The organism is Sphingomonas trueperi, from assembly GCF_040545665.1.
GTDB classification, from domain to species: domain Bacteria; phylum Pseudomonadota; class Alphaproteobacteria; order Sphingomonadales; family Sphingomonadaceae; genus Sphingomonas; species Sphingomonas trueperi_B.
Window position 1 is genome coordinate 334129 of record NZ_JBEPMH010000002.1, and the last position, 55318, is coordinate 389446.

The window sequence follows — 55318 nt, forward strand, 5'->3', positions numbered from 1 at the left end:
ATCGGGGATCAGCTTGCCGTCCTTCTGGACGAGGCGGTGGTGCGTGACGACCGCCATTTCCTTGGCGAAGCCGTCGACATGCTCGGCTTCCTTCTCGAAATAGGAAAGCGGGATGAACAGCGGAAAATAGCAGTTCTCGTGCCCCGTCGCCTTGATGCGATCGTCGAGCAGGCGCTGGATACGCTCCCAGATGCCATAGCCCCATGGCCGGATGACCATGCAGCCGCGCACGCCCGAATCCTCGGCCATGTCGGCTTCGCTGATGACGGTCTGGTACCATTGCGCGAAATCGCCGTCGCGCGTGACGGAAAGGGCGTGCTTGATCATGCCCCAGCGCTTAGCGCCTGGGCGCGCCGACGCAAGGGCCGGCGGGCGCGGCGCTTACACGGAAACCGCGCCCACCGGGGACTCCGCGTCGACCGGATTGCCGAAGCTGTCGAACGGGATCAGCGGCTTGCGCCCCATCCGCAGCAGCTCGCGCGGGGGTGCGTAACGCTGCTGCGCCTCGAAGCGGAGCGCGACATTGCGCACCCGCCCGAACTTGCCGCGCGCGCTGCCCAGCAGCATGTGCGCATGCTCGACCCGCAATCCCCAGCGCGGCAGCTCGGGCGTCTCGGCATCGACGCGGGTGCACAGGTTGAACAGCTGGACATGGTTGCGGTGGCCGTGCGCCGGCGCCCGGTTGCGGAAGCTGAGGCAATAGGGCTGGCTGAGGAAGCTGTTCTGCGCGAGCAGGAAATTGCGATGTCCGTGCTGGAACTGGCCCATTTCCCAGCCGCTACCGGTCTTGCGCAGGATCGACAGCGCCATCACGAAGTCGGTGATCGCCTTCGAGCGCGCGATGGGGACGTTCGCCTGGTCGCCGCTGAACGGATCCAGCAGCGCGCCGGAGCCGGTCGCCGCATCGAAGCTTTTGACAACGCGGTACTCGCCGTTCTGGGCACCGCCCTGCAGCTGGAGCAGATCGTCGGGCAGGATCTCGTTCTGGCCGGCGGGGCTCGCCACGCGGAACGCGGCCCCGCTCGTGCTGATCACGGTGCCGGGCAGCAGCGGCACGAACCCTTGCGTCAGGAACAGCTGCGCGGTGGGCCCTTCTCCGCGGTAGCGGAAGATGGTGAGATTGTGCATGCCGCGCTGGCCGGGCTTGGCCACCCCGCCCTGCTGCATGAAGTCGACATGGAAGATCTGGTAGCAAAGGATCTCGTCGCCCGGCGAAACCGTCCGCGCCTGATCGCCCTCGACGACGATGCGTCGGGTCGCGGGATCGGACAAAATGATCTGCATCGGCGCGGCACTCGTTGCGGCGCCGGACAGGACGCGCACCTTGAGATCCCATTGCCGCTTCATCGCGACCATGCCGCCCATGTCGCGCACGATGATGGCGGTATTGCCCTGCCCGTCGCGCGCCACCGCCTCGACGGTGAGCGCCGGCGCCAGATGGAGCCGCGCCGGAGCGGGCTCGCCGATCACCGCGTCATAGCCGTCGATCACGACATCGTCATAGCCGGGCCCGCCCTGCAGACTGTCGGTCGTCAACTTCGCCGTGACGTTGCGGTACAGGCGGGCGCCGGCGGGCTCGGGCGCATCAACGAGCGTTTCGAGCAGATAGAAGCCGTGCGCGGTATAGGGCAGCACCGGGTAGATGTCGCGGCGCCGCGGATCGCCGTTGCCGATGTTCAGCCCGATGCTCCGGCCCTTGATGTCCCTGTCCCCGTACAGGCGGTCGCGATCGAGCAGCTGGCATCCGAAGAAGCCGATCTGTGTGTTGGGCGCCCCCATGATCCGTGGGAATTTGGAGAGGTCCACGGTCACCCCGTGGAAATGGACGCGCCGCGCGTTGATGATCCAGCGGGCGTCCGGCAGATAGCGATCGGTGCGGGTGATCACCACCTGGTCGGCCCGCAGCCCGTCCGCCGGCCGCACTTCGATCACGCGGCTGTTGTCGATCTGGCGCATGCCGGGGCGGCCGTTCAGATCCTCGACATAGCGCCCCGGCTTGGCGAGAATCAGCAGGCCGCCATTGCCGACGCCGCGCTCGCAAAGCCCGCGGCCGATCGTCTTCCACGGCGCCGCCTCGGTGCCCGCCGCGGCATCGTCGCCGGCCACGGGATCGACGAAGCGCGTCGGCCGCCGCGCGTCGAGACTGCGATCGACATTGATCACCAAGGGCAGCGCGATCCGCCGCTCCAGCCCATGCTCGCCGCGCAAATAGCAATAGAGGATGGCGTCCCCGGCGGTGACCGGCCCCTCCCCGGCGCCGATCTCGACCGAGAAGCCGATCGATCCCTGCGGCACCATCCGCCCGTCGTAGAGCCGCACCGGCGTCTGGTTGACGCTCCATTCGGTGACGGTTGCCGTGTTCCCTTCCAGGTAGAACACGGCTTCCTTGAAATAATTGATGTCGCTGCCGTCGGCGGTCTGCGGCGGCAGACCTAGCGCGGTGATGCGGATGCCTTCGCCGTGGATCCACTGGCCCGGTGCGGCCGAGAAGCCGCCGATGAAGCGTTCGTCGGGGACCAGCGTGCCCTGCGGGACATCGCTCTGCGCGGGCGGCGTGCCGCCGCTCCCCGCCGTGCCGTTCCACTTTCGCCCGGGCCGCAGACCGTTGCCACGACCACCGGCCCGCGCCGCGCTTTCGGAATGCGTCTCGCCCGAACAGGCAACGGACGTGAGTGAACCGGCGAGCAGGCCGCCGATCGCGGCCCTACGCGTGACATCGATCACAAGCTTCTCCCCCGGACGGTCGGCGGAAGCGGCGGTTATGCGCTCCGGCCGATCGCGTTGGTTCCCCCTGGCACAGGATTTCCCGCACCCCTTCCCCGCGCCGCGTACAGCATCGCCAGCGACAGCCCGAACAGGATCATGAACAGCGGATCATTGTCGCCCTGCGCCAACACCAGGCGGGTAGAGATCAGCACCGTCAGCGATACCACGATCGCGAATTCGGGCGGGAACGGCGATGCGAAATCGCGCCACCCGACGCGGAACAGGCCGATGATCGACAGCAGGATCACCCCTACATAGGCAAGGAAGCCGAACACGCCGACGTCGGCGGCAAGTGCGACGAAGCCGAGGTCGATGGTCAGAATGCCTTCGGGCGTACGCCAGTTGATCGCGCCGCCGCCTTCGCCTGGCCCATAGCCGAGCAGCGGGCGCCGCGCGATGACCGGCATCGCCATGTGGAACTGCGCGCTGCGCGCGTCGGTGCTGGCCTGCGCCGCACCGCCGCCCAGCACGCGGACGTGGAGCGCAGGCACGAACAACACCGCCAGCGCCAGCGCGACCAGCACCGCCGGGTACATCATCGTCGCCGAGATGCCGATCAGGTCGCCCCGGGCGTTGCGCCAGCGATGCAGGCCCCAGAGCAGCCCGAACACCGCGTGCGCGGCCAAGAAGCCGACAAGCGCGAGACGCGCCGTCGACAGCACGGCCGAGTAGAAGACGAACACGTCGAATGCCAGCCAGAGCAGCCGGATCGGCCAGGTCTTGGCATTGACCATGCGGTACAGCACGAAGGGCGTCGTCAGTGCGAGCAGCTCACCATAGGCGAGCGGAGTCGTGTAGGTGGTGACGACGCGGTACCAGTTGCGGATATGCGGCTGGATCAGCTGCGACAGCACGGCATCGTCGATGCGCAGGAAGCTCGGGATGTGCTCCAGCCACAGCACGTGCTGCGCGCGCGCCTCGAACACGCCGATCACCATCAGCACGAACACCGCGATGGCGAGGCGGTTGACCAGCCAGGGCACTGTCTTGCCGCCCGGGCCGAACAGCCAGATCGTGGTGAAGCACACCGCGGTGGAGGTGAAGCTGGTGTTCACCCAGCGCCCGATCGTCTCGCCCGGCGACACCGAGAAGATCGACGCGAGGAACTGGATGATGATGAAGCCGATCAGCAGGCGCGACAGCCAGGGCGAGGTGCGGAACACGTCCACCATGCCCTGGCGGAAGGGCCTGGAGGTCGACAGGCAGATCATCAGCAGCGCGGTGAGGATCAGGCCGACCAGGCGCCGCATCGAGATCCAGGGCAACCCGGCGACGGAAACCGCCAGATAGTTGGGCCACAGGATCATGAAGAGCACGAAGGCGGTGAAGGCATGGGTCAGCGCCCGCGTCGGCGCCACCTTCGCGTCGGGCAGTGCCCAGACCACCAGCAGCGCGAGCAACGCGAGCGGCGCCGCCGCACCCACCAGCATCCCCGGCGGGAGGATCGCGGCCATCACCCCGTAGAGAAAGGCAACAACGACGATCAGGCCGAGCAGCGCACCCTTGCGCAGCGCGATCGACCAGCCGGCACGCTGCGGATGGTAGACCGGCAGCACGTCGCGGCCCGGACGCAGCAGCGCGCGGAACGGCGCATCGAGGCGCAGCGCCCCGAGGCCGAGGATCGTCTTCGAACGTCGCACCGCCCCTGCCAACCAAGCCTCCTCAGAAAATCGGAACACCAAGGCGCCGGACCGCCATCATGGACGCCAGGCGCAAGAACAGCAACGGCCCCAGGATCGCGACCGCCGCGCCCAACGCACCATAAGGCGGAATGAACAGCAACGCGAGCACGGTGCCGATCACCGCCGAGATCGTCGTCAGCACGACGGTGAGGCGTTCACGGCTGGCCATCATCAGCACGCTGCCGCTGGCCGCGAAGACCAGGCTGAACACCTGGCCGAGCACCATGATCTGCATGGCGGTAGCGCCGGCGGTAAACTGCGCGCCGAAGATCCGCATGATCCATTGCGGGACGACCAGCACGCCGATCGCGAGCGGCGCCGAGGCGAGCAGCAGGCCCAGGATGGTCAGCCGCAGGATGCGGCCGATGCGGCGGAGGTCACCCTGCCGGTAGGCGACGGCGAAGACGGGCTGCAAAATGGTTTCCGATGTCGCCGAGAACAGCTTGAGCGTCGCCGCGATCTGGTAGCCGACGCGGAACAGCCCGGCCTCGGCGGGCCCGTGCGTCGCCGCGAGCAGGATCGTCGCGAACCAGTCAGTGAACAGGTTGTTGGCGTTGGCGACGAGGATCAGGAAGCCGGGCTTGAGCAGCGATTCGTCCAGCGGCTCGTGCGGTGCCCAGGAGCGCACGGCGCGGGCATAGAGGAAGGTCGCCACCGCCGCGGTGAGGATCCAGCCGACCAGATACAGCTGCGACGGGAAAATCGCGCTGACCGGCAGCCCGAGCACGAAAACGATGCCGAGCACCAGGCTGCCGAACGAGGTGGTCAGCGGGCCGTCGATGAACTGCGACAGGCCGATCCATTTCACCCCGCGCAGCACCGTCGAGACGAGCCGGCAATACACCATGATCGGGATGATCAGCGAAAGCACCATCAGGCTCTGCGCGATCGCCGGGCTGCCGATGAGGTCGACGGCGATCTGCCAGTGGAAGATCACGATGATCGTCGCCAGCGCAATGCCGGCCGAGGTGCCCATGCGAATCGCATGCCGCGCTGCAGCACGGGCGCGCCCGGTCTTCTCCATCGAGAGGTTGACCGAGACCGAGCGGACGAGGATCGCGTCGAGCCCGAGCAGCGACAGGATCACGCACATCTGCACCGTGGTGAGCGAGGCGCCGAACGCGCCGACCCCCGCCGCACCCGCCGTGCGGGCGAGCAGCCAGGTGAAGAGGAAGCTGGTGGCGGCGCCCAGGCCCTTGACCCCGAAGCCCATCACCATCTGGCCGCGCACGCCGCGCAGATGAAAGTTCTCAAACTTCAAAGCCAGCGCCCCCAAGAAGATGCCCCGCGCTTAAGACAAGCGATCGCACGGGGCAAGCCGCCTAGGGGCGGCCCGGCTCAGCTATGGTACAGGTCGAGCGACGCCAGACGCGGCGTGGTCAGCATCGAGAAGGGCGAGGTGCTCTTGTAGAGCGATCCGTTCGCACTTGCGGTAGCGAGCGCGGTCGCCAGCGGCGAAGCCGATGCGCTGCTGGTGCCGAACGCGCTCGTCAGACTCAGCGTCGCCGGCGAAGCCATTGCGCCGCCCCAGGCGGTGCTGCCGGCCAGCGACGCAGCGGTGTCGGCAACGCCCTTCGCCACCATCATCTTCAGCGTGTCCGCCGCCGTTGCCGGCGTGGTGGTGTTGGTGCTGCCGGCGTTGAGCGCGAGGATCTGCGACGCGTTGAACGCGGTATCGCGCATCTCGATCTCGCCCACCGAACCGGTGAACGCCGCGGTGAACGGATTGCCGACATAGAGACCCCAGGATTCCTGCTTGCGGGTGCTGCCCGACATCTTCGCCGTTCCTACCGCCTTGCCGTCGACATACAGCGTCGAGGTGCCGCCGGCCTGATAGCTGAGCGCGATCTTGTGGAGGTTGGTGTCGGTGATCTTGGCGCCGCTGGTCGTCAACGTCGAGGTGACGCCGGCGTCGTTGGTCATCGTGAACACCAGCTCGCCATCGGCGCGCAACGCCATGTTCCAGCTCTTGTAGATGCCCATGATCTGGCCCACCGGCGCCGTCACACCCGCCCGCTTCAGGTCGAAGTTCAACGTAAAGGCCGAGAGACCGTATAGCTGTCGCGACGTGCCGCGGACCAGTTCCATGCCCTTGCCGGTGCTGACGTTGAGCATGCCGTTGTTGATCTGGCCGGTGCCGAGCGGGTTGACCAGGTCATCGGTGCTCCAGCCCGAGCTGTCCAGCACCCCCTGCGTGCCGAAGCTGAGGTCGAGCAGCAGCTTGGGCGCGATCGCCGGCTTCGGCGCAGCGAGTTCCGCGGCGACCTGCTTGGTGAACTGGCTGGCGGCGCCGACGCTGTTCTTGCCGGTATGATAGCCATAGCCGTCGACCGTCAGTCCGGTGATCGTGGCCTTGCTGCCCAGGTTTAGCCCCGCGATCTTTCGCATCATGTTCGGATCGGTAAGCAACTGGACGTTGTTGGTGTTGGCCAGGCTGTTGGTGCCTTCCAGCACGAGCTGATCGGTCACGTTGCCGCTCACCGTCCCCGACACGTTCTCGAGACGGATCCAGGTGGACTTCTCGTCCGCGACCGAAACCACCGTGTTGTTCTTCACCGACGCGCCCTGCGCATTGCGCAGGTTGATGCCGTGATACATGCCGCTCAGATAGATGAGGTTATTCTCGATCTTGACGTTCTGATACGGCGTCACTTCGGTTTCGTCGTTCAGGAAGAAGCCCTGTGTACCGCGACCATCGCCCTGCAGGACGACGTTGTTCGTGATCGTGATGTTGCTGTTGCCATAGGCACGGCCGGCGGTCATGAACTGGATCGCGTCGGGATGCTCTTCGTTGATCGGATACAACCCCTTGTAGAGGTTATCATCGATCACGACGTTCTTCATCTCGGAATAGTTGCTGTGGTCGCGACGATTGTCGAGGAACTGGTTGCCCTGCACCAGCATGGTATCGACACCGCGCACGTCCATGCCGATCACGAAGTGATCGATTTCCGAATTGATGATCTTGTTGTTGGTGCCGCCGCGGATCGAAAGACCGGTTCCCTTGGCGTTGCTGGGATCGCCGGTGCCGCCGGTGAAGCGCACGCCGTTGATGGTGATGTTGCTCGACGACAGCACGCGATTCGCGATCGCGAAGTCGTCGTCCGGCACCGTCGGGCGGACGACATTGAAATCCTTCAGGGTAACGTTGCTCGAATTGGTGAGCCACACCGTGCCCACCACGGCCTTGTTGTTCGCATCCTGCGATTGAATCGTGATGTTCGCCGCAGGATTGATGTTCGTCATCGTGATCGAACTATAGGTCCCCGGCGCAAGCAGGATCACGTCGCCGCTCTTGGCGGCCTTGATCGCAGCGTCGAGCGCGGCCTGATTATTGACAACCGGCATGTTGTGCTACCCTTACGTTACTGGTCGACCCCAAATCGACACATGATTCCCTCGATCCAGGAACTGCCACAAGGCCATGAAATAAGTGGTGTAATTGCGTGGTGTAAAAACACTTAACGCATACCCGCCGCAGATTTAGTCGGCGCAGACCATTGCGTTTCTGAAACGAGGGCATGGCGGGCCGGACGCGGGTCGACGCTGCATCGCTTTGCCGGTAGAGCATGGTGCATGAGCACCGAAGCAACGCCGCATGTCTCCGTCTTGGTGGTCGCCTATCACTCGACCGGTTTCATTCGGCAGTGCGTGTCCGGCATCGCCGCGGCGGCACCGATGACGCCGCACGAGATCCTGATGATCGACAATGGCGGCGGCGATACCGAGGCGCTGGTGCGCGCCGAGCTGCCCCAGGTCCGCATCGTACCCTCCGAAGGCAATATCGGTTTCGGGGCGGGCAATAATCGCTGTGCCGCCCATGCGCGCGCACCGCTGCTCTTGCTGGTCAACCCCGATGCGGTGCCGCAGCCCGGCGCGATCGACCGGCTGGTCGCCTTCGCGGCGGCGAACCCGGAAGCCGCCGCCTGGGGCGGCCGCTCCTATGACCCCGCCGGCAATCTCGACGCGGCCAATTTCCTGGCGCTACCCACCCCCGGCGACTTCGTGCTCTCGGTGGTCTCCGCCGGCCGGCTACGTCGCGGCGGCCTGCCCGCGGAGGCGACCACGCATGGCCCGGTCGACGTGCTCAACGGCGGCTTCATGATGGTCCGCGCCGATGTGTGGCGCGAGATCGGCGGCTTCGACGAGAGCTTCTTTCTCTATTCGGAGGAAGTCGATCTGTTCAAACGCATCCGCGACAAGGGCTATACCGTGCTGGTCGATCCGGACGTGAAGGTGATGCACGACGCCGGCAGCGGCCATTCGCTCTCTGCCGGGCGGATCATGTTCATGACGATCGGGCGCATGCACTATGCCCGCAAGCATTACAGTCCCACCGGGGCGATCGTGGCCGGCTGGGGCATGTGGTTCGCCGCGCTCAAATATGCCGCGCTGGGCAAGCTGCTGGCGGGGGTGATGCCGGGCAAGCGCGAACGCTTCACCTCGGTGAGCCGCGCCTGGGCGCCGATCGTCCGCGAGCGGCAGCGCTGGTGGTACGGCTATCGCACCGGGAACGAAGGCCGCAGCTGAGGCCCGGCCGAGACGAAAAGGGGCAGCACCCGCAGGCGCCGCCCCTTTCGTTACTTACTGCGCGGCGTTGTCGGCCGGCACGGCCGGGCTCGCGGCAGGCGGGGTAGCACTGCCCTGCATCTGCGGCGGGGCCTGATAGCCCGGCTGGTACTTCACCGTCGCGCGGGCCTTCTTCAGCCGCTCGTTGAGCTGGGCATCGGCCGCCTTGCTGAACCGCTCGTTGCGCAGCGCGTTGAGTGCCAGCTCGCGTGCCTGGTCGGCCGGCAGCGGCTGCACGGTCGTCGCCGTGATCACGTTCGCCGTCAGCCCCTGCTGGGTCGGCAGGATGAACATCTCGGCCGCGGGCAGCGCCGCGATCTTGCCGATGATCTCGGGCGGCAGCGCGGCCGTGTCGATCTGGGTCGGTGCGCGGCGGAACTGGGTGCCGTCAGCGGTCAGCTTGGCGGCCAGCTGGTCCAGCGTCTTCAGCGGCGCGAACTGCTTGAACTTGTCGGCCGAGGTGGGCGGCGGGAACAGGATCTGCTCGACGCTGTAGATCTTGCGCTGGGCGAACCGCTCCGGGTGCGCCGCCTGATATTGCGCGATTTCCGCATCGGTCGGCTGCGCAATCCCGCCGGCGATCTTGTCACGCAGCATCGTCGTCAGGATCAGCTCGTCGGCGCGGCGTTCCTGGATCAGGAAGGCCGGGGTCTTGTCGAGCTTCTGCTCGCGCGCGATCTTCGAGAGGATCTTGCGCTCGATGATGCGCTGCAGCGCGAGCTGCTCGGCCAGCTTGCGGTCGGTCCCCGGCGGCACCTGCGACGCCTGCACCTCGGCGTTGAGCTCGAAGATGGTGATCTCGTCGCCGTCGACGCTGGCGACGACCTGGCCCTTGTCGAGCTTGCCGTCCTTGCTGCCGCATCCGGATACGGCCAGCGCGGCCGCAGCCACCGCCGTCACCAGGAACCATTTCTTCATGAAAACCTCCCCGCCGGCACGGAATTGCGCACGGCACAAACTTCTACTTGAACCTATTCGGGCGGGCGGGCATCCGCAATAGTGTTGGCAGTGCAGCATGGCTCCCGCCGGGAGACACATGGTACGAAGGGAATGGCATGGCAGACGCGACCGCAATGGAACAAAATGCGGGCAAGCCGCTGAAGATGTGCCTCGCCGCCTCGGGGGGCGGCCATCTGCGCCAGATCCTCGATCTGGAGTCGGTGTGGAAGGAACATGACTATTTCTTCGTCACGGAAGATACCGCGCTCGGCCGCAGCCTGGCCGAGAAGCATCCGGTAGAATTGGTCGAGCATTATGCGCTTGGCCAGGCAAGGCTGGGCCATCCGCTCCACATGCTGGGCGGCGCATGGCGCAATTTCCGCCAGAGCCTGGGCATCGTCCGCCGGCAGAAGCCCGATGTGGTGATCTCGACCGGCGCCGGCGCGGTGTTCTTCACCGCGCTGCTCGCCAAGCTGTCCGGCGCCAAGTTCGTCCATATCGAAAGCTTCGCCCGCTTTCACCACCCCTCCGCCTTCGGAAAGATGGCCAAGGGCGTGGCGACGATCACCTTCGTGCAGTCGGCGGCGCTCAAGCAGGCCTGGCCCGATGCCGAACTGTTCGATCCGTTTCGGATGCTCGACACGCCGCGGCCGCCAAAGCAGGCGCTCACCTTCGCCACGGTCGGCGCCACCCTGCCCTTCCCGCGGCTGGTGCAGGCGGTGCTCGATCTGAAGCGCGCCGGCGGCCTGCCGGGCAAGCTGGTGCTGCAATATGGCGACCAGGACCTGACCGACCCGGGCATCCCCGACGTCGAGATCCGCCGCACCATTCCGTTCGACGACCTCCAGCTGCTGCTGCGCGACGCCGACATGGTGATCTGTCATGGCGGCACCGGATCGCTGGTCACCGCGCTGCGCGCCGGCTGCCGCGTCGTCGCCTTCCCGCGTCGCTTCGACCTGGGCGAGCATTATGACGATCACCAGGAAGAGATCGCGCAGACCTTCGCCGATCGCGGCCTGCTCCAGGCGGTGCGCGACGAGACCAAGCTAGGCGAGGCGGTCGCCGCGGCCAAGGCGGCGGAGCCCAAGCTGGCGACCACCGACCAAACCGCGCTGGCCAACCGCCTTCGCGAGCTGCTCGCGGGTTGGGGAGCGAAGAAGCGATGAGCACGCCGCGGATCAGCGTTGTCCTACCCCATTACAACGACCTGCACGGCCTGGCGCTCTGCCTCGATTCCCTCGACCGGCAGACGATCGACCGCGATTCCTATGAAATCATCGTCGGCGACAACGCCTCGCCCTGCGGCCTCGCCGCGGTCGAAGCGGTGGTCGCGGGCCGGGCGCGGGTGGTGACGGTCACCGAGAAGGGCGCAGGCCCCGCCCGCAACGGCGCGGCGGCGCAGGCGCACGGCGAGATCCTCGCCTTCATCGACAGCGATTGCATCGCCCAGCCCGGCTGGCTGGCGGCCGGCGCAGCGATGGTGCGGCCCGGCACCTTTCTCGGCGGGCACATGTTCGTGCTGCCGCCCGAAGGCAAGCTGACCGGCAGCGCCGCGGTGGAGCTGGCGCTGGCGTTCGACAACGAGAGCTATGTCCGCAAGTCGCAGTTCACCGTCACCGCGAACCTGTTCGTGATGCGCGCGGATTTCGAGCGGATCGGCGGCTTCCGCACCGGCGTGTCCGAAGACATCGAATGGTGCAACCGCGCGATCCGGATGGGGATGAAGATCGATTATTGCGGCGATGCCTCGGTCGGCCATCCGCCGCGGCCCGACTGGAACGCGATGCTCAAGAAGACGCGCCGCATCCAGCGCGAACTGTTCCTGCTGAGCCTGGAACAGCCGCGCGGCCGCCTGCGCTGGGTGGCGCGCTCGGCGATGCAGCCGGCGTTCATCCCTTCCGACTATGCGCGGATCCTGCGCACGCCCGAGACCAAGGGCGCACGCGCCAAGGCACTGGGGACTCTGATCGCACTCCGCTTCTGGCGCGGCGGTGCGGGGCTGTTGCAGGCAATCGGCCTGCCGATCTGAACGGGGAGGCGGGGAGGGAGCGGACCCCCTCGCCCGCCCCTTACACCGTCGCCAGCGCGTCTTCGAGCGTGCCGCTGTCCAACCGCAGGCGGCCGACCATCAGCCACAGGTAAATCGGCAGCGTGTCGTCGGTGAAGCGGAAGCGGCGCTCGCCGTCCACCACGTCGGTTTCCAGGCCCAGCTGGGTGGTGAGCCCGGCCAGCTCCTGTTCGACCTGCTGCGCGGTGATCGGCGCCCCAGGGAGCAGCTCCACCACCGCACGACCGCCGAACCAGCCGTCGATCGAGCGCGACGCTTCGCCGAGCGCTGCGAGCAGCGGATCGTAGCGGCCGCCGACGAACTTGCGCATTTCCAAGACGGTACGCGGCGCCATCCGGCCTTCCATCTCGACAATGGACGCATCGAGCGCGCGCCGCAGATGGCCCTGATCGACGGTGAGGCGGCCCTGGTCGAGCGCCTCCACGGCGGCATGATGGCACAGCAGCCGCGCGAAATAGGGCGAGCCCAGTGCGAGCAGATGGATGATTCTGGTCAGGTTCGGATCAAATCGCACGCCCGACGCGGTTTCGCCCAGCGCGATCATCTCCTGGACCTCGCTCTCCTCCAGCCGCGGCATCGGCAGGCCGATCACGTTGCGGCGGATCGACGGCACATAGCCGATCAGTTCCTGAAGGTTGGAGGCGACACCTGCGATCACCAGCTGGACGCGCGCGGCGCGATCCGACAGGTTCTTGATCAGCTCGGCAACCTGCTGGCGGAAGGCGGTATCCTCGACGCGATCATATTCGTCGAGGATGATCAGCACGCGCGTGCCGGTCACATCGGCGCACAGATCGGCAAGTTCGCCCGCGCCGAACTTGCCCGCGGGCAGGCGATCGGCGAGGCTGCCGCCGCTCTCCGCCTCGCCGGCGTTGGGCGCGACCTCGCGGTGGAACAGCAGCGGCACGTCTTGCAGTACCGCGCGGAAAAGGTCGGAGAAATTGGCGTTGGCGCCGCACGTCGCATAGCTGACGATATAGCTCGATTCCCGCGCCACGTCCGCGAGCACATGGAGCAGCGAGGTCTTGCCGATGCCGCGCTCACCATACAGCACGACATGGCTGCGCTGGCTCTCGATCGACGAGATCAGCCGGGCGAGCACACCGAGGCGGCCGGCGAAGCTGGAGCGATCGGCAACCGGCTGGGTGGGCGTGAAATAGGTCGCGAGCGCGAAGCGGGCACGGGTGATCTCGCGCCGCTCCTCGCGACGACGATCCAGCGGCCGATCCAGCGCAGAGGCGCGGAAGGTCGGGAAGTCCGGCCGCTGCCGGCTCGCACCATGCGCATCGCGGTGCGGCACGACCGTCGCGGCAATGGGAAAATAGCCTTCGTCCTCAGGCGTTTCGCGGCGCCCGAAGGGCCACAAGAACTTCAGCGCGGAACCTAAAGCCACTCGACCACCTCTTAAAAAATTTCGCCGCCGAAAGTCGGGGCGAACCCGGGCTCGCGCCGCAGGGCATCCTCTTCGCGAATCGCCGGCCGCTTTTTCAGCGGCGCTTGATGAACTCGTACGGCTTGATCACGAACGCGATATACGCAAGCACCAGTACAATCGTGAGAATCGCGAACACATGATAGTTCTCGTTCCCCAGATAGTTCGCAACAGCGCAGCCTATCGCCGGTGGTAAATAGCTGATCATCGTGTCGCGGACAACCGAATCGGCCTGAGAACGTTGCAGGAAGATAACGATCAGGCCGGCGAATATCGCGATGGTGACCCAATCATATGGCGTCTGCATGCATGTCCTTTCCATTCGCCGCAGGAATCGAATGACTTCCCGGCGTCGTTCGCACCTGCACTAGCAGCGCGCGCGGCAACTCGCTAGATGCTCGCGAATGTGATAACAGGCCGTTAAGCAACCACCGCCTCGAAATGGGAGTTTGCGCTTGGCTCGACGTTTTTTCGCAAGGAAAACGGTCGGGGGACAGGGCCAGGGCAGGTTCCGGCGCCTTTGCCAGGGCGTTGATCCGGTTGCTTGTACTGGAGGCCATTGATAATGAAGCGAGCACCCGGGGGGACCATCGTGCGAGTACACGACATTCAAAAGGCTGAGAAAACGCGCCTTACTGGCCGTTTCACCCTATCCTGCCGCCTCGTCGCCTTGTTCGCGACTGCAGCATCGGCGCATCCCGCGTTGGCACAGCGGACGTCATTCACGCCCCGGCCGGCCACGGCCGGACGGCAGATCGACGTGCGCGCCACCGCGTTGATCGAATATAACGACAACGCCGTGGTCAGCGACCCGCGGATCAGCGACGGCCGCGGCGGCAACAGCGGCGACGTGCTTGCCGCCCCGTCGCTCGACCTCAGCGTCGTGCTGCCGCGCGCGACCGGCACCACCTATCTGGCCGGGTCGGTCGGATATCGGTTCTACAACAAATACACCCAGCTGAACCGCGAGAACATCTCGCTGACCGGCGGCGCCGACCAGCGCCTGTCGTCCTGCCTGGTACATGGCGAACTCGGCTATCAGCGGCGGATCAGCGATCTCTCGACGCTGTACGTGCTCGATGCGCCGGACAGCTTCAAGAACAGCGAGGAATCGCGCCGCTACAGCGCCGACATCGGCTGCGGCGGCCCCTATGGGCTGCGCCCCGCCCTCGCCTATTCGCGCACCGAGGTGCGCAACACCCAGGCCTTCCGCAAATATGCCGATGCGGACACGGATTCGATCACGGCGCAGCTGGGCCTGCAATCGCCCTCACTGGGCACGATCTCGGTGTTCGGCCGCTATTCGAACAGCATCTACATCCATCGGCCGAGCCTGGCCGGCGGCCTGGGCCGCGACGGCATCAAGAGCTATGCGGCCGGCCTGCAGCTGGAGCGCGCCGTCTCCACCCGCCTGAACTTCCGCGGATCGGTGAACTATACCAAGGTGGATCCGAAGCTGCCGGGCACCAGCGACTTCTCGGGCGTCGGCTTCGATCTGGCCGCGGTGTACAATGCCGATCTGTTCACCGTGCAGATCGCCGGATCGCGCGCGGCGCAGCCCTCGGCGATCTATTTCGTCAGCTATGAAATCATGACCTCGCTGTCGGGCACGATCTCGCACAACCTGAGCACCCGCACCCGCATTTCGTTCAACGCGAACAAGACGTGGCGCGACTATAATTCCTCCACGCTGTTCGCAGGTGCCCCAATTTCGGGCAACGACAACATGTTGTCCCTGGGTGCGAACGCGTCGTACGATGCGACTCGACGCCTGCGATTCAATCTGGGCGCGGGCTATGACGAACGAACGTCGAGCATCCGGCTTTTCAAATACCACGCCAAGCGAGTCAATTTCACGACGTCGCTGGCGCTCTGACAAGGGCGTATCCATGCACGAGAAGAGTAGGTTTATGTTTGTCTCGGCGCTCGCCGGCATGACCGCACTTGCGGTGCCTGCCGCGGCGCAAATTGCCACGACCCGCCCCGCTGCCCCCGCACGTCCGCGCCCTGTCGCTGCCCAGCCGCAGCAACAGGTGCCGGCCGCGGCGGCGCAGACCACCACCCCGTCCGCGCCGATCGCCACCGGCGCGGCGCCGGCCGGCTATGTCATCGGCGTCGACGACGTGCTCGAAGTCGACGTGCTCGGCCAGAGCGACTTCAAGACCCGCGCCCGCGTCCAGTCCGACGGCACGATCACCCTGCCCTATCTGGGCGCGGTGCAGGCCAAGGGCGAGACCGCGATCACGCTGGTCAAGAAGGTCCAGGACCTGTTGAAGGCGGGCGGCTATTACGCCAAGCCGATCGTCAGCGTGGATATCGTTACCTTTGTCAGCAACTTCGTGACGGTGCTGGGCCAGGTCGGCACCGCCGGGCTGCAGCCCGTCAACCGCGAATATCACGTCTCGGAAATCATCGCCCAGGCCGGCGGGCTCAAGCCCGACGCCGCCGATTTCGTGATGCTCACGCGCGCGGACGGCACCAACGTCAAGCTCGACTACAAGAAGCTTGCCCAGGGCGGACCGCAGGACGACCCGATCGTAAAGGCGGGCGACAAGGTTTTCGTGCCCGAAGTGGAGCGTTTCTACATTTATGGTCAAGTCAACGCGCCTGGGGTATATCCGATTCGGGCGGACATGACTCTCCGCCGCGCGGTCGCGCAGGGCGGCGGTCTCGGACCGGCCGGCTCGATCAAGCGGATCAAGGTCACGCGCGATGGCCAGGAGATCAAGTTGAAGATGGACGATCCGATCAAGCCCGGCGACACGATCGTCATCGGCGAGCGGTTGTTCTGATCTAGGCAATGTTGGCAGCTGACGAGGCGCACCAGTGAATATCGTACAATTTTTCCGCATTCTCTGGGCGCGTCGGTGGATCATCCTCCCGGCGTTCCTCGTCTGCGTCACCACCGCCACGCTGGTGGTCCAGTTCCTGCCGGAGCGCTACAAGGCGACCACCCGGCTGGTGCTGGACACCTTCAAGCCGGATCCGGTCACCGGCCAGGTGATGAGCTCGCAGTTCATGCGCGCCTATGTCCAGACCCAGACCGAACTGATCGAGGACTATGCCACCGCGGGCCGCGTCGTCGACGAACTGGGCTGGGCGAATGATCCGGCGAACATCGCCGCGTTCAACGCCTCGCCCGCCGCAGCGACGGGCGACATCCGTCGCTGGCTCGCCAAGCAGATCATCAGCAACACCTCGGCGAACGTGATCGAGGGGAGCAACATCCTCGAGATCTCCTATTCGGACAGCTCGCCGGATCGCGCCGAGCGGATCGCCAACATGGTTCGCACCGCCTTCCTCGCCCAGGCGCTGTCGAACAAGCGCGCCGCGGCGACCAAGTCGGCCGACTGGTATGCCCAGCAGGCCGAATCGGCCCGGCAGGCGCTGCTCGCCGCGGTCGAGGCGCGCACCGCCTTCGTCAAGAAGTCCGGCATCGTCCTCACCGACACCGGCTCGGATCTCGATACCCAGAAGCTCTCGCAGCTGACCGGCCAGGCCGCGGTTCCCGCAGCGCCGGTGGTGGCAGCCGGCGGCATGGGTCCGGCGCAGCTCCAGCTCGCCCAGATCGACCAGCAGATCCAGCAGGCCGCAACCAATCTCGGCCCGAACCACCCGGCCTTCCAGGCGCTGCAGCGCCAGCGCGAGGTCTATGCCAAGGCGGCGGCGCAGGAACGCGCCCAGGCCGCCGGCGGCGCGGGCTCGGCGCAGAGCGCGATCAACAGCGCGGCCAATGCCCAGCGCGCCCGTGTGCTCGGCAACCGCCAGGATGTCGACCAGCTCGCCCAGCTGCAGCGCGACGTGTCGCTGAAGCAGGACCAGTATATGAAGGCCGCGCAGCGCGTCGCCGATCTGCGGCTCGAGGCGAGCAGCAACGACACCGGCATGTCGACGCTGAGCGAGGCCAGCGCGCCGGACAGCCCCTATTACCCCAAGGTGCCGATGATCATCGGCGGTGCCGCGGGCTTCGGCCTGGGCCTGGGCCTGCTGATCGCGCTGCTCGTCGAGCTGCTCGGCCGCCGCGTGCGCAGCCCCGAGGATCTCGAAACCGCGGTCGACGCGCCGGTGCTGGGCGTGGTGCAGAGCCGCGCCGCACTTTCCGCCCGCCTTCGCCGCGCCCATGAAACTCTCGGCGAAACCGCCGAATCGCACGGAGCTGCAGTAAACTGATGGACGCGATGACCACGCCCGAACCGCTGCCCGAAGGCGATCGTCCGAGCGCCGTTCCGACGACGCCGGACACCACCGCTGCGCTCGAATATCAGCTTGTCCTGTCCGACCCGACGGGGATCGAGGCCGAAGCGATCCGCGCGCTGCGCACCCGCATCATCGCGCAGCACCTGCGCGAGGGGCGCCGCGCGCTGGCGCTCTGCGCTGCCGCCGAAGGCGCCGGCTGCAGCTTCATCGCGATCAACCTGGCGACCGCGCTCGCCCAGATCGGCATCAAGACCGCGCTGGTCGACGCCAATCTGCGTGCGCCCGCCGTCGGCCCCGCCTTCGGGATCGATCCGGCCAAGCCGGGTCTTGCCGACTATCTCGCCTCGGGCGATGTCGAGCTCGCCTCGATCATCCACCCGACGGGTCTCGAGCAGCTGTCGATCATCCCGGCCGGGCATGTCGAGCACAGCCCGCAGGAACTGCTCTCCTCCGAACAGTTCCGCGACGTGACGACGCAGCTGCTCCGCGAATTCGACATCACCATCTTCGACACGACCGCGGCCAACACCTGCGCCGATGCGCAGCGCGTCGCCAACGTCGCCGGCTATGCGATGATCGTCGCCCGCAAGGACAACAGCTATATACGCGACGTAAACACGCTGACCCGTACACTGCGTGCAGACCGTACCAACGTCGTCGGTTGCGTGCTGAACGGATATTGATTTGGACCATATGACCGCGACCGCTCTCGAGCGGCAGCAAGGCAGGACGGGCGGTGGCTACTGGTTCGCCATCGCCGGCCTGCTGGCGCTGGCTATCCCCACCTTCATCACCCTGGGCCGCCAGGTGTGGAGCGCCGAAGGCGGCGTGCACGGCCCGATCGTGCTCGCCACCGGCGCCTGGATGCTCGCACGCCAGCGCAGCTCGATCGAGGCGCTGCGCGCTCCCGGCAATCTCGCGATCGGCGGACTGCTGCTGCTCGCGTCGCTGGCGATCTATTCGCTCGGCCGGATCTTCGACTTCATCAGCATCGAGACCTTCGGTCTGGTCGGCGCGGTGATCAGCGCGGGCTATCTCTATTTCGGCGGTCGCGCGCTGCGTGCGGCCTGGTTCCCGGTGCTGTGGCTGTTCTTCCTGGTGCCCCCGCCGGGCTGGGCGGTCGACCGTGTCACCGCGCCGCTCAAGGAGTTCGTCTCCTATGCCGCGACCGGGTTCCTCTCGTGGCTCGACTATCCGATCCTGCGCCAGGGCGTGACGCTGTTCGTCGGCCCCTATCAGCTGCTGGTCGAGGACGCCTGTTCGGGCCTCCGCTCGCTCTCCAGCCTGGTCGTGGTGACGCTGCTGTACATCTACATCAAGAACAAGCCCTCCTGGCGCTATGCGCTGTTCATCGCCGCGCTGGTGATTCCGGTTGCGGTGCTCACCAACATCCTGCGCATCGTCATCCTGGTGCTGATCACCTACCATCTGGGCGACGAGGCGGCGCAGAGCTTCCTCCACGTCTCGACCGGCATGGTGATGTTCGTGGTGGCGCTGCTCGGCATCTTCGCGATCGACTGGGCGGTCGAGCAAGCCCAGCTGTTCCTGCGTCGGAGGTCCCATGTTCAACCGGCGTGACCTGCTGATCGGCGGCGGCTGCTTCGCCGCGGCCGGCGCCTCGCTCGGCCTCAAGCCGCGTCGCCGCATGGACCTGCTCGGCGCGACCAAGCTCGATGCGCTGATGCCCAAGGCGTTCGGCACCTGGAAGGCCGAGGATACCGGCGCGCTGATCGCGCCCCCGCGCGAGGGCAGCCTGGAAGACAAATTGTACAACCAGGTGGTCAGCCGCGCCTTTTCTCGGCCCGATGGCACCACGGTGATGCTGCTGATCGCCTATGGCAACGCCCAGACCGATCTGCTCCAGCTGCACCGGCCCGAGGTGTGCTATCCGTTCTTCGGCTTCACCGTGCTGGAGAGCCATGCGGAGATGATCCCGATCGCCGACAAGGTGGCGATTCCGGGCCGCGCGCTGACCGCGACCAACTATAACCGCACCGAGCAGATCCTCTACTGGGCGCGGGTGGGCGAATATCTGCCGCAGACCGGCAACGAGCAGCTGCTGGCCCGTCTCAAGAGCCAGATGGCCGGCTGGATCGTCGACGGCGTGCTGGTGCGCATCTCCACGGTGACCGGGGAGGCGGCGGAAGGGCTTGCGGCGAACCTCGATTTCGCGCGCGAACTGGTCAAGGTACTCGACCCACGGGTGCTCCGCCCGCTGCTCGGCACGCAGATGACCGCGGCGATCGAACCGCACCACCAGCCGGGCGCCTGATGCCATCGGGGCGGCGTCGGCGCCGCCCCTTTCAGCGCACGGAAGCGCTTCCGCGGATCGGGCATGCCGCTGCCCGAAAAAGGGACGCGGCACGGCAATAGCGACTCTTTCCCCCCGCGCGGATCGTCGTATCAAATGACGCGGCCCGCGCCGCATCCGAAGAAAAACAGGGGAGAGGAAACCGAATGCGCAGGAACATGTTCGCACTCGCGCTCGCGGCATCTGCGCCGCTGCCGGCCGTCGCACAGCCCGTGACGCTGCACATCACGGCCGACGACTTCTTCTGGTATGTGCCGAACTCGGATGCGCCGGCCTTCGATCATGCCGATCTTCGCCTGACCATCGACTTCGACCGAACCTCCGCCGCGTTCGGTCGCACCCAGCAGGGGCTGACGGTACACGCCTTCAACATTCCCTATGAGGTCTGGTATTCCTGGGATGGTGCCAGCCTGTCGATCGGCAAATATCCGGTGGACTATGGCGGGTGCGAGATCGTCGCGCAGTCCTTCTGCACGATGATCGACCATCCGTTTTCAGCCGCGCCGACCGCGCCCTTCTTCTTCTACGCCGACGGCAAGGGCGACTGGACCGCCGCCAATGTGACGGTGACGGCGACCTCGGCCGTTCCCGAACCCGCGGCTTGGGCATCGCTGATCGCCGGCATGGCCGGTCTCGGCAGCGCGCTGCGCCATCGGCGCAGGCGCAAGACGCTCGCCTCCATCTGATCGCCGGGCCGCGCGCGCCCGATCAGGCCGGCACGCAGGCCGACACCGCCATCCCGTGCGGCAGGCGCTGCGGGCGGACCATCGCGGCAGGCGTGCGGTCCGATACGATGTCGAACCGATCGCCATCCACCCAGACCTCGGGCACGAGCGCGCGGGCATTGTAGGTCGAGGCCATTGCTGCGCCGTACGCGCCGGCGGTCGCCAGCACCGCGAGGTCGCCTTCCTCGACGCGGTCGATGGTGCGTGCCCGGGCGAAGCTGTCGCCCGATTCGCACACCGGCCCCACGACATGCGCGACGAACCTTTCGGGGCCGCGCGGGCGCACCGGCGCGAATTCGTGCCATGCGTCGTAGAGCGCCGGCCGCGCCAGGTCGTTCATCGCCGCGTCGACGATCACGAACGGGTGGGGCTGGCCCGGCTTGACCCACAGCACCCGCGTGAGCAGCGCCCCCGCCTCCGCGACGAGGAAGCGCCCCGGCTCGAACAACAGGGTGACGTCCCAGTCTGCCGTCTCGCACGCGACCATGGCGCCATAGGCCGCGACGTCCGCGCCCGGCTCGCCCGTGCGATAGGCGACGCCGAGCCCGCCGCCGAGATCGACATGGGTGATGCGATGCCCCTCCGCCCGCAGCGCCGCAACGAGCGTGCCGACGCGCCGATAGGCGGCCTGCAAGGGAGCAAGCTCGGTGATTTGGCTGCCGATATGCACCGCGACGCCCTGCAGGTTCAGCCCCGGTAGCGCAGCGAGGCGCCGGTACATGGCCGCTGCGTCCGGATAGGGAATGCCGAACTTGCTGTCGCGCAGCGCGGTGCTGATCTTGGCATGGGTATGCGCATCGACCAGCGGGTTGACCCGCAGCAACGCCGTTGCCCGCACCCCGCGGGCGCAGGCGAGCGCCGACAGTACCTCGCCTTCGCGCTCGTGCTCGATATTGAACCGGCCGATCCCGGCATCCAGCGCCGCCGCCATCTCGTCGCGCGTCTTGCCGACGCCCGAATAGACGATGTCGGCGGGCGCGATGCCGCCGGCGCGCGCCGCCGCCAGCTCGCCGCCCGAGACGATGTCGGCACCGAAGCCGAACGCCGCCAGCGTCTGCAGGATGGCTGGGTGCGAATTGGCCTTCACCGCGTAGAGCAACTGCTTGCGCGCGATCGGCGCGAGCGCCTCGACGAAGCTGCGCGCCGCGTTGCGCAACGCCGTGGCGGAGTAGACATAGGCAGGCGTGCCCGCGGCATCGGCGATCACCGGCAGCGGCACGCCCTCGGCGTGGAGCACGCCGTCACGCATCTGGAAAGACATGGAATTTCCTTGGTTGAGGACGCGGCCAGGTCAGCCGCGCGGCGGGCGGCCGTTGCGGCGCGCCTGCAAGCGCTCGGGCAGGTGCCGGTGACGACTGCATTCGACGCGGATCGCCAGCGGCGCGCGCTTGCCCTGCACCACCAGCACCAGGCCGAGAATGGCGAGCGGGAAGCCGAGCAGCAGCAGCGTCCCCGCCCCTTCCGGACCGCTGATGTCGGTCAGCGTCCCCGCCAGCCCGCCGGCGATCAGCAGGAACGCGCCGACGCCGCGCCAGAGGCGGTCGCCCTGGCGGCTCATTGCCCCGCCGCCCGGGGCGGGCCGCCCAGCGCCATGTCGCCGGCACGCCGCGCCAGCGCGGCGAAGCGGGCCATCTCCGATCGGTCGGCAGCGTAGAGCAGGATATCGGCGGGAAAGGCGGCCTCTTCGCGCAGCGCCGCTTCGACGGTGCCGCGATCGAACTGCACTGCGATGGCGAGGTCCGCCATCGCCGCCGCGGCGCGGCGGGCACGGACGAGCGCCGCGGCATCGCCGTCCACCCCCCGCGCCTCGATCGCGACGAAGCCAAGCGCCCGCGCCCGCCCCAGCACCGGCAGCAGCAGCGCGCCGTCGCCGCACGCGGCATCGACGATGCGGACGCTCCGCCGTCCCGCCGCGCGCAGCATCTTCAGCTGCTCGAGCACCGCCGGCCAGCGCAGGTCCCGCGCGGCAATGGCTTCGGCGGTATCGCACAGCGCGTGGCGGACGATCGCGGCAAGCGGGGCGCCGGATCGCACCGGCGGGACGGCATAGGCATAAGCGAGATTCATGATCGCCTCCTCAGGCCGCCCGGCGCGGCGCGCGTTCGTCGGCACCGACCGGCGCGAAGGAAATCCACGGCACCAGCGGCTGCCCCGCCTCGGCGCATTCGGCGCCGGGAAAGCCGTGCCGCTCGGCCCGCGCGAACTGCCATGCCGCCTCGCGCGAGACGAAGCGGCCCTCCATCAGGCCGTGATTTTCCTGGACCAGCCAATGTCCCTCCCGGTCCTGCCCCACCCAGAGGATGGTGGCCGCCGGATCGGGCTCCACAACGAGATCGGACGCCATGCCGAACGCACTCCTACAAGCGCCGGCGCCAAGGGGAGCCGACACCCGCAAGCTAGGCAGTGCCCGCATTAAGCTTCGAGAGCGAAGCGGGGCACGCGGCGTTAGGTTTGCATAAAGTCGGCTGTCCCGGCGCGGACATCCTACCGCTGCAACCGAACGGCGCGAACGGACACGTGTCTGTAAGGCGCAGTCGCCAATCCGGCGCTTCATCCCCCTAGGAGCACCCCATGCAGGCACCGGCCGACAGCTTTCGCAGCGATCTTTTCGCGGGCAAGACCATCCTCGTCTCCGGTGGATCGAGCGGCGTGGGCCTGGCGCTCGCCCGCGGTTATGCGGCGCTCGGCGGCACCGTGCTCGTCACGGGCACGTCGGAAGCGAAGCTGCAGGCCAATCGCGACGACGCCGCCTATCAGGGGATCCGCTTCCTGCGGCTCGACGTGCGCGACGGCGCTGCGATTGCCGAGCAGATGGCGCAGCTTCCCCGCCTCGACGTGCTGGTGAACGCTGCCGGCATCCTCTCGGTCGATGCGCCGTTCGACGAGGCGACCTATCTCGACGTGATCGACGTGAACCTGCACGGCGCGCTGCGACTGGCGCTGGCGGGGGAGCCGCTGCTCGCGGGCTCGGGCGGCAATATCCTCAACATCGTGTCGATGATCTGCTTCACCGGCAGCCCGGCGATGGTCGCCTACACGGCGAGCAAGTCCGCGCTGCAGGGACTGACCCGCACGCTGGCGCACCGGTTCGGCCGCGACGGCATCCGCGTCAACGCGATCGCGCCAGGCTTCCACAAGACGGCGATGTCGACACCGGTATGGTCCGACCCGATCGTCTCCGATCGCGTCGTCCGCCGCACCGCGCTCGGGCGCTGGGGCGAGGTCGACGATCTCGTCGGGCCGGCCCTGTTCCTGTCGTCGCCCGCCGCGGCCTATGTCACCGGCGAAACCTTCATCGTCGACGGCGGCTGGCTGAGCGGTTCGGGTCTCGACTAACTCGTCGGGGGTCGCGCGGCACCCCGGCCGGAGCCGGAGTGCCCGTCCCACCCCTCACCGCTCGTGGAGCGCGTCGCTCCCCGTCTCCAGCACCGGGCCGACCAGATAGCTGAGCAGCGTCCGCTTGCCGGTGACGATGTCGGCGCTGGCGATCATGCCCGGACGCAGCGGCACCTGCGCGCCGTGCGCGTTGACATAGTTGCGGTCGAGCGCGATCCGCGCCTTGTATACCGGCGGCTGGCCTTCCTTCATCTGCACCGCCTCGGGGCTGATGCCGACCACGGTGCCGGGGATCATGCCGTAGCGCGTGTACGGGAAGGCCTGGAGCTTCACCTTCACCGGCATGCCGGTGCGGACGAAGCCGATGTCGCTATTGTCGATCATCACCTCGGCCTCGAGCCGGGCCTTGTCGGGCACGATCGAAAGCAGCGGCTTCACGCCCTCGACCACGCCGCCCTCGGTATGGACCTGGAGCTGCGAGACGGTGCCGCTCACCGGCGCGCGGAGTTCGCGGAAGCTGCTGCGCAGGGTCGCCTTGGCGACGTCCTCGCTGCGGCCGCGCACTTCTCCCTCGGCCTTCACGAGGTCCTGCAACACCTGCGCGCGCGCTTCCTCGCGGGTCTTGGCCGAAAGGCTGCTCGCGCTGTGCGACTGCTGGCCGAGCTTGGCGACGCCGGCGCGCGCGGCGGCAAGGTCCTGGCGCTCGGAGATCAGCTGGCGGCGCAGCTCGACGACGCGCAGCTTGGAGACATAGCCCTTGGCGGCCATCGCCTCGTTGGCGGCGACCTGCTGTTCGAGCAGCGGCAGCGATTGCTCGAGCTTCTGCACCTGCGCCTGTGCCTCGGCAGCGGCGGAGACGGCGGCGCCGCTGTCCGACCGGCCGCCGGCGGTGGCCGCCTCGATCTGGCCGAGCCGGGCGCGGGCGAGGTCGCGGTGGGTGGCGATCTCGGCCGGGCTGGCGCCGGCGGGGGCGACGAAGCGGAAGCCCTTGCCGTCGAGCGCGTCGACGATCGCCTGGTTGCGCGCGACGTCGAGCTGGGCACCGAGCAGCGCCACCTTGGCCTGGTTGGCCTCCGCCGCCGACATGGTCGGGTCGAGCGTGACCAGCACCTGGCCCTTGCTGACCTTCTGCCCCTCGCCCACCAGGATGCGGCGGACGATGCCCGATTCGGGCGACTGGACGATCTTGGTCTCGCCGATCGGCGCGATTCGCCCCTGCGTCGGCGCGACCACCTCGACCTTGCCGATCGCCAGCCAGGCGGTGGTGATCGCCAGCCCGGCCACCATCACCCGGGCGGTGAGCCGCGCAGTGGGCGACACCGGCCGCTCGATGATCTCGAGCGCAGCGGGCAGGAAAGTGGTGTCAAAGTCGGCGCTGCGCGCGGGCAGCACCGTGCCGCGGAGCCGGGCGAGCGGGCCGCGCGGGCCCATGGTGACGACGGCGTTCATGCGGCAATCTCCCCGAAGCCGCTTTGGCGGCGGTGCAGGTCGGCATAGCGGCCGCCCAGGCGCAGCAATTCGTCATGGCGGCCGCTCTCGACGATGCGACCCTGTTCGAGCGTGATGATCCGGTCGCAGCCGCGCACCGCCGACAGGCGATGGGCGATGATGACAAGGGTGCGGCCGGCGGAGATCGCGCGAAGGTTGTTCTGGATCAGCTCCTCGCTCTCGGCGTCGAGCGCCGAGGTCGCCTCGTCGAACACCAGGATCCGCGGATTGCCAACCAGCGCGCGGGCAATGGCGAGCCGCTGGCGCTGGCCGCCGGACAGGTTCACGCCGCGCTCGACGATCTCGGTGTCATAGCCGCGCGGCTGGCGCAGGATGAAGTCGTGCGCGCCCGCCAGCTGCGCCGCCGCGACGACATGCTCGAACGGCATGGCCGGGTTGGACAGCGCGATATTCTCGCGGATCGTGCGGCTGAACAGCAAATTCTCCTGCAGCACCACGCCGATCTGGCGGCGCAGCCACGCGGCATCGAGCTGGGCGACATCGACCTCGTCGACCAGCACCCGGCCGTTGCTCGGCAGGTTGAGCCGCTGGAGCAGCTTGGCCAGCGTCGACTTGCCCGAACCCGAGGAGCCGACGATGCCGAGCGAGCTGCCCTCCGGAATGTCGAGCGTGATGTCGCTCAGCACCGGCGGCTGGTCCTCGGCATAGCGGAAGCTGACATTCTCGAAGCGGATCGCGCCGCGCAGCACCGGCAGCGTCGCCGCCGAGGCGGGGCGCGGCTCCACGGGGTGGTTGAGCACGTCGCCCAGCCGCTCGATCGCGATGCGGACCTGCTGGAAGTCCTGCCACAGCTGCGCCATGCGGATCACCGGGCCCGAGACGCGCTGGGCGAACATGTTGAACGCGACCAGCGCGCCGACGCTCATCGCGCCGCCGATCACCGCCTGCGCCCCGAAGAACAGGATCGCGGCGAAGCTCAGCTTGGAGATCATCTCGATCGCCTGGCTGCCGGTATTGGCGGTGTTGATCAGCCGCTGCGAGGCGCCGGTATAGGCGGCGAGCTGGCGCTCCCAGCCATTCTGCCAGTGCGGCTCGACCGCGGTCGCCTTGATCGTGTGGATGCCCGAGACGCTCTCGACGAGCAGCGCGTTGCTGGCCGAGCTCTTCTCGAACTTGTCCTCGACGAGCGCGCGCAGCGGACCCGCGACGCTGAACGAGACGATTGCGTAGAGCACCAGCGACGCCACCACGATCGCCGACAGCATCGGCGAGTAGAACAGCATCGCCGCGAGGAAGACGAGGGTGAACAGCGGGTCGACCAGCACGGTCAGCGAGGCGTTGGTGAGGAACTCGCGAATCGTCTCGAGCTGGCGGACGCGGGTGACGGTGTCGCCCACCCGGCGCTTCTCGAAATAGCTGAGCGGCAGTGCCAGCAGGTGGTGGAACAGCCGCGCGCCGAGCTCGACGTCGATCTTCTGCGTCGTCTCGGTGAACAGCCGGGTGCGGATCCAGCCCAGCGCGACTTCCCAGACCGAGACGATCAGGAAGGCGAAGGCGAGCACGCTCAGCGTGCTCATGCTGTTGTGGATCAGCACCTTGTCGATCACGCTCTGGAACAGCAGCGGCGAGGCGAGACCGAGCAGGTTGAGCGCGAAAGTGATCCCCAGCACCTCAAGGAACAGCCGGCGATAGCGCTTGAACTGCGCGGTGAACCAGGAAAAGCCGAAGCGCAGCGGCCGCCCGGCCACCGCGCGGGTGGTGAGCAGCACCAGCGTGCCCGACCAGAGCGAATCGAGCCCCTCGCGATCGACCTGCTCGGGGGCGTGGCCGGGGCGCTGGATGATCACGCCATGCTCGGTGAGGCCGCCGATCACGAACCAGCCCTCGGGCCCGTCGGCGATCGCGGGCAGCGGCTGGCGGGCGAGGCCGCCGCGCGGGACCTCCACCGCCTTGGCGCGGACGCCCTGCTGGCGCTTGGCGAGCAGGATCAGATCGTCGATCGTCGGCGATTCGCCATGCCCCAACGCGTGGCGCAACTGTTCTGGGGTGATCGCGATATTGTGGACGCCGAGCAGCAGCGATAGCGCCACCAGCCCGGATTCGCGCAATTCGGCCTCGCGCTCGGCGGCCGATGGGCCCGCAAAAGCGCTCTGCAGGGTGGCCTGCATTTCGTCGCGTGTCATTTCCGGAACTCTGCCTCCATGGCGCTACTCGTCGGCGCCATGATGAAGAAGGCTGGTAAAGACTCGATTAAGCCAAATGTTTCTGTGGTTTATGCGTAGGCGGCGATCCGCCCGCCGCGCCCGTTTCAGCGATCCTTAAGCCCTCTCCGCTACACCGCCACACAAGGCGAGCGCGACGGGCCGGGAGAATTTTGGGGTGCATCGCAGCAATCTGGATCGAAAAATACGCTGCGTGCGCGAAGAAGACGGCTGTCTTGGCCGACTGGGGGACGCAACTGCCCTTGATCCGCCCCGATTCCTAGGCATAGATCGGTTCAGGTCGCGGTTCCCTGAAAATACGGCAGACAGTGTCGGTTTCTGAGGGATATTTGCTGGGGCTTCGCGCGTTCCTGCGGGTTAGCCTTCTGTCAGCAGCAACAATCCAAGGTGCGATCTTGTTGAATCCCGGTCCCGAAAACGTACCATTTGGTCGATACCCGCTCTTTCGGATCGCGATTCGTCCCATTATAATGCAGTGCAACAGGCCGACTCGGCCGCTGTCAGCGTGCAGATTCCGTTGAGGGAGCCCGATGAGGCCATGAACGCTTTCGAAGCACAGCGCGCCTTTGAAGAGCAACTTCGGGCGCATGCCCGGATCGATCCTTCGGTTGCCCCCGTCTGGCGCCGGTCGACGCTCCGCATGATCCTGTATACCGAGCTTCTGCTGCTCGACAGCATGGCGATCCTTGCCGCCTTCTATCTCGCCGCCTGCACCCGCGACGGCAACTGGCTGTCGCTCGCCGGGATCAATGTCGGTGTGTTCCTGCTCCCGATCACGCTGGGCACCGCGCTGGCCAGCGGCACCTATTCGCTGGGCTGCCTGCGCTACCCCGTGAGCGGGGTGAAGAACATCTTCTCGGCGTTCTTCTTCTCGGTCTTCGTCGTGCTGCTCGGCAGCTATCTGCTCACCGCCGAGCTGCCGCTGTCGCGCGTCCAACTGGCCGAGGGCACGCTGCTGTCGCTGTTCCTGCTCACCACCGGCCGGCTGATGTTCCGTCGCCATGTCCGCGCGGCGACCGGCGGCCGGCTGCTCGACGAACTGGTGATCGTCGACGGCGTACCGCTCGACGTGACCGGCCACGCCGTCGCGCTCGACGCGCGCATCATCAACCTGTCGCCGAACCCGCGCGACCCGCAGATGCTCCATCGGCTCGGCACCACCGTGATCGGGTTCGATCGCGTGATCGTTGCCTGCACCGAGGAGCATCGCGCGGTCTGGGCGCTGCTGCTCAAGGGCATGAACATCAAGGGCGAGATCCTCGTCCCGCAGTTCAACGCGCTGGGCGCGATCGGTGTGGATTCGTACGACGGCAAGGACACGCTGGTCGTATCACAAGGGCCGCTCAGCATGCCGAACCGCGCCAAGAAGCGCGCGCTCGATCTTGCGATCACGGTGCCTGCGGTACTGGCGCTGTCGCCGCTGATGATCATCGTCGCGATCCTGATCAAGCTGGAGAGCCCCGGCCCGGTGCTGTTCGCGCAGGATCGCGTCGGCCGCGGCAACCGTCTGTTCAAGATCCTCAAGTTCCGCTCGATGCGCGTCACGCTGTGCGATGCGAACGGCAACGTCTCGGCCAGCCGCGACGACGATCGCATCACCAAGGTGGGCCGCTTCATCCGCAAGACCAGCATCGACGAGCTGCCGCAGCTGCTCAACGTGCTGCGCGGCGACATGAGCGTGGTGGGCCCCCGCCCGCATGCGCTCGGCTCGCGCGCCGCCGACCATCTGTTCTGGGAAATCGACGAGCGCTATTGGCACCGCCACACGCTCAAGCCGGGCATGACCGGCCTCGCCCAGGTGCGCGGCTTCCGCGGCGCCACCGATCGCCGCGTCGACCTGACCAACCGCCTCCAGGCGGACATGGAATATATCGACGGCTGGGACATCTGGCGCGACATCACCATCCTGTTCAAGACACTGCGGGTGATCGTCCACTCCAACGCATTCTGATTTCGCAACGTCGCCGGTTCGCGCGATCGATCCCTTCGTGATTGACAGCGGTGCGGTTTCCGTTTTCTCGTTTCGTTGTTCTTGTTGCGGCTCGGCCCGCGCCATGGGGGATTATTGAATGAAGGGAATCATCCTTGCGGGGGGCAGCGGCACGCGCCTCTACCCCGCAACGCTGTCGATCTCGAAGCAGCTGCTTCCCGTGTATGACAAGCCGATGATCTTCTACCCGCTGTCGGTGCTGATGCTCACCGGCATCCGCGACATCCTGATCATCTCCACGCCCCGCGACCTGCCGATGTTCCAGGCGCTGCTCGGCGATGGATCGGCCTTCGGCATCAACCTCAGCTATGCCGAGCAGCCCTCGCCCAACGGCCTGGCCGAGGCTTTCGTGATCGGCGCCGATTTCGTCGGCAACAATCCCAGTGCGCTGATCCTCGGCGACAATATCTATCACGGCGAAAAGATGGGCGAACGCTGCAAGGCCGCCTCCGAGCAGGCCTCGCAGGGCGGCGCCAATGTGTTCGCCTATCATGTCGATGATCCCGAGCGCTACGGCGTCGTCGCGTTCGACCCCGAGACCGGGGTCGCCACGAGCGTCGAGGAAAAGCCGGAGAACCCCAAGTCGAACTGGGCGATCACCGGCCTCTATTTCTACGACAAGGATGTCGTGGACATCGCAAAGTCGATCCAGCCCTCTGCCCGTGGCGAGCTGGAGATCACCGACGTCAACCGCGTCTACATGGAGCGCGGCGACCTCCACATCACCCGGCTGGGCCGCGGCTATGCCTGGCTCGACACCGGCACCCACGACAGCCTGCACGAGGCGGGCTCCTTCGTCCGGACGCTCGAGCACCGCACCGGCGTGAAGATCGCCTGCCCCGAGGAAGTGGCGTTCGAAGCGGGCTGGCTCGGCGCCGAGGACCTGATCAAGCGCGCCGCCGGGCTCGGCAAGACCGGCTATGCCGCCTATCTCCGCAAGGTGGCGGCCGCGGCATGACCCAGGTCCATCACCACGAACTCTCCGGCGTCATCGAGTTCACCCCGCCCAAATATGGCGATCACCGCGGCTTCTTCTCGGAAGTGTTCAAGCAGTCGGTGCTCGATGCCGAGGGCGTCGAGGCGCGCTGGGTGCAGGACAATCAGAGCTTCTCGGCGGAACCCGGTACGGTCCGCGGCCTGCACCTGCAGGCGCCGCCCTTCGCCCAGGCCAAGCTGGTACGCGTGCTGCGCGGCGCGATCTTCGACGTCGCCGTCGACATCCGGCGCGGCTCGCCCACCTATGGCAAATGGGTCGGCGTCGAGCTGTCGGCGGAGAAGTGGAACCAGCTGCTGGTGCCCGCAGGCTATGCCCACGGCTTCATGACGCTCGTTCCCGATTGCGAGATCCTCTACAAGGTCAGCGCGAAATACGCGAAGGACGAGGAAATGGCGATCCGCTGGGACGATCCCGACCTCGCCATCGCCTGGCCGGACATCGGCGTGGCGCCGGTGCTGTCCGAAAAGGACGCGGTCGCGCCGTCCTTTGCCGAGTTCAACACCCCCTTCTTCTATCAGGGCTGAGCCATGCAGCAGCAGACCTTCCTCGTCACCGGCGGCGCCGGCTTCATCGGCTCGGCGGTGGTGCGCCACCTCGTCCGCCAGGGCGCGCGCGTCATCAATCTCGACAAGCTCACCTATGCCGGCAACCCGGCGTCGCTGACGGCGATCGAGAACGCCCCCAACTATCGCTTCGTCCATGCCGACATCGCCGACACCGCGACGATCCTGCCGCTGCTGCGCGAGGAGCAGGTCGACGTGGTGATGCACCTGGCGGCCGAGAGCCATGTCGATCGCTCGATCGACGGCCCGGGCGAGTTCATCGAGACCAATGTCGTCGGCACCTTCAAGCTGCTCCAGTCGGCGCTGCAATATTGGCGCGAACTGGAAGGCGAGAAGCGCGATGCGTTCCGCTTCCACCACATCTCCACCGACGAGGTGTTCGGCGACCTGCCGTTCGACAGCGGCATCTTCACCGAAGAGACGCCGTATGACCCCTCCTCGCCCTATTCGGCGTCGAAGGCGGCGAGCGACCATCTCGTGCGCGCCTGGGGCCACACCTATGGCCTGCCGGTGGTGCTGTCGAACTGCTCGAACAATTACGGGCCGTTCCACTTCCCCGAGAAGCTGATCCCGCTGACCATCCTCAACGCGCTCGAGGGCAAGCCGCTGCCGGTCTATGGCAAGGGCGAGAACATCCGCGACTGGCTGTACGTGGACGATCACGCCAAGGCGCTGGCCACCATCGCCACCACCGGCAAGGTCGGCCAGAGCTACAATGTCGGCGGCCGCAACGAGCGCACCAACCTCCAAGTGGTCGAGACGATCTGCGACCTGCTCGACCAGCGCATTCCGCTGAAGGACGGCCGCAAGCGCCGCGAGCTGATCACCTTCGTCACCGATCGCCCCGGCCATGACCGCCGCTACGCGATCGACGCGACCAAGCTCGAGACCGAGCTGGGCTGGAAGGCCGAGGAGAATTTCGACACCGGCATCGCCGCGACGATCGACTGGTATCTCGCCAACGAATGGTGGTGGGGCCCGATCCGTTCCGGCAACTACGCCGGCGAGCGTCTGGGGCAGACCGCCTGATGCGCATCCTCGTCACCGGGCATGACGGCCAGGTCGCCCAGGCGCTGGCCGAGCAGGCACAGGGCCATGCGCTGGTCTTCACCACCTATCCTGAGTTCGATCTCTCCAAGCCGGAGACCATCGAGGCCGCGGTGGCCCGCATCCAACCCGAGCTGATCGTGTCGGCGGCCGCTTATACCGCGGTCGACAAGGCCGAGAGCGAACCCGAGCTGGCCATGGCGATCAACGGCGATGGCCCCGGCGTGCTGGCGCGCGCGGGCGCCAAGATCGGCGCACCGATCATCCATTTGTCGACCGACTATGTGTTCGACGGCAGCCTCGACCGCCCGTGGCGCGAGGACGATCCCACCGGCCCGCTCGGCGTCTATGGCGCGACCAAGCTGGCCGGCGAGCAGGCGGTGCAGGCCTCGGGTGCTACCCATGCGGTGCTGCGCCTCGCCTGGGTGTACAGCCCGTTCGGCGCCAACTTCGTCAAGACCATGCTGCGGCTCGCCGAGACCCGCGATGCGCTCAACGTCGTCGAGGACCAGCGCGGCTGCCCGAGTTCAGCGCTCGACATCGCGACGGCGATCCTCACGGTGGTCGATCACTGGCAGCGCGAAGGCACGACCAGCGGTCTCTACCATTTCACCGGCTCGGGCGAGACCAACTGGGCGGACTTCGCCCGCGCGATCTTCGCCGAAAGCGCGAAGCATGGCGGCCCCACTGCCGAGGTGACCGGCATCCCGACCTCGGGCTACCCGACGCCTGCGCAGCGCCCGGCAAACTCCCGGCTCGATTGCACGCGTTTCGCCGAGACCTTCGGCTATCGCGCGCCGCAATGGCAGGATTCGCTCGCGGTCGTCGTAGCGCGGCTGCTCGGCTGAACGAGGGGCTCAGCGGACGGTAATCCGCCGCGCGAGCCCCTCGCCGATCCGCGCCGTCGCCTCCGCGCGGAGATGGAGACCGTCGGCCTGGAGCGGCACGGGTATGTCCTTCAGGAACGCCGCCGGGTCGGCGAACGCGACTCCTTCCGCGGCCGCCGCCGCACGCGCCGCAGCGCGATAGGGCGCGATCGCGGCGTCGGCATAGGCTGTTCCGGCGGGCGGCGGGGCCAGTACCAGCACCTGCGCGCCCTGCCCCACCTCCCGCCGGATCAGCGCCTCGAGCACATGCCGGTACGTATCGACGGGCACCGCCGTTCGCCAGCCACGCGGGTTGGCGTCATTGGTGCCGTATAGCAGCACGACCAGGTCGGCGCGCGGCGCGGTTTCCCAGCGCTTCGATCCCATTGCCGCGGTGTCCGCCGGATAGCCGAGGTTCCGCACGGTCGCCTGCCCGCGCAGCACCCGCGCCAGCGTTTCCGGAAACGGCGTCGCCACCCGCTTGGAACCCGCGCCATGGATCGGCGGCAGCACGCCGCCCCAGCGCTGCGCGCCATAGGTGAGGCTGTCGCCCAGGCACAGGACAAGCCCGCCGCGCGGCACCGCGAGGGTACCGCCGAGCGGATCCAGCGGCGGGGTCGCGCCCACCGCCGCCGCGCCGCCCCAGCGTACCGCGGGCACGAAGCGCCAGCCCAGCCCGGCGGTTACCACCGCCAAGGCCAGCGCCGCACCGCCCGCCGCGCGCTTATTTGACCAGCGCATCGCGCAGATAGGGTTCCCCGGGCTTGCGCAGGATGCCCCAGATGTCGGTCTCGATGCCCGAGCGCACCACCACCGCGGGGTTGCCCGCGACGATCGACTTGGGCGGCACGTCCTTGGTCACCACCGATCCGGCGGCGACGATCGAGCCGTCGCCCACGCGCACGCCGGGCAAAATCAGGCTGCGCGCGCCGATAAAGCAGCTCTTGCCGATATAGGTGTCAGTCTTCAGGTTGCGCGTCATGTCGTGCGACAGGATCGCCGCACCGAAGGCAACATAGGACCATTCGTCGATATGGATTCCCTTGGGGAAGGTCTTGTCGAGCTTCGCCGTGTTCGAGATCCGAACGGTCGGGTGAATGTCCATACCCCAGAATTTATTGTAGAAGCGGATGCGAAGTCGCACGATTAGCCGTTGCAGCCAGATCAGCTTGTTCAACGAGGCCATTGCGGTTCCTTTTTCCAGCCATGGGTTGGGCAGTCGCGACCCGCCTAACAAATCCCGCAAATCAAGTCGACGCACCGAAAGGCGAGTGCAAAGGGTTGCCGTGCCAATCGCTTGTCCGTAACGCTCGCCCGGTGTCCGAAGCCCGACCCGACCGCATCGCCACCGGCCTGGCGCTCCGCCTCTTCGCCATTTTCTGCATGTCGACGATGTCGGCACTCATCAAGATGTCCGAGCTAAGGGGCGCGTCGCTGATCGAGACGATGTTCCACCGCCAGCTCTGGGCGGTGCCGCTGGTCACCCTGTGGGTGGCAATGGGACCCGGTCTCAAGTCGCTCAAGACCGCACGCTTCGGCGCACATGTCTGGCGGACCGCGGTGGGCCTCACCGGCATGATCTTCACCTTCGGCGCGGTGATCCTGCTGCCGCTGGCCGAGGCGCAGACCTTCCAGTTCACCGTCCCCATCTTCGCGACACTGCTCGGCGCGCTGATCCTGGGCGAGCCGACCGGCTGGCATCGCTGGGGCGCGGTGATCCTGGGCTTTGTCGGCGTACTGATCGTGGTGCAGCCGGGGCAGGAGACGATCCCGATCTTCGGCGCGTTCGTCGGGCTGATGGCGGCGCTGTTCGTCGCGATCGTCGCGATCACGCTGCGCCAGATCGGCAAGACGGAGAGCGCGGGCACCACCGTCTTCTGGTTCTCGCTGCTGTCGGTGCCGGTGCTCGGCGTCATCTACGCCTTCAACTACCGCCCGCACGACGCCGAGACCTGGGCGATCCTGATCGCCACCGGCCTGGTCGGCGGCGTCGGCCAGCTGGCGCTGACCGGCGCGATGCGCTTCGCCCCCGTCTCCGCCGTGGTGCCGATGGATTATTCGGGCCTCATTTGGGCGACGCTCTACGGCTGGCTGCTGTTCGACGTGTTCCCGACCTTCTCGACCTGGCTCGGCGCACCGGTGATCATCGCCAGCGGGCTCTACATCGTCTATCGCGAACAGAAGCTGGCGCGCGGCCGGGCTAGCTACGCCGAAACGCCACTATGAGGTTGTTGGCGGGCATCGCCACCCGCCGCTCGAACACGAGGTCCTGCGCCGCGGCCGCGGCGATCACCTCGTCCAGCAGCCGCAGCCCCCATTCGGCATTGCGCGCGCGCAGCGACTGGTCGAATTCCTCGTTCGAGGGCGCGGTGGGCACCCCCGCCTCGCGATAGGGCCCGTAGAGGATGAGCGGGCCGCCCGGCGGCAACAGCCGCCCCGCCCCCGCCATCAGCCCCACAGTCGCGTCCCACGGGCTGATATGGACCATGTTGATGCACAGGATCGCATCGGCATGGCCGACCGGCCACGTGGCCGCCGCCGCATCGAGCGCGACCGGCGGGCGGACATTGGCCAGCCCGTCGCACCACGCCGCGATCGAGGCGAGTGCATCGGGGTCCGGGTCGCTCGGATGCCATTCCAGCTTGGGAAAATGCTCGGCGAAATAGGCGCAATGCTCGCCGCTGCCGCTCGCCACTTCCAGAACCCGGCCGGCGGCGGGGAGCAGTTCGCCGAGCATCGTCGCGATCGCCGCGCGGTTGCGCAGCGTCGCGGGGGCATGGCGCCGCACGCCTCCGGGCGGGGCGAGCCAGCTGCGTTCGCGCGCGTCGCTCATGCGGCGGCGCGCGCCTGGGCGAGCAGCCGCTTGCCGCGCAGATACATCTCCACCCGCATCGCGCTGAACAGCCCCAGCGCCATGACGGCGAAAGCTTGCGTCAGCAGCATCACGTTGAGGTGCAGCGCCGAGCCCTCGGCCTGGCCGACCAGCTTGATCGCGATCAGCACCACGATGAACAAGAGGCCGCCGATCGACGCCTTCTGGTTGAGCTGTTGCGTCGCGGGATCGACCGACAGGTGCATCAGCTTGCCCCGCTGCCACCCGAGCCCCGCCCCGATCGCCAGCGCAGCGGCGCACAGCGCCCAGCCGCCAAGGCTAGGCGGCCCCTGCAGAAGCAACGCCACGACGAGCACCGCATAGAGCGTCGGTACGATCCACAGCCGCTCCAGGGTCAGCGGCCGCGCCTTCGACATGCGACGGATGCGGAGCGCGAGGATCAGCCCCAGGACGAGTGCGGTGATTCCATATTGGATCAGGTGCGGCGTATCGAACTGCATGGCGGAGTCCCCCCGGAATCGATGCGATGCAGCATAGGGGGAAGCAAGACGGCGTCAAAACACGGTTTTCACGCTCCGTCCCGGACCGCGACGCCTGTCGCGATCCGGGCACGGGACGTCAGTTGCCCGGCCGCTCGATCTTGTATTCCTTCGGCGGCGTGGCGCCCATCAGGTTCTCGACGAAATAGTCCCAGCGGCGGCGCATCATATAATAGGATTGGTCGCCATAGCCGTGGTGCGCGCGCGGAAACAGGACGAGGTCGAAATCCTTGTTGGCCTTTTCCAGCGCATCCACCACCAGCAGCGTCGACGATACCGGCACATTGTCGTCGAGCATCCCGTGCGCCAGCAGCAGCTTGCCCTTCAGGTTCTTGGCCATGTCCTGGTTGGCCTGAATGTCGTAGTTCGAGGCTTTTCCGTCGGTGGTCAGCAGGCCGAGATACTTCTCGTAGAAATCGTCCTCGTAATTGCGGTTGTCGTGGTTGCCGCTCTCGGCGATGCCGACCTTGAAGAAATCGGGATAGAGGAACATCGCGGTCGCGGTGGCATTGCCGCCGCCCGAATGGCCCCAGATGCCGACCCGGTCGAGGTCGAGCCAGGCATAGCGCTTGCCCAGATCCTGGATGCCGCTCTTCTGGTCGGGCACCGCCTGCTTGCCCATGTCGCGGTAGTAATAGTCCTGGAAGGCCTTGGACCGGCGCGGCGTGCCCAGCGCGTCGATCTCGACCACGGCGAAGCCAAGCTGCGCCAGCGCGCCTGCATCCCCCTGCGCCGCGGCAAACTGCCGCGACGGGATCGTCCCCATGAACGGGCCCGGATAGACATAGTCGATCACCGGATATTTGCGCTGCGGATCGAGCCCGGCGGGCTTGAACAGCAGCCCGTGGCACAGCGTCTTGCCGTCGCTGCACTGGACGGCGATGCTTTCCGGCGCCTGCCATCCCGCCGCCTGCAGCCGCGTGATGTCGCCCTTCGCCAGTTGCTGGACGACCGTTCCGTCGGCGCGGCGCAGCACGGCCGTCTGCGGATGCTGCGGAGTCGAATAGATGTCGACGAAATAGCGCCCGTCGCTGGACGGGAACGCGATATGATCCTGCTTTTCGGGGGTCAGCAGCTTGGGTGCGCCACCCTTCAGGTCGATCGCATAGATGCTGCGGTAATAGGGATCGGTGCCGGGCTCGCGGCCGACACCCGCCACCAGCATCTTGCCGCTGCGCTCGTCGATGAAGACCGGGTGGTCGACATTCCACTGGCCCCGCGTGACTTGGCGGACCAGTTTGCCGGTGGCGGCGCTGTAGAGATAATAATGGCCCCAGTCGTCGCGCTGCGACCACCACAGGATCTCGCCGCGCTCGGAGAGATAGCGCCAGTTGATCCCCTCGTCATTGTAGCCGCTGTCGAACCAGGTCGGCACGGTCTCGGTGAAGAGGTCGCGCACCGCGCCGCTGGCGGCATCGGCGATGCGCACGGTCTCCACCTTGTGGTCGCGCGAGGTCGAGACGAAGGCGAGCGTCCGGGCGTCCTTCGCCCATTGCATGTCCTGCGGACCCTCGCCGCACACCACGTCGTCGCACAGCGTGGAGCGGTGCGGCTCCGCCGGCATCTTGAGGCGGATCACCTGGCCCCCGTCGACATCGACGATGACGCGCTGGATCTGGATGATCTCCTTGTCGCCGACGAACGGATATTTCCACGTATCGACCTGCGAGTGGCCGACCTGGGTCGTGGTGGTGGAGAAGTCCGCCACCGCGCGCTGATCCTGCTGGAAGGTCGCCAGCTTCTTGGAATCCGGGGACCAGATCACGATCGCCTGGTCCGAATGCTTCCAGCCGGCATTGTCCGTAGCGTAACCGAAATCCTCGACGCCGTCGGTGGTCAGCTGCCGCTCCGCGCCCGTCGCCATGTCGCGCACCCACAGGTTCCAGTCGCGCACGAAGGCGGCGCGCTTGCCGTCCGGGGAGAGCACCGCATCGGCCGGGCCCTGCTGTGCCAGATAGCCGGCGATCTGCCCGGCGCTCGGCGCTGCCGATTCCTTGCAAGCATAGGGCTGCGCCATGGCGCACGCATAGCGCTTGCCGCCGACGGTGAGGACCGCGCTGTTCTTGGCGAGATCCGGCGCGAAATCGCTGATGTACAGCTTGGCGGGGTCCTGCTCCTTCAGTCCGGCGGCGTTGAGCGATGCGAGCAGCGCCGTGGTCTCGAAGGCGGCCTTCTTGGTGCGCTTGGCGGCGTCGACCAGCAGGATCGTCGGCACGCCGTGGTCGGTGTCGACATACCAGAAGCGGCTTGCGTCGATCCAGTGCGCCGATCGCACGGCATGGTCGACCAGCGGTGCGGTCCAGGGCGCCAACTGGTGCGCGGCGCGGCTATAGTCGGCGTCGGTCAGCACCGAGCGTTGCTGCGCGGTCGCCGTGCCGGCGGTCAGGGAAGCCAGGAGACAGCAGGCGAGAAGACGCATCGAGCAACTTTCCGAAGGAGTGGAATCGGCCATCCGCAAGGAGGAGGGTCTACGGCGCGTCGTCCCGCCGCTGGCCCCCCGCGCGGACCCGGCGCAGCGCGCACGGGCGAATACTGTATGCAGAGCGGGCGCAGCGTTCGCAAGACCCTCCGGCAGCATCGCCTCAGACGCAAAACGCCGGCTGGAAGCGGGGGCTTCCAGCCGGCGCGTGCGACCCTCTCGGGGGGTAACGGATTGGTGTTACTCGGCAGCCTCAGCCGGCGCCGCGTCCTTGTAGGCCAGCACCGGCTTGCGCGCGGCGAGCGTCTCGTCGAGGCGGCGGCGCGGGGCGAAATGCGGGGCGCTCTTCAGCGCCGCCTCGCCCTGCTTGGCCTTCATCGCGACATTGCGGAACGCGCCGATGAACTGGTCGAGCGCCGCCTTGCTCTCGGTCTCGGTCGGCTCGACCAGCATCGCGCCGTGGACGACCAGCGGGAAATACACCGTCATCGGGTGATAGCCCTCGTCGATCAGCCCCTTGGCGATGTCGATGGTCGAGAAGCCCTCGGGCAGGCCCTTGTCGCTGAAGATCGCCTCATGCATGCACGGCCCGGTCTTGGCGAAGGGCGCGTCGAGCACGTCCTCCATCGAACGCAGCACATAGTTCGCGTTCAGCACCGAATCCTCGGCGACCTGGCGCAGGCCGTCGGCGCCGTGGCTGAGGATATAGGTCAGCGCGCGGGTGAACATGCCCATCTGGCCGTGGAACGCGGTCATGCGGCCGAAGGTGCCGGCATGATGCTCCTCGGCATTCTCTTCCTCGACGATGCGATAGCCGCTTTCGGTCTTCTCGACGAAGGGCAGCGGCGCATAGGGCGCCAGCGCCGCCGACAGCACCACCGGACCCGAACCCGGGCCGCCGCCGCCATGCGGGGTGGAGAAGGTCTTGTGCAGGTTGATGTGCATCGCATCGACGCCGAGGTCGCCCGGGCGCACCCGGCCGACGATCGCGTTGAAGTTGGCACCGTCGCAATAGACATAGCCGCCCGCGGCGTGGACCGCGTCGGAAATGTCCTTGAGGTCCGGCTCAAACAGCCCGCAGGTGTTCGGGTTGGTGATCATCACGCCGGCAATGTCCGGCCCCAGCCGCGCCTTGAGCGCCGCCACGTCGACCCGGCCTTCGGGCGTCGCGGGGATGTCCTCCACCGCGAAGCCGGCGAAGGCGGCCGTCGCCGGGTTGGTGCCGTGCGCGCTCTCCGGCACCAGCATGATGCGGCGCGACGTCTCACCCTTGGCGTCGAGCGCGGCGCGGATCGCCAGCACGCCGCAGAGTTCGCCGTGCGCGCCGGCCTTGGGGCTCATCGCCACCGCCTGCATGCCGGTGAGCGTGATCAGCCAGTGCGCGAGCTGGTCGATCGCCTCCAGCGCGCCCTGCACGGTATCGACCGGCTGCAGCGGGTGGATGTCGGCGAAGCCCGGCAGGCGCGCCATCCGCTCGTTGAGCCGCGGATTATGCTTCATCGTGCAGCTGCCCAGCGGGAACAGGCCGAGGTCGATGGCATAGTTCTGGCGGCTGAGGCGGGTATAGTGGCGCACCGTCTCCGGCTCGGACAGGCCCGGCAGGCCGATCGGCTTGCTCCGCTCCATGCCGACGAGGCGCGACTTGCCCGCGGGGGCCTCGCCGAAATCGACGCCGGTGGTGTCGGTGGAGCCGATCTCGAAGATCAGCGCCTCTTCCAGCATCAGCGCGCGGTTGCCGGTGAAGGTGGCGGCGTCGCTTTCGCCGGCCTGCGGCGTGGTGGGGCGCCAGCCCGACTGGTTGATCGTGCTCATGCCAGCACCTCCTCGAGTGCGGAGGCAAGCGTCTCGACGTCCTCCTCCGTGGTGGTTTCGGTGACCGCGACGACGAGGCCGTTCTGGAGTTCCTCGACGCCCGGATAGAGGCGGCCCAGCGACACGCCGGCCAGGATGCCCTTGTCGGCCAGCTGGCGGACGACGGGGCGCGCTTCCTTCGACAGCTTCAGCGTGAACTCGTTGAAGAACCGGTCGGTGACCAGCTCCACCCCGTCCACTTCCGCAAGGCGATCGGCGGCGGCGCTGGCGCCGACATGGTTGAGCTCGGCGAGCTGGCGCAGGCCCTTCTCGCCCAGCAGCGTCATGTGCACCGACATGGCGAGCGCGCACAGCACCGAGCTGGTGCAGATGTTCGACGTCGCCTTTTCGCGGCGGATATGCTGCTCGCGGGTGGAGAGCGTCAACACGAAGCCGCGCTTGCCGCTGGCATCCACCGTTTCGCCACACAGGCGGCCCGGCATCTGGCGAACCAGCTTTTCCGAGCAGGCGAACAGGCCGACATAGGGGCCGCCGAACTGCAGGCCGACGCCGAGCGACTGGCCCTCGCCGACGACGATGTCCGCGCCCATCTCGCCCGGCGCCCGAATCGCGCCCAGCGCCACCGGCTCGGTGACGACGGCGATCAGCAGCGCCTTTTTGGCGTGGCAGGCCTCCGCGAGTGCCGACATGTCCTCGATGCGGCCGAGAATGTCGGGATACTGGACGACGACGCACGAGGTGTCCGCGTCGATCGCGTTGATCAGGTCGAGCGTGTCGGGCTCGGGGCTCAGCGTCGGCACGCCGGTGACGAGCTGGTCGCCGGTGAAGCGCGCCATCGTCTTGGCGACCGAGACATAATGCGGGTGCAGGCCGCCCGAGAGGATTGCCTTGCCGCGCTTGGTGACGCGGCGCGCCATCGAGATCGCTTCCCAGCACGCGGTCGAGCCGTCGTACATCGAGGCGTTGGCGACGTCGCAGCCCAGCAGCCGGGCGATCTGGCTCTGGAACTCGAACATCATCTGCAGCGTGCCCTGCGCGATTTCCGGCTGGTAGGGCGTGTAGGCGGTCAGGAACTCGCCGCGCTGGATGAGGTGATCGACCGAGGCCGGCACATGGTGGCGATAGGCCCCTGCCCCCAGGAAGAACGGCGCTTCGCCCGCGGCGATGTTCTTGCGGGCGAGCGCGGTCATGTGGCGTTCGACCGCGAGTTCCGATGCGTGCATCGGCAGGCCGGCGATCGGCCCGCTGAGGCGGGCGCTTTCGGGCACGTCGACGAACAGGTCGTCGATCGACTGGGCGCCGATCGTGCCAAGCATTGCCTGACGGTCGGCCGGGGTAAGGGGCAGGTAGCGCATCATGGTTCCTTCTTCCCGGGCTCCCGGTGTTGGGAGAGGCGGGCAAGGGGCTGAAATGGCGTCAGGAAGGATTGGCCGAGAGCCCGCCCTTCCTCAAATATCCCCCTTCTTAAGCCCCTCCCCTTCAGGGGAGGGGTTGGGGGGTGGGGCCGGCGGCGGCGGGGGCTCGATGCCCCCGGCGGCGCCTTACGCTTGGAGGTCGGGACGCTCGCTTCGCTCGCGCCCCACCCCACCCCTCCCCTGAAGGGGAGGGGCTAAGTCACGTCACAGCTTGGCGACGAACGCCTGGTACTTGGCCTCGTTCATCAGGCCGTCCAGCTCGCTCTCGTCGCTGAGCGTCATCTTGAAGAACCAGCCTTCGCCTTCCGGATCCTCGTTCACCAGCGCGGGATTGTCGGCGAGGTCGCTGTTGCCCTCGACGACGGTGCCCGACACCGGCGCGTACACGTCCGAAGCCGCCTTGACGCTTTCCACGACCGCGGCATCGTCGCCCTTGCTCAGTTCCTTGCCCTCGTCGGGCACTTCGACGAACACGATGTCGCCGAGCTGGCTCTGGGCATATTCGGTGATGCCGACCGTCGCGACGTCGCCGTCGACTTCGATCCACTCATGGTCTTCGGTAAAATAACGGCTCATGTCACGCTCCCTTTCGGACATAGCGGTGGGGGACGAAGGGCATAGCCACAACCTCCGCGGAATGCTGCTTGCCCCGCTGGACAAGCGTAATCTTGGTGCCGGCCACTGCAAGCGCCGCGGGCACATAGGCCATCGCGATCGGCTTCTGCACGCTCGGCGCGAACCCGCCCGAGGTTACCTTGCCGACCTCGGCGCCGCTGGCATCGACCACGGCCGCGCCCTCGCGCACCGGCTGGCGGCCCTCGACGATCAGCCCGACGCGCTTCGTAGCACTTCCCTGCTCGCGCTCGGCGAGGATGCGCTCGGCACCGGCGAAGCCACCCTCTTCCCGGCGGCGCTTGGACAGCGCGAAGCCCAGATCGGCGGCGACCGGCGTGGTCTCCAGGTCGAGGTCATGGCCGTAGAGCGGCAGGCCCGCCTCCAGACGCAGCGAATCGCGCGCGCCCAGGCCGATCGGCTTGACTTCGGGCTGCGCGGTCAGCGCGTCGGCGAACGCCTCCGCCGCGTCGCCCGGCAGCGAGATCTCGTAGCCGTCCTCGCCGGTATAGCCCGAGCGGCTGACCCAGAGCGGGTTGCCGTTCCACTCGAACGCCGCGGCGGTCATGAACACCAGCTTCTCGACGCCGGGCAGCACGCGGGCGAGCGCGGTGACCGCCTCCGGCCCCTGCAGCGCCAGCAGCGCCTGGTCTTCGAGATGGTTGATCGTCACTTCGTCGGGCAGGAACTCGCGGAACACGCCGAGATCGTCCCACTTGGTAGCACCATTGACGACCATGTAGATCGTGCCGCCCTCGATCTCGAAGGCGTTGTCGGCGGGCAGGCGCGTCATCATCAGGTCGTCATGGATGCCGCCCTCTTCGCTGAGCAGCAGCGAATAGCGCATCCGGCCCTCGCCCAGACCCTTCACATCGCCCGGCAGCAGCTTTTCGAGGCCCGCATCGAAGTCGACGCCCGAGAAGAGCAGCTGGCCCATATGGCTGACGTCGAACAGCCCGGCATGCTCGCGCGTCCACAGATGCTCGGCCATGATGCCTTCATACTGGACCGGCATGGCATAGCCCGCGAACGGCACCATCCGGCCGCCGCGCGCGCGGTGCCAGGCGTCGAGCGGCAGCGTCTCGATCGGCAGGTCGGTGGCGGTGTCTTCGGCGGCTTCGCTCATCGGGGCACTCCGGGCATCAAGGGTTCAACGGCGCGCATGGAGCCGAGGCCCCCGCAACACCATCGCCCCCTCTGTCACGGAACCTGAGAGCTTTCGCACGGGTTTGGGCCCGGCTTACCCCTTCGGTGGAGCCCAGCCTCGAAGGCCGGCTCGCTTTCCAGAGTGTCGTGGCCTGCGCGGTCCTCGGTGCCTGAGAGATTCCGGGGCGGTTGCTCCTTCGGCGATCCGGCGAACCGGATTCTCTCCCGCGCATGCCCATGCCGGTCGCCCGGCATCGACGTGCCCGCCTTGGCGGCAGGGCTTGTCGGAGTCAATCGGGATTGAGGGTAAATCGTCTGGAGGACAGTCGGAATGCCCGCACCACAAACCGTCATCCCGGCGAAAGCCGGGATCCATTGGCGCTACGTTTCAGAAAGCGCCGCACCGGACAGGTGAATGGATCCCGGCTTTCGCCGGGATGACGTCTGTTAGGTCGGCGCGTGCCGTTACCGCGTCGCGTTGTACTTCAGCTGCTCGTCGGTCAGCTGGAAGCCGACCAGCGCCTCGAAGGTCGCCGAGAGCACCGAGCGGCGGATATTGGGATCGCTCAGCGGATCGGTCGCCGCCGACTCCGCGCCGGCCTTGCGCTTCTCGGTCAGGCGGCGGCGGACGTCGTCGGGCAGCGTCGCGGCGGCGTGCGAGACGCTGCTGGTCGCCTGGCCGACGGCGCTCGCGCGGAGCTGGCCCGCCTCGAAGTGCAGCGTGACATTGGCGATGCGCTTGGCCTCGACATTGGTGCCGCCACGCACGACCGTGAGGAAATAGGGCAGCACCACGTCGCGCGCCGGGCCGGCATCGCGGCGGCGCGCCAGCACGTCGAACTTGATGCCGGTCACCACCTGCGCGCCGGCATCGTCGCAGCTCGACTGGAGGTTGGTGATCGTCGCCACCACGTCGATCGCGGTCGCGTCGCGGCTGTCGGCCGGGTCGAACAGCGTCACGTCGCCGGTGCCGGCCGGGATCGCCACCGTCGGGCAGGCGGTGCGCACCGCGCTGATGCCGCCTTCGGTGATTTCGCCGGTGCGGGCGCAGCCGCCGGCGGCGAGCAGGATCAGGGCGGGAACGGTGAACTTGGCGACAGACAAGGGAGGGCAACCTTTCGAACCGAACAGCCGCCCCCCATCTCACACGGACCGGGGCCGGAACGGCGCGCACCATAGGAACCGCCTTCCGCCCGCGCAAGCAATCGCGTAGAGGCTCCACCCGATGGCAAACACCGAAAAGCGTCCCCTGGAGCTGCTGATCGCAGCGCCCCGCGGCTTCTGCGCCGGCGTCGACCGCGCGATCCGCATCGTCGAACTCGCGATCGAGAAATACGGTGCGCCGGTCTATGTCCGGCACGAGATCGTCCACAACAAGTTCGTCGTCGAGAATCTGCGCGCCAAGGGCGCCGTGTTCGTCGAGACGCTGGACCATGTGCCCGACGGCGTGCCGGTCGTCTTCTCCGCCCACGGCGTGCCCAAGGCGGTACCGCACAAGGCCGAGCAGCGCGGGCTTTCCTATCTCGACGCCACCTGCCCGCTGGTTTCCAAGGTCCATCGCCAGGCCGAGCGCCATGTCGCCGCCGGGCGCCACATCCTGTTCGTCGGCCATCACGGCCATCCGGAGGTGATCGGCACCTTCGGCCAGGTCCCCGAAGGATCGATGACGCTGGTCGAGACCGAAGCCGATGCCGAATCGGTGGTGGTGCCCGATCCCGAGAATCTCGCCTTCCTTACCCAGACCACACTGTCGGTGGACGATACCGCGGCGGTGCTCGGCATCCTCAAGCGCCGCTTCCCGACGATGCTCGCGCCGGGTGCCGACGACATCTGCTATGCCACCTCCAACCGCCAGGGCGCGGTGAAGGCGATCGCCGAGCAGGCCGAGCTGGTGCTGGTGATCGGCGCGCCCAATTCGTCCAACTCGCTGCGGCTGGTCGAGGTCGCCAAGCGCGGCGGCGCCCGGGCGGTGCTGATCCAGCGCGCCGCCGAGATCGACTTCGCCTGGTTCGACGGCGTGACCAAGGTCGGCATCAGCGCCGGCGCTTCCGCGCCCGAGGTGCTGGTGCGCGAGGTGGTCGAGCAGATCGGCACCCGGTTCGCGGTGACCGAGCGCGAAGTCGAGACGGTGGAGGAAAGCGTCGTGTTCAAGCTGCCGCGCGGGCTCGAGGCTGCGTAATGGCCGTCTACACGCAGGTTTCGGCCGAGGCGCTGTCCGCGTTTCTCGAGCGGTTCGACGTCGGTGAGCTCGTCTCCGCCAAGGGCATCGCCGAGGGGGTGGAGAACAGCAACTACCTCGTCGACACCACCAAGAGCCGCTTCATCCTGACGCTCTACGAGAAGCGTGTCGACCAGGGCGACCTGCCCTATTTCATGGCGCTGCTCGACCATTGCGCCGATCGCGGGCTGCCGGTGCCCCCGGCGGTGCCCGATCGCGACGGCACGCTGATCCACATGCTGGAGGGCCGCCCGGCCTGCCTGATCCAGTTCCTGTCGGGCGTCTCGGTCTCGCACCCTACCCCCGCACAGGCGCGTGCGGCGGCGGAGGCGATGGGCAAGATGCACAAGGCGGTCGCCGACTTCCCGCAGAATCGCCCCAATTCGATGGGCGTCGACACCTGGCGCCCGCTGTTCGAGCGCTGCGGCACCAGCCTCAACCAGATCGCGCCCGGCCTGTACGACGAGATCGGCAAGGCGCTGGACCGCGTCACCGCCGCCTGGCCGCGCGAGGGCTTCGAGCGCTGCGCGATCCATGCCGACCTGTTCCCGGACAATGTCCTGATGCTCGGCAACCGGGTGACCGGCCTGATCGACTTCTACTTCGCCTCCACCGATCTGCGGCTCTATGACCTCGCGGTGATGCACACCGCCTGGGCATTCGATTCCACGGGCGAGCGGTTCGATCCCTATGTCTCCGAGGCGCTGCTCCAGGGGTATGAAACCAGCTACAAGCTGTCGGAAAAGGAGCGCGCGATCCTGCCGCTGCTGGCGACCGGCGCCTGCATCCGCTTCACCCTGTCGCGCGCCTGGGACTGGCTCAACACGCCTGCCGACGCGCTGGTGACCCGCAAGGACCCGATGGCCTTCTGGCGCCGCGCGCACGTCTATGCCTCGGCACTGGCGGCGATCGCATGACCGCCGAACTCCAGCATGTCGAGATCGCGACCGACGGTGCGTGCAAGGGCAATCCCGGGCCGGGCGGCTGGGGCGCGCTGCTCCGCATGGGCGACGTCGAGAAGGAAATGTCCGGCGGCGAGGCGCACACCACCAACAACCGCATGGAGCTGATGGCCGCGATCGAGGGGCTGAAGGCGCTCAAGCGTCCCTGCCGGGTGACGCTCTCCACCGACAGCCGCTATGTGATGGACGGCCTCACCAAGTGGATCCATGGCTGGATGAAGAACGGCTGGCGCACCGCCGACAAGAAGCCGGTCAAGAACGCCGACCTCTGGCAGGAACTCCTCGCCGCCGCCAAGCCGCACCGGGTCGAGTGGAAATGGGTGAAGGGCCATGCCGGCCACCCGGACAACGAGCGGGCGGACAAGCTGGCCAGCGACGCGGCGATCGCGGCGCGGTAGCGGACGTGGCGGACGGGGGCACGTTCCCCCGCCCGCCCCGCCTCAGGCCTGCGCCTGCTGGAACCGCTGGCTGCCGAGCTTCCAGCGCACTTCCTCCTCGATGCCGCGACATCCCCATATGTGGAAGGTGTACGATGCCGCCGGGCGCGCACGCATCACCTGGTCGATCAGATAGCTGAGATAGATTTCGCTGCCGATCAGCCGGTTGCGGTTACGCACCAATACCAGATTGGGCGCCCAGGCCGGATTGGCGCCCATCTCTCTGCTGAGCGCCCAATAATCCTCGCTCGCGGTCGTCGTCCCGGTCTGCCAGTGCGACCCGACCAGCTTGCCCAGCGCAAGGTCCGGCGCCAGATGCTCGCTTCGCCGCGTCTGGGTCATGTGCCGGTAGTTATTGGCGATCGCGTCGGCGAAGAAGCCCACCGGACCTTCCATCATCGACAACGGCCTGCCGCCGCTGACGGCATAGTGAAGCGTGACCTGATCCGGGACGATGAACGTCTTGCCGGTAATCTGCGCCGAATGCGCCATCACCACAAAGTCGGTGGTATTTCCGCCGAGGCTATCGAGGAGCCAGCAATGCTGGCCGATCGCCGTCATGTTGGCCGGTTTGTTCCTCATGGCGATACCCTTCTTCGCGCCCTGTCAGGCTGGCTTGCCAGCCGGCTGTGGCGGGCGCGGGTATCAGAATTGGTTCGGAACGCGCGGCGTTGGCTACGATCGCAACCAAGCGGTGCTTGCGGTAGCGCGCCCGACAAGATGCTGGCCAAGCCCGCACGGCTTTGGCAGGCTTGGCGCACCGCGACACGCGGATCGACGATTTGGATAGGCTGGCCCATGCACCTTTATGCCGTTCTGCTGCTCCTCGCGCCGCCGCCGCAGCAGGCCGCGCCCGCCGCAGCCCAGGCCGAGCATGTCGCGATCCAGGCCAGCGACATCGACCGCAGCGCGACGTTCTACCACGAGGCGTTCGGCCTGCGCCTCATCCCCACCCCGCTCAAGAACCGCCGCTGGCTCGATCTCGGCCACGGCATGGCGCTGCACATCCTCGACGGCCGCACCACGCCCAAGCCGTCGAACCGCGACGAGCATCTCGCGCTCCATGTCGACGACCTCGCGAGGGTGACGGCGTGGCTGGACGCACACCATCTCCCCTGGACCAACTTCACCGGCGAGCCGCGCAAGATGCAGCTCCGCTTCGACGGCGTGCGGCAGATCTATGTGCAGGACCCCGACGGGTATTGGCTGGAGGTGGGGGACAGCCGGGGTGTCCCGGCAGGGTGAGGGGCGCGCTCACAATCATCATCACGTCGGCAGCACTCTGTACCTTGGAAGGTTGCAAGGCAGAAGCGCCGGAAATTTGCAGAAGCTCGCCACCTGAAGCTGCAGAGCATTATCAGCAATGGGCAAACGAACGGGCTAAGGCTGGCTGTAAAGACAGGCACGTATCAGACGCAACGGTCGCCCTGCCCGAATACCACCACAGCGTCTTGTGAAGCCCCGGAGCTAGCTCCCAATCCTCCCCCGCCAGGGGGAGGATATGCTAAGCCCGTCACGCCGTCGCCAGCGCGACCTCATACGCAGCCGTGGTCTTCGCCGCGACTTCCTCCGCGGTCACCCCCGGCGCCAGCTCGATCAGCCGGAAGGGCGAGCTGTGATCCACCCGCGAAAACACCGCGAGGTCGGTGATGATCATGTCCACCACATTCTTGCCCGTCAGCGGCAGCGTGCAGTCGGGGATGAACTTGGGGCTGCCGTCCTTGGCAGTATGCTCCATCACCACGATGATCTTCTTCACGCCCGCGACGAGGTCCATGGCGCCGCCCATGCCCTTGATCATCTTGCCCGGGATCATCCAGTTGGCGATGTCGCCTTCCTGGCTCACTTCCATCGCGCCGAGCACGGTCAGGTCGATATGGCCGCCGCGGATCATCGCGAAGCTGTCGGCCGAGCTGAAATAGACCGAGCTGGGCAGCTCGCTGATTGTCTGCTTGCCGGCGTTGATCAGGTCCGGATCCTCGTCGCCCTCCAGCGGGAACGGGCCGATGCCGAGCATGCCGTTCTCGGACTGGAGCGTGACCTCCACCCCCGCCGGAATGTGGTTCGCCACCAGCGTCGGGATGCCGATGCCCAGATTGACGTAGAAGCCGTCCTGCAGCTCCTTCGCGGCGCGCGCCGCCATGTCGTCGCGGGTCCAGGCCATCAGTGCTTCTCCTGCGAATCCGTCCAGCGCGTCGCCGGCGGGAAGGTTTGGTCATAGGTGGAACCGAGCCCGGTTCCGTAGACGGGGTTGGGCAGCACGAACCACCCGCGCCCCCAAAGCCCGACGAGCGCCGGGCTCTGCGCTGCTGCGCGTCGCTCGGGCGGATTGAGGGCGGCAAATCCGTCGCTGAAGTCGCCGAGTTGATCACCCACCATCGCCACCACGCACCAGCGCTGCGCGATCGCGTTGCGGCGGCCATCCTTGCCGGACTTGCCGTCGACATCACCCTTGAGGAACAGCGTCTCGCCATGCTTGGCCGGACCAAGCCCCGCGAAGGTCAGCGCCGCTTCGGTTTCGGCCGCGTTGGCCGCCGCGCGGTTGCTGTTGAAGATCACCGTGACGCCGATCACCCGCAGGGTCATGACCGCGTCGATCGCCCCGGGCACCGCCGCGACCTTCATCGCGCCAGTCTTCTCCCAACGATCCCAGCGGGACGCGTCATAGGGCGCCGAGCGTTGCGCGTCGTCGCCCTCGTAGCCGAGGTTCAGCAGCAGCGTCTCGTCAACGTCGAACACCACCGCAGGCGGCTTGTCGCCGCAAGAGCGGAAGCGGGGCGCCGCCAGCGTCGCACCCGGTTCGAGCACCGCGGATGTCCGCTTGCCCATGTTCTCCTTGGCCCACTCCACAACCGCGCCATAGGCCTGCACGCTCAGCGCTGCCGCCTCGCCTGAGCCGTAGAGATACTGCATCCCCGCCGGCACGCCGTTGGCGGCAGCAGGAGCGGGCGCGGGCGGCGCCTGCACCACGTGCGTGTCGACCACACAGCCCGACAGCGCCAGTCCTGACGCAGCCAGCAGCAGCAGCCCGTCCCGGATCATGCCGCCTCGCGCGGACGGACGGTGCGGAACTCGATCTTCTTGTCGTAGGGCGCGCCGACGACCAGCCGCTTCACATAGATGCCCGGCAGGTGGATCTGGTCGGGGTCGAGGCTGCCGACCGGCACCACTTCCTCCACCTCGGCGATGCAGAGGTGGCTGGCGGTGGCCATCGGCTGGTTGAAGTTGCGCGCGGTCTTGCGGAAGATGAGATTCCCCGCCTCGTCGGCCTTCCAGCCCTTGATGATCGAGATGTCGGCGCGGATGCCGCGCTCGAGGATATATTCCTCGCCGTCGAAGACCTTCACTTCCTTGCCCTCGGCAACCTTCGTGCCGACGCCGGTCTTGGTGTAGAAGCCGGGGATGCCCGCGCCCCCCGCCCGGCAGCGCTCGGCAAGCGTGCCCTGCGGACAGAATTCCACCTCCAGCTCGCCGGAGAGGTACTGGCGCTCGAACTCCTTGTTCTCGCCGACGTACGAGGAGATCATCTTCTTCACCTGGCGGCTGCGCAGCAGCTTGCCCAGGCCCTCATTGTCGATGCCGGCATTGTTCGAGGCGATGGTGAGGTCCTTGACGCCCGCGGCCTGGATCGCGTCGATCAGCCGCTCGGGAATCCCGCACAGGCCGAAACCGCCCGCGCAGATCATCATCCCGTCGAACAGCAGCCCTTCCAGCGCCGCGTTCGCGTTGGGGTAGAGCTTGTCCATCGACGATTCCCTCCGAATGTTTGGGGTGGCGATAATACCCCCGAGGCAACCGGGTCAAGCGAACCTGAACCGAGTTTCAACTTGTCGTGGTTGCCCTTACGGAAGGGCCAACTGTTGCATCTGCGCAACATACCAAGGTGTAACGTACTCGTCATATTGCGCCCGCGATCGGAGTGCCTATTTGGGGCGTCTGGATGGCCATCCGGTAAAACCAAGTAACAAGTCCAAAGGTATCTGAATCATGCGTATTTTCGCAGTGACGGCGCTCGCCCTCATGGCCTCCGCAACCCCCGCCCTCGCGCAGGACGCGACCTTCCAGGGCCCGCGCATCGAAGCAGTCGGCGGCTGGGACAACATCAAGTCGGATGGCGTGAGCGCGTCGGGCTTCGTCTATGGCGGTGCAGCGGGCTATGACCTGCAGCGCGGCAACGTCGTGTTCGGCGTCGATGGTGAAATCACCGGCACCACCACCAAGAAGACCATCGGCGCAGTGCAGGTGAAGGGCGGCCGCGATTTCTACGCCGGCGCTCGCATCGGCTACGTCGTCGCCCCGGCAACCCTGCTGTACGGCAAGGTCGGCTATGACAACAGCCGCGTGATCCTGCGCTCGGGCAATCTGCGCGATGCCGACAACCTGGACGGCATCCGTCTGGGCGCCGGCGTGGAGCACACCTTCGGCCACTATTACGGCAAGGTCGAGTATCGCTACACCAACGCGTCGCAGGACGTGGTGCGCCACCAGGTGCTGGCCGGCATCGGCTACCGCTTCTGAGCGATCCGGAATCGGCGGCGCGCCCCCGCGCCGCGATTTCCAGAAAACCCCGCATCGGCAACGATGCGGGGTTTTTCGTTTGCAGGAAATATCCTAGCCCTCGGGCAACCGACTGCCATTTCCTACAGTTGGCGCGATCGATATACTTCCCCCCGTCCAGTAGGAGTCGCACCCCGTGTGCGCCCTATCCATGTTGTTCATGCCTTGGGGGGAGCCGAACATGGCACAATTCGATGCAGTCGCGTGGTTTCAACTTCTAACCTTGGGTGGATTGGCCGGCGCGATGGGCCAGGCGATCCGCGTGATCGTGGGCATGAAGAAGCTCAACGATCAGGCCTCCAACACCAACACCTCCCTGGCCGCGATGATCGTGCCGACGCAGCTCGTCGTCTCGCTGCTGATCGGCTTCATCGCCGGGGCGCTCGCCAGCAGCCAGCTGATCAGCGACCTTGCCCATATCTCGTCGCAGCAGATCTTCGCGCTTTCCGCCGCCGGCTATGCGGGCGCGGACTTCATCGAAGGCTTCATGACGCGGATCACACCCAGCCTGCCCGCGCCGCCCCCCACGCCCACGCCTGCACCCACGCCCGCCGCCGCAGCACCGCTCGCCGAATTGCCGGCAAGCGCCGACGGAGCGGTCGGCTGATGGCCGCCGGGATCACCCCGGTGACCGGCACGGTGCGCACCACCACGCTGGTCAACCTCCGCCACGGCGCGCCGCGCATCAGCGCCCCGGTGGTCGGCAAGCTCGCCGCCGGCACCGTCGTTGCCGTCACCAGCGTGGCGGTGGGCGACTCGGTGCAGGGCAACGCGCTGTGGTACGGCACGACCGACCAGAATTTCCTATGGAGCGGCGGCTGCGACGCGCTGCAGACCGGGGCGGCAGGCACCATCGGCGGCAGCGCCGTGCGCCCCAGGATTCCGATGGTGGTCGACGTCTATCACCGCAGCATCGTCCGCGATCTGGCCGTCGCCAGGGCGGCCGGCGTGCAGGGCATCATCCACAAGGCAACCACCGGCACCAGTGGCCGCGACGAGCTGTATGACGATCGCCGGATCGCCGCACGAAAGGCCGGCCTGCTGTGGGGGGCCTATCACTGGGGCACGGCGCTGCCCCCGGCCCAGCAGGTCGAAAACTTCCTCGGCTGGTCAAAGCCCGACGACAGGACGCTGGTAGCGCTCGATTACGAGCCGAGCCCGAACAACCAGATGACGCTGGAGGGCGCGCGCGAATTCCTGGAGCGCATCCAGGAAAGGCTGGGGCGCCGCGCGGTGCTCTATTCGGGACACCTGATCAAGGAGGAGCTGGGCACCCGGATCGATCCCTTCTTCGGCGCGCACCGGCTGTGGCTGGCGCAATATAGCGCGACGGCATCGGTGCAGCCGAGCTGGAAATCCTACTGGCTGTGGCAATATTCGGACGGTGCCGCGACCGTTCCGGGCATTCCGGGCGACGGCGCCGGCCATGTCGACCAGAATTACTATGACGGTCCCGCCGAGCAGCTCGCCGCGGAATGGGCCAGCTGACCGCTCGACTTTCCGCCCCCGGCGCGCCTAGCATGCGGGATGACCGCAAAACGCACCGGGGGCAGGATCCTCGTCGACAATCTGGTGGCGCAGGGCTGCGACCGGATCTTCCACGTACCGGGCGAGAGCTTCCTCGCCGTGCTCGATGCGCTCCATGACGAACCGAGCATCGATCTCGTCACCTGCCGCCAGGAAGGCGGCGCCGCGTTCATGGCCTGTGCCGACGGCGCGATGACCGGGCGGCCGGGCGTGTGCTTCGTCACCCGCGGCCCCGGCGCCACCAATGCCAGCATCGGCGTGCATGTCGCGATGCAGGATTCGCAGCCGATGCTGCTGTTCATCGGCGATGTCGATCGCGGCATGCGCGACCGCGAGGGCTTCCAGGAAGTCGACCTGCCGGCGATGTTCGCCCCGCTCGCCAAATGGGCGACGCGGATCGAGGACGCGCGGCGAATCCCCGAATATGTCGCGCGCGCCTGGAACGTCGCCACCTCGGGCCGGCCGGGGCCGGTGGTGATCGCGCTGCCCGAGGACATGCTGCTGGACGTGGTGGAAGCGGTCGACCGCCCCGCCATCGCCGAGCCGATCCAGGCGGCCGACGCCTTCGATCTCGACCAGCTCTACGACCTGCTCCGCGCGGCTGAGCGCCCGATCGCGATCGTCGGCGGGGGCGGCTGGGATTCGGATACGGCGGAGGATTTCGCCCGCTTCGCCGAGTCGATCGACCTGCCGGTCGCCTGCGCCTTCCGGCGGCAGGATGCGATCGACAATGGCTCGCCGGTGTGGGCGGGCAATCTCGGCTATGGCCCGAACCCCAAGCTGGTCGCGCGGATCAAGGCGGCGGACCTGCTGCTGGTGGTCGGTGCGCGGCTGGGCGAGGCGACGACCGACGGCTACAGCCTGATCACCCCCGAGCATCCGGGGCAAACGCTGGTCCATGTTCATCCGGACCCGAGCGAATTCCACCGCGTCTACCGCGTCGACCTGCCGATCTGCGCGCGGCCCTTCGAGTTCGCGGTCGCCGCCTCGGCCACGGCGGAAGCGGCCAACCTCCCCCGCTTCGATGGCGCCGCCGCGCATGCCGAGTGGCTGGAATGGTCGACGCCCAAGCCGCGCGCAGGCGTGGCGCTCGATCTCGGCCCTTGCGTCGCGGCGATGCGCGAGCAGCTGCCGGCCGATACGATCATCTGCAACGGCGCGGGCAATTTCTCCGGCTGGTGGCACCGCTACTGGCCCTACACCGCGCAGCCGAGCCAGCTCGCGCCCACCGCGGGCGCGATGGGGTACGGCGTACCCGCGGCGGTGGCGGCGGCGCTGCGCTTCCCCGATCGCCGAGTCGTTGCGGTCGCGGGCGACGGCGATTTCCTGATGAACGGGCAGGAACTCGCCACCGCCGTCCAGCACGACGCGGACCTGCTGGTGATCGTGGTCGACAACGGCGCCTATGGCACGATCCGCATGCACCAGGAGCGCGAGTTTCCGGAACGTCTCTCGGGCACGCAGCTGCGCAACCCCGATTTCGCCGCGCTGGCTCGCGCATTCGGCGGCTGGGCGATCACCGTGGAAACTACGGAAGCCTTCGGCTCCGCACTGGCGCTGGCCCTGGCTCAGCCGGGGCTCAAGTTGTTGCATTGCAAGACGGATGTCGAAGTGATCAGCCCGGCGACAACGATCGCGAAGCTGCGAAATCGCTGAACGGATAGGAACCCGTTAACCGCCTT

General features: G+C 67.3%; 53 protein-coding genes and 1 riboswitch (1 of these 54 cut by a window edge). Of the genes, 25 read left to right on the forward strand and 28 right to left on the reverse strand.

The window, feature by feature from the left end:
* The 5 genes from ABIC65_RS08825 to ABIC65_RS08845 form a co-directional block, all read right to left on the reverse strand.
* On the reverse strand, positions 1-327 hold the 5' portion of the coding sequence (locus ABIC65_RS08825; protein ID WP_354308150.1) for an aminoacyl--tRNA ligase-related protein. It extends 1206 nt beyond the left edge of the window; only the first 327 of its 1533 coding nucleotides appear in the window; it begins with the start codon at positions 325-327; its stop codon lies off the left edge, out of view.
* A gap of 54 nt (positions 328-381) precedes the next feature.
* Entirely contained in the window at positions 382-2724 is a 2343-nt protein-coding gene (locus ABIC65_RS08830; protein ID WP_354308151.1) for a hypothetical protein, read from the reverse strand.
* Between the two features lie 35 nt (positions 2725-2759).
* Positions 2760-4406, reverse strand: coding sequence for an O-antigen ligase family protein (locus ABIC65_RS08835; protein WP_354308152.1), 1647 nt, complete (start codon positions 4404-4406; stop codon positions 2760-2762).
* A gap of 22 nt (positions 4407-4428) precedes the next feature.
* Entirely contained in the window at positions 4429-5709 is a 1281-nt protein-coding gene (locus ABIC65_RS08840) for an MATE family efflux transporter (RefSeq protein WP_354308153.1), read from the reverse strand.
* A gap of 77 nt (positions 5710-5786) precedes the next feature.
* Positions 5787-7796, reverse strand: coding sequence for a LamG-like jellyroll fold domain-containing protein (locus tag ABIC65_RS08845; RefSeq protein ID WP_354308154.1), 2010 nt, complete (start codon positions 7794-7796; stop codon positions 5787-5789).
* 228 nt (positions 7797-8024) lie between these two features.
* Here ABIC65_RS08845 and ABIC65_RS08850 point away from each other — a divergent pair, with 228 nt between their 5' ends.
* Positions 8025-8978 (forward strand): glycosyltransferase family 2 protein, encoded by a 954-nt coding sequence (locus tag ABIC65_RS08850; RefSeq protein WP_354308155.1) that lies wholly within the window; start codon positions 8025-8027, stop codon positions 8976-8978.
* Positions 8979-9032: 54 nt separating this feature from the next.
* Here the strand turns inward: ABIC65_RS08850 and ABIC65_RS08855 are convergent, their stop codons facing one another.
* Positions 9033-9935, reverse strand: coding sequence for an EpsD family peptidyl-prolyl cis-trans isomerase (locus ABIC65_RS08855; RefSeq protein ID WP_354308156.1), 903 nt, complete (start codon positions 9933-9935; stop codon positions 9033-9035).
* 137 nt (positions 9936-10072) lie between these two features.
* On the opposite strand from ABIC65_RS08855, the gene welK reads away from it, so the two are divergent.
* Both welK and ABIC65_RS08865 read left to right on the forward strand, forming a co-directional pair.
* Entirely contained in the window at positions 10073-11122 is a 1050-nt protein-coding gene (gene welK, locus ABIC65_RS08860; protein ID WP_354308157.1) for a beta-1,4-glucuronosyltransferase WelK, read from the forward strand.
* Complete coding sequence (locus tag ABIC65_RS08865; RefSeq protein ID WP_354308158.1) at positions 11119-11985, forward strand: glycosyltransferase family 2 protein; 867 nt, start codon at positions 11119-11121, stop codon at positions 11983-11985. Before welK ends, ABIC65_RS08865 begins: the two co-directional genes overlap by 4 nt.
* A gap of 40 nt (positions 11986-12025) precedes the next feature.
* Here ABIC65_RS08865 and ABIC65_RS08870 read toward each other — a convergent pair whose 3' ends face one another.
* Positions 12026-13417, reverse strand: coding sequence for an ATP-binding protein (locus ABIC65_RS08870; RefSeq protein ID WP_354308159.1), 1392 nt, complete (start codon positions 13415-13417; stop codon positions 12026-12028).
* Positions 13418-13511: 94 nt separating this feature from the next.
* Complete coding sequence (locus ABIC65_RS08875; RefSeq protein ID WP_093294116.1) at positions 13512-13763, reverse strand: XrtV sorting system accessory protein; 252 nt, start codon at positions 13761-13763, stop codon at positions 13512-13514.
* A 453-nt stretch (positions 13764-14216) separates the two neighbouring features.
* On the opposite strand from ABIC65_RS08875, the gene ABIC65_RS08880 reads away from it, so the two are divergent.
* The 7 genes from ABIC65_RS08880 (at position 14217) to ABIC65_RS08910 (ending at position 20650) form a co-directional block, all read left to right on the forward strand.
* Positions 14217-15332: an outer membrane beta-barrel protein gene (locus ABIC65_RS08880; protein ID WP_354308160.1), complete on the forward strand. Its 1116-nt coding sequence runs from the start codon at positions 14217-14219 to the stop codon at positions 15330-15332.
* 34 nt (positions 15333-15366) lie between these two features.
* Complete coding sequence (locus tag ABIC65_RS08885; RefSeq protein WP_354308161.1) at positions 15367-16248, forward strand: SLBB domain-containing protein; 882 nt, start codon at positions 15367-15369, stop codon at positions 16246-16248.
* A gap of 34 nt (positions 16249-16282) precedes the next feature.
* The gene (locus ABIC65_RS08890) at positions 16283-17626 is read left to right on the forward strand and encodes a Wzz/FepE/Etk N-terminal domain-containing protein (protein ID WP_354308163.1); all 1344 of its coding nucleotides are present in this window, start codon (positions 16283-16285) and stop codon (positions 17624-17626) included.
* Positions 17626-18336 (forward strand): CpsD/CapB family tyrosine-protein kinase, encoded by a 711-nt coding sequence (locus ABIC65_RS08895; protein WP_354308164.1) that lies wholly within the window; start codon positions 17626-17628, stop codon positions 18334-18336. Before ABIC65_RS08890 ends, ABIC65_RS08895 begins: the two co-directional genes overlap by 1 nt.
* A gap of 10 nt (positions 18337-18346) precedes the next feature.
* The gene (xrtV, locus tag ABIC65_RS08900; protein WP_354308165.1) at positions 18347-19231 is read left to right on the forward strand and encodes an exosortase V; all 885 of its coding nucleotides are present in this window, start codon (positions 18347-18349) and stop codon (positions 19229-19231) included.
* Positions 19215-19925, forward strand: coding sequence for an exosortase-associated protein EpsI, V-type (epsI, locus tag ABIC65_RS08905; protein ID WP_354308167.1), 711 nt, complete (start codon positions 19215-19217; stop codon positions 19923-19925). Before xrtV ends, epsI begins: the two co-directional genes overlap by 17 nt.
* Positions 19926-20122: 197 nt before the next feature.
* On the forward strand, positions 20123-20650 hold the full coding sequence (locus tag ABIC65_RS08910; protein WP_354308168.1) for a PEP-CTERM sorting domain-containing protein: 528 nt from the start codon (positions 20123-20125) through the stop codon (positions 20648-20650).
* Positions 20651-20672: 22 nt separating this feature from the next.
* Here the strand turns inward: ABIC65_RS08910 and lysA are convergent, their stop codons facing one another.
* From lysA to ABIC65_RS08930, 4 genes are read right to left on the reverse strand one after another with little or no spacing between them, the layout of a single operon-like run.
* Positions 20673-21950: a diaminopimelate decarboxylase gene (gene lysA, locus ABIC65_RS08915; RefSeq protein ID WP_354308169.1), complete on the reverse strand. Its 1278-nt coding sequence runs from the start codon at positions 21948-21950 to the stop codon at positions 20673-20675.
* A 30-nt stretch (positions 21951-21980) separates the two neighbouring features.
* Positions 21981-22247, reverse strand: a complete 267-nt coding sequence (locus ABIC65_RS08920) for a hypothetical protein (RefSeq protein ID WP_354308171.1) — start codon at positions 22245-22247, stop codon at positions 21981-21983.
* Positions 22244-22756, reverse strand: coding sequence for an SAM-dependent methyltransferase (locus tag ABIC65_RS08925; RefSeq protein WP_354308172.1), 513 nt, complete (start codon positions 22754-22756; stop codon positions 22244-22246). Before ABIC65_RS08925 ends, ABIC65_RS08920 begins: the two co-directional genes overlap by 4 nt.
* A 10-nt stretch (positions 22757-22766) precedes the next feature.
* Positions 22767-23033 (reverse strand): hypothetical protein, encoded by a 267-nt coding sequence (locus tag ABIC65_RS08930; protein WP_354308173.1) that lies wholly within the window; start codon positions 23031-23033, stop codon positions 22767-22769.
* Positions 23034-23260: 227 nt separating this feature from the next.
* Here ABIC65_RS08930 and ABIC65_RS08935 point away from each other — a divergent pair, with 227 nt between their 5' ends.
* Positions 23261-24025, forward strand: a complete 765-nt coding sequence (locus ABIC65_RS08935) for an SDR family NAD(P)-dependent oxidoreductase (protein ID WP_354308174.1) — start codon at positions 23261-23263, stop codon at positions 24023-24025.
* Between the two features lie 54 nt (positions 24026-24079).
* Here ABIC65_RS08935 and ABIC65_RS08940 read toward each other — a convergent pair whose 3' ends face one another.
* Positions 24080-25474 (reverse strand): HlyD family type I secretion periplasmic adaptor subunit, encoded by a 1395-nt coding sequence (locus ABIC65_RS08940; protein WP_354308175.1) that lies wholly within the window; start codon positions 25472-25474, stop codon positions 24080-24082.
* Entirely contained in the window at positions 25471-27657 is a 2187-nt protein-coding gene (locus ABIC65_RS08945; RefSeq protein ID WP_354308176.1) for a type I secretion system permease/ATPase, read from the reverse strand. Before ABIC65_RS08945 ends, ABIC65_RS08940 begins: the two co-directional genes overlap by 4 nt.
* Before the next feature lie 577 nt (positions 27658-28234).
* Between ABIC65_RS08945 and ABIC65_RS08950 the strand changes: the two genes are divergently transcribed.
* The 5 genes from ABIC65_RS08950 to rfbD all read left to right on the forward strand — a co-directional run bounded on the left by ABIC65_RS08950 (position 28235) and on the right by rfbD (position 33141).
* Positions 28235-29647: an exopolysaccharide biosynthesis polyprenyl glycosylphosphotransferase gene (locus tag ABIC65_RS08950; protein ID WP_354308178.1), complete on the forward strand. Its 1413-nt coding sequence runs from the start codon at positions 28235-28237 to the stop codon at positions 29645-29647.
* 118 nt (positions 29648-29765) lie between these two features.
* The gene (gene rfbA / locus ABIC65_RS08955; RefSeq protein WP_354308179.1) at positions 29766-30644 is read left to right on the forward strand and encodes a glucose-1-phosphate thymidylyltransferase RfbA; all 879 of its coding nucleotides are present in this window, start codon (positions 29766-29768) and stop codon (positions 30642-30644) included.
* Positions 30641-31207, forward strand: coding sequence for a dTDP-4-dehydrorhamnose 3,5-epimerase (gene rfbC, locus ABIC65_RS08960; RefSeq protein ID WP_354308180.1), 567 nt, complete (start codon positions 30641-30643; stop codon positions 31205-31207). Before rfbA ends, rfbC begins: the two co-directional genes overlap by 4 nt.
* Positions 31208-31210: 3 nt before the next feature.
* Positions 31211-32275, forward strand: a complete 1065-nt coding sequence (rfbB, locus tag ABIC65_RS08965; RefSeq protein WP_354308181.1) for a dTDP-glucose 4,6-dehydratase — start codon at positions 31211-31213, stop codon at positions 32273-32275.
* Complete coding sequence (gene rfbD / locus ABIC65_RS08970) at positions 32275-33141, forward strand: dTDP-4-dehydrorhamnose reductase (RefSeq protein ID WP_354308183.1); 867 nt, start codon at positions 32275-32277, stop codon at positions 33139-33141. Before rfbB ends, rfbD begins: the two co-directional genes overlap by 1 nt.
* A gap of 9 nt (positions 33142-33150) precedes the next feature.
* On the opposite strand, the gene ABIC65_RS08975 is transcribed toward rfbD, so the two are convergent.
* Positions 33151-33900: an SGNH/GDSL hydrolase family protein gene (locus tag ABIC65_RS08975; RefSeq protein ID WP_354308184.1), complete on the reverse strand. Its 750-nt coding sequence runs from the start codon at positions 33898-33900 to the stop codon at positions 33151-33153.
* Entirely contained in the window at positions 33884-34345 is a 462-nt protein-coding gene (locus ABIC65_RS08980) for an acyltransferase (RefSeq protein ID WP_121074530.1), read from the reverse strand. Before ABIC65_RS08980 ends, ABIC65_RS08975 begins: the two co-directional genes overlap by 17 nt.
* Positions 34346-34476: 131 nt before the next feature.
* Here ABIC65_RS08980 and ABIC65_RS08985 point away from each other — a divergent pair, with 131 nt between their 5' ends.
* On the forward strand, positions 34477-35385 hold the full coding sequence (locus tag ABIC65_RS08985; protein ID WP_354308185.1) for a DMT family transporter: 909 nt from the start codon (positions 34477-34479) through the stop codon (positions 35383-35385).
* On the opposite strand, the gene ABIC65_RS08990 is transcribed toward ABIC65_RS08985, so the two are convergent.
* The 8 genes from ABIC65_RS08990 to ABIC65_RS09025 form a co-directional block, all read right to left on the reverse strand.
* Positions 35360-35992: a DUF938 domain-containing protein gene (locus tag ABIC65_RS08990; protein WP_354308186.1), complete on the reverse strand. Its 633-nt coding sequence runs from the start codon at positions 35990-35992 to the stop codon at positions 35360-35362. The genes ABIC65_RS08985 and ABIC65_RS08990 overlap by 26 nt on opposite strands.
* Entirely contained in the window at positions 35989-36492 is a 504-nt protein-coding gene (locus tag ABIC65_RS08995; protein ID WP_354308187.1) for a DUF1453 domain-containing protein, read from the reverse strand. Before ABIC65_RS08995 ends, ABIC65_RS08990 begins: the two co-directional genes overlap by 4 nt.
* Positions 36493-36610: 118 nt before the next feature.
* Positions 36611-38950, reverse strand: coding sequence for a S9 family peptidase (locus ABIC65_RS09000; RefSeq protein ID WP_354308188.1), 2340 nt, complete (start codon positions 38948-38950; stop codon positions 36611-36613).
* Between the two features lie 240 nt (positions 38951-39190).
* Entirely contained in the window at positions 39191-40762 is a 1572-nt protein-coding gene (gcvPB, locus tag ABIC65_RS09005) for an aminomethyl-transferring glycine dehydrogenase subunit GcvPB (protein ID WP_354308189.1), read from the reverse strand.
* Complete coding sequence (gcvPA, locus tag ABIC65_RS09010) at positions 40759-42117, reverse strand: aminomethyl-transferring glycine dehydrogenase subunit GcvPA (protein WP_354308608.1); 1359 nt, start codon at positions 42115-42117, stop codon at positions 40759-40761. Before gcvPA ends, gcvPB begins: the two co-directional genes overlap by 4 nt.
* 264 nt (positions 42118-42381) lie before the next feature.
* Positions 42382-42753 carry a glycine cleavage system protein GcvH gene (gene gcvH / locus ABIC65_RS09015; protein ID WP_354308190.1) on the reverse strand — a complete coding sequence of 124 codons (372 nt, stop codon included), beginning with the start codon at positions 42751-42753 and terminating at the stop codon, positions 42382-42384.
* A gap of 1 nt (position 42754) precedes the next feature.
* Positions 42755-43915, reverse strand: a complete 1161-nt coding sequence (gene gcvT / locus ABIC65_RS09020; RefSeq protein ID WP_354308191.1) for a glycine cleavage system aminomethyltransferase GcvT — start codon at positions 43913-43915, stop codon at positions 42755-42757.
* 167 nt (positions 43916-44082) lie between these two features.
* Positions 44083-44173: riboswitch (glycine riboswitch) on the reverse strand.
* Positions 44174-44400: 227 nt separating this feature from the next.
* The gene (locus ABIC65_RS09025; protein WP_354308192.1) at positions 44401-45039 is read right to left on the reverse strand and encodes a hypothetical protein; all 639 of its coding nucleotides are present in this window, start codon (positions 45037-45039) and stop codon (positions 44401-44403) included.
* A gap of 121 nt (positions 45040-45160) precedes the next feature.
* Here ABIC65_RS09025 and ispH point away from each other — a divergent pair, with 121 nt between their 5' ends.
* From ispH to rnhA, 3 genes are read left to right on the forward strand one after another with little or no spacing between them, the layout of a single operon-like run.
* On the forward strand, positions 45161-46114 hold the full coding sequence (gene ispH, locus ABIC65_RS09030; protein ID WP_354308193.1) for a 4-hydroxy-3-methylbut-2-enyl diphosphate reductase: 954 nt from the start codon (positions 45161-45163) through the stop codon (positions 46112-46114).
* Entirely contained in the window at positions 46114-47070 is a 957-nt protein-coding gene (gene thrB, locus ABIC65_RS09035) for a homoserine kinase (RefSeq protein WP_354308194.1), read from the forward strand. Before ispH ends, thrB begins: the two co-directional genes overlap by 1 nt.
* Positions 47067-47513: a ribonuclease HI gene (rnhA, locus tag ABIC65_RS09040; RefSeq protein WP_064309903.1), complete on the forward strand. Its 447-nt coding sequence runs from the start codon at positions 47067-47069 to the stop codon at positions 47511-47513. The genes thrB and rnhA overlap by 4 nt, the downstream gene beginning before the upstream one ends.
* Positions 47514-47555: 42 nt before the next feature.
* On the opposite strand, the gene ABIC65_RS09045 is transcribed toward rnhA, so the two are convergent.
* On the reverse strand, positions 47556-48134 hold the full coding sequence (locus tag ABIC65_RS09045) for a hypothetical protein (protein ID WP_354308196.1): 579 nt from the start codon (positions 48132-48134) through the stop codon (positions 47556-47558).
* A 216-nt stretch (positions 48135-48350) separates the two neighbouring features.
* On the opposite strand from ABIC65_RS09045, the gene ABIC65_RS09050 reads away from it, so the two are divergent.
* Positions 48351-48797, forward strand: a complete 447-nt coding sequence (locus ABIC65_RS09050; RefSeq protein WP_354308197.1) for a VOC family protein — start codon at positions 48351-48353, stop codon at positions 48795-48797.
* A 268-nt stretch (positions 48798-49065) separates the two neighbouring features.
* On the opposite strand, the gene ABIC65_RS09055 is transcribed toward ABIC65_RS09050, so the two are convergent.
* From ABIC65_RS09055 to ABIC65_RS09065, 3 genes are read right to left on the reverse strand one after another with little or no spacing between them, the layout of a single operon-like run.
* A complete protein-coding gene (locus tag ABIC65_RS09055; RefSeq protein WP_354308198.1) occupies positions 49066-49716 on the reverse strand; it encodes a CoA transferase subunit B in 651 nt (216 codons plus the stop codon).
* The gene (locus ABIC65_RS09060) at positions 49716-50594 is read right to left on the reverse strand and encodes an HAD family acid phosphatase (protein ID WP_354308199.1); all 879 of its coding nucleotides are present in this window, start codon (positions 50592-50594) and stop codon (positions 49716-49718) included. Before ABIC65_RS09060 ends, ABIC65_RS09055 begins: the two co-directional genes overlap by 1 nt.
* Positions 50591-51298 (reverse strand): CoA transferase subunit A, encoded by a 708-nt coding sequence (locus tag ABIC65_RS09065; protein ID WP_354308200.1) that lies wholly within the window; start codon positions 51296-51298, stop codon positions 50591-50593. The genes ABIC65_RS09060 and ABIC65_RS09065 overlap by 4 nt, the downstream gene beginning before the upstream one ends.
* A gap of 241 nt (positions 51299-51539) precedes the next feature.
* Between ABIC65_RS09065 and ABIC65_RS09070 the strand changes: the two genes are divergently transcribed.
* The 4 genes from ABIC65_RS09070 (at position 51540) to ABIC65_RS09085 (ending at position 55292) form a co-directional block, all read left to right on the forward strand.
* Complete coding sequence (locus tag ABIC65_RS09070; RefSeq protein WP_354308202.1) at positions 51540-52070, forward strand: outer membrane protein; 531 nt, start codon at positions 51540-51542, stop codon at positions 52068-52070.
* 220 nt (positions 52071-52290) lie between these two features.
* Complete coding sequence (locus ABIC65_RS09075) at positions 52291-52716, forward strand: hypothetical protein (protein WP_354308203.1); 426 nt, start codon at positions 52291-52293, stop codon at positions 52714-52716.
* Positions 52716-53597 carry a glycoside hydrolase family 25 protein gene (locus ABIC65_RS09080; protein WP_354308204.1) on the forward strand — a complete coding sequence of 294 codons (882 nt, stop codon included), beginning with the start codon at positions 52716-52718 and terminating at the stop codon, positions 53595-53597. Before ABIC65_RS09075 ends, ABIC65_RS09080 begins: the two co-directional genes overlap by 1 nt.
* A 39-nt stretch (positions 53598-53636) precedes the next feature.
* A complete protein-coding gene (locus ABIC65_RS09085) occupies positions 53637-55292 on the forward strand; it encodes a thiamine pyrophosphate-binding protein (RefSeq protein WP_354308206.1) in 1656 nt (551 codons plus the stop codon).
* The last annotated feature ends 26 nt before the right edge of the window (positions 55293-55318 follow it).

What these genes read in the sequence shown, in the direction of transcription:
- lysA (WP_354308169.1), bottom strand. Translation starts at nt 21,950, where the DNA reads ATGTCTTTCCAGATGCGTGACGGCGTGCTCCACGCCGAGGGCGTGCCG.
- gcvT (WP_354308191.1), bottom strand. Translation starts at nt 43,915, where the DNA reads ATGAGCGAAGCCGCCGAAGACACCGCCACCGACCTGCCGATCGAGACG.
- rfbD (WP_354308183.1), top strand. Translation starts at nt 32,275, where the DNA reads ATGCGCATCCTCGTCACCGGGCATGACGGCCAGGTCGCCCAGGCGCTG.
- ABIC65_RS08990 (WP_354308186.1), bottom strand. Translation starts at nt 35,992, where the DNA reads ATGAGCGACGCGCGCGAACGCAGCTGGCTCGCCCCGCCCGGAGGCGTG.
- ABIC65_RS08995 (WP_354308187.1), bottom strand. Translation starts at nt 36,492, where the DNA reads ATGCAGTTCGATACGCCGCACCTGATCCAATATGGAATCACCGCACTC.
- ABIC65_RS08865 (WP_354308158.1), top strand. Translation starts at nt 11,119, where the DNA reads ATGAGCACGCCGCGGATCAGCGTTGTCCTACCCCATTACAACGACCTG.
- ABIC65_RS08975 (WP_354308184.1), bottom strand. Translation starts at nt 33,900, where the DNA reads ATGCGCTGGTCAAATAAGCGCGCGGCGGGCGGTGCGGCGCTGGCCTTG.
- ABIC65_RS08980 (WP_121074530.1), bottom strand. Translation starts at nt 34,345, where the DNA reads ATGGCCTCGTTGAACAAGCTGATCTGGCTGCAACGGCTAATCGTGCGA.
- ABIC65_RS09065 (WP_354308200.1), bottom strand. Translation starts at nt 51,298, where the DNA reads ATGGACAAGCTCTACCCCAACGCGAACGCGGCGCTGGAAGGGCTGCTG.
- rfbA (WP_354308179.1), top strand. Translation starts at nt 29,766, where the DNA reads ATGAAGGGAATCATCCTTGCGGGGGGCAGCGGCACGCGCCTCTACCCC.
- ABIC65_RS08940 (WP_354308175.1), bottom strand. Translation starts at nt 25,474, where the DNA reads ATGAACGCCGTCGTCACCATGGGCCCGCGCGGCCCGCTCGCCCGGCTC.
- ABIC65_RS08850 (WP_354308155.1), top strand. Translation starts at nt 8,025, where the DNA reads ATGAGCACCGAAGCAACGCCGCATGTCTCCGTCTTGGTGGTCGCCTAT.
- ispH (WP_354308193.1), top strand. Translation starts at nt 45,161, where the DNA reads ATGGCAAACACCGAAAAGCGTCCCCTGGAGCTGCTGATCGCAGCGCCC.
- rfbB (WP_354308181.1), top strand. Translation starts at nt 31,211, where the DNA reads ATGCAGCAGCAGACCTTCCTCGTCACCGGCGGCGCCGGCTTCATCGGC.
- ABIC65_RS08875 (WP_093294116.1), bottom strand. Translation starts at nt 13,763, where the DNA reads ATGCAGACGCCATATGATTGGGTCACCATCGCGATATTCGCCGGCCTG.
- ABIC65_RS08945 (WP_354308176.1), bottom strand. Translation starts at nt 27,657, where the DNA reads ATGACACGCGACGAAATGCAGGCCACCCTGCAGAGCGCTTTTGCGGGC.
- ABIC65_RS08910 (WP_354308168.1), top strand. Translation starts at nt 20,123, where the DNA reads ATGTTCGCACTCGCGCTCGCGGCATCTGCGCCGCTGCCGGCCGTCGCA.
- ABIC65_RS08930 (WP_354308173.1), bottom strand. Translation starts at nt 23,033, where the DNA reads ATGGCGTCCGATCTCGTTGTGGAGCCCGATCCGGCGGCCACCATCCTC.
- welK (WP_354308157.1), top strand. Translation starts at nt 10,073, where the DNA reads ATGGCAGACGCGACCGCAATGGAACAAAATGCGGGCAAGCCGCTGAAG.
- ABIC65_RS09045 (WP_354308196.1), bottom strand. Translation starts at nt 48,134, where the DNA reads ATGAGGAACAAACCGGCCAACATGACGGCGATCGGCCAGCATTGCTGG.
- ABIC65_RS08925 (WP_354308172.1), bottom strand. Translation starts at nt 22,756, where the DNA reads ATGAATCTCGCTTATGCCTATGCCGTCCCGCCGGTGCGATCCGGCGCC.
- xrtV (WP_354308165.1), top strand. Translation starts at nt 18,347, where the DNA reads ATGACCGCGACCGCTCTCGAGCGGCAGCAAGGCAGGACGGGCGGTGGC.
- ABIC65_RS09060 (WP_354308199.1), bottom strand. Translation starts at nt 50,594, where the DNA reads ATGATCCGGGACGGGCTGCTGCTGCTGGCTGCGTCAGGACTGGCGCTG.
- ABIC65_RS09070 (WP_354308202.1), top strand. Translation starts at nt 51,540, where the DNA reads ATGCGTATTTTCGCAGTGACGGCGCTCGCCCTCATGGCCTCCGCAACC.
- ABIC65_RS08935 (WP_354308174.1), top strand. Translation starts at nt 23,261, where the DNA reads ATGCAGGCACCGGCCGACAGCTTTCGCAGCGATCTTTTCGCGGGCAAG.
- rfbC (WP_354308180.1), top strand. Translation starts at nt 30,641, where the DNA reads ATGACCCAGGTCCATCACCACGAACTCTCCGGCGTCATCGAGTTCACC.
- ABIC65_RS08845 (WP_354308154.1), bottom strand. Translation starts at nt 7,796, where the DNA reads ATGCCGGTTGTCAATAATCAGGCCGCGCTCGACGCTGCGATCAAGGCC.
- ABIC65_RS09050 (WP_354308197.1), top strand. Translation starts at nt 48,351, where the DNA reads ATGCACCTTTATGCCGTTCTGCTGCTCCTCGCGCCGCCGCCGCAGCAG.
- epsI (WP_354308167.1), top strand. Translation starts at nt 19,215, where the DNA reads ATGTTCAACCGGCGTGACCTGCTGATCGGCGGCGGCTGCTTCGCCGCG.
- rnhA (WP_064309903.1), top strand. Translation starts at nt 47,067, where the DNA reads ATGACCGCCGAACTCCAGCATGTCGAGATCGCGACCGACGGTGCGTGC.
- gcvH (WP_354308190.1), bottom strand. Translation starts at nt 42,753, where the DNA reads ATGAGCCGTTATTTTACCGAAGACCATGAGTGGATCGAAGTCGACGGC.
- ABIC65_RS08950 (WP_354308178.1), top strand. Translation starts at nt 28,235, where the DNA reads ATGAACGCTTTCGAAGCACAGCGCGCCTTTGAAGAGCAACTTCGGGCG.
- ABIC65_RS08855 (WP_354308156.1), bottom strand. Translation starts at nt 9,935, where the DNA reads ATGAAGAAATGGTTCCTGGTGACGGCGGTGGCTGCGGCCGCGCTGGCC.
- ABIC65_RS09055 (WP_354308198.1), bottom strand. Translation starts at nt 49,716, where the DNA reads ATGGCCTGGACCCGCGACGACATGGCGGCGCGCGCCGCGAAGGAGCTG.
- thrB (WP_354308194.1), top strand. Translation starts at nt 46,114, where the DNA reads ATGGCCGTCTACACGCAGGTTTCGGCCGAGGCGCTGTCCGCGTTTCTC.
- ABIC65_RS08895 (WP_354308164.1), top strand. Translation starts at nt 17,626, where the DNA reads ATGGACGCGATGACCACGCCCGAACCGCTGCCCGAAGGCGATCGTCCG.
- ABIC65_RS08885 (WP_354308161.1), top strand. Translation starts at nt 15,367, where the DNA reads ATGTTTGTCTCGGCGCTCGCCGGCATGACCGCACTTGCGGTGCCTGCC.
- ABIC65_RS09000 (WP_354308188.1), bottom strand. Translation starts at nt 38,950, where the DNA reads ATGCGTCTTCTCGCCTGCTGTCTCCTGGCTTCCCTGACCGCCGGCACG.
- gcvPB (WP_354308189.1), bottom strand. Translation starts at nt 40,762, where the DNA reads ATGAGCACGATCAACCAGTCGGGCTGGCGCCCCACCACGCCGCAGGCC.
- ABIC65_RS09085 (WP_354308206.1), top strand. Translation starts at nt 53,637, where the DNA reads ATGACCGCAAAACGCACCGGGGGCAGGATCCTCGTCGACAATCTGGTG.
- gcvPA (WP_354308608.1), bottom strand. Translation starts at nt 42,117, where the DNA reads ATGCGCTACCTGCCCCTTACCCCGGCCGACCGTCAGGCAATGCTTGGC.
- ABIC65_RS09080 (WP_354308204.1), top strand. Translation starts at nt 52,716, where the DNA reads ATGGCCGCCGGGATCACCCCGGTGACCGGCACGGTGCGCACCACCACG.
- ABIC65_RS08920 (WP_354308171.1), bottom strand. Translation starts at nt 22,247, where the DNA reads ATGAGCCGCCAGGGCGACCGCCTCTGGCGCGGCGTCGGCGCGTTCCTG.
- ABIC65_RS09075 (WP_354308203.1), top strand. Translation starts at nt 52,291, where the DNA reads ATGGCACAATTCGATGCAGTCGCGTGGTTTCAACTTCTAACCTTGGGT.